The organism is Metapseudomonas resinovorans (assembly GCF_002003485.1).
In the GTDB taxonomy this organism is placed as follows: Bacteria; Pseudomonadota; Gammaproteobacteria; order Pseudomonadales; family Pseudomonadaceae; genus Metapseudomonas; species Metapseudomonas resinovorans_D.
This window is the reverse complement of the sequence record NZ_BDMA01000020.1, coordinates 110575-167384: the sequence shown is the minus strand read 5'-3', so window position 1 is coordinate 167384 and position 56810 is coordinate 110575. Positions and strand designations below refer to the sequence as shown.

At 62.8% G+C, this 56810-nt stretch carries 51 protein-coding genes (2 of these 51 only partly in view); 30 read left to right on the top strand and 21 right to left on the bottom strand.

Translation table 11 applies throughout. The annotated features are described in order from the left end of the window. Positions 1–989, bottom strand: partial view of an acetyl-CoA C-acyltransferase family protein gene (locus MnOB_RS06645; protein WP_077523269.1) — the 5' portion only. It extends 199 nt beyond the left edge of the window; 989 of the gene's 1188 nt are visible here — the first part of the coding sequence; its start codon is at positions 987–989; its stop codon lies off the left edge, out of view. 134 nt (positions 990–1123) lie between these two features. On the opposite strand from MnOB_RS06645, the gene MnOB_RS29775 reads away from it, so the two are divergent. Together MnOB_RS29775 and MnOB_RS06635 are read left to right on the top strand one after the other, a co-directional pair. Then, a complete protein-coding gene (locus MnOB_RS29775; protein ID WP_077523267.1) occupies positions 1124–3151 on the top strand; it encodes a methyl-accepting chemotaxis protein in 2028 nt (675 codons plus the stop codon). A gap of 77 nt (positions 3152–3228) precedes the next feature. Then, positions 3229–4419, top strand: coding sequence for an MFS transporter (locus tag MnOB_RS06635; RefSeq protein WP_077523265.1), 1191 nt, complete (start codon positions 3229–3231; stop codon positions 4417–4419). A gap of 70 nt (positions 4420–4489) precedes the next feature. Here the strand turns inward: MnOB_RS06635 and MnOB_RS06630 are convergent, their stop codons facing one another. The 5 genes from MnOB_RS06630 to glcD all read right to left on the bottom strand — a co-directional run bounded on the left by MnOB_RS06630 (position 4490) and on the right by glcD (position 10972). After that, complete coding sequence (locus MnOB_RS06630; protein WP_077523263.1) at positions 4490–6664, bottom strand: malate synthase G; 2175 nt, start codon at positions 6662–6664, stop codon at positions 4490–4492. Between the two features lie 19 nt (positions 6665–6683). Next, entirely contained in the window at positions 6684–7085 is a 402-nt protein-coding gene (locus MnOB_RS06625) for a heme-binding protein (protein ID WP_077523261.1), read from the bottom strand. 106 nt (positions 7086–7191) lie between these two features. After that, positions 7192–8409 carry a glycolate oxidase subunit GlcF gene (gene glcF / locus MnOB_RS06620; RefSeq protein WP_077523258.1) on the bottom strand — a complete coding sequence of 406 codons (1218 nt, stop codon included), beginning with the start codon at positions 8407–8409 and terminating at the stop codon, positions 7192–7194. Between the two features lie 8 nt (positions 8410–8417). After that, the gene (glcE, locus tag MnOB_RS06615) at positions 8418–9473 is read right to left on the bottom strand and encodes a glycolate oxidase subunit GlcE (RefSeq protein WP_077523256.1); all 1056 of its coding nucleotides are present in this window, start codon (positions 9471–9473) and stop codon (positions 8418–8420) included. After that, a complete protein-coding gene (gene glcD / locus MnOB_RS06610) occupies positions 9473–10972 on the bottom strand; it encodes a glycolate oxidase subunit GlcD (RefSeq protein ID WP_077523254.1) in 1500 nt (499 codons plus the stop codon). Before glcD ends, glcE (MnOB_RS06615) begins: the two co-directional genes overlap by 1 nt. Before the next feature lie 238 nt (positions 10973–11210). Between glcD and glcC the strand changes: the two genes are divergently transcribed. Further along, positions 11211–11984: a transcriptional regulator GlcC gene (gene glcC, locus MnOB_RS06605; RefSeq protein WP_077523252.1), complete on the top strand. Its 774-nt coding sequence runs from the start codon at positions 11211–11213 to the stop codon at positions 11982–11984. Positions 11985–12118: 134 nt separating this feature from the next. Here the strand turns inward: glcC and MnOB_RS06600 are convergent, their stop codons facing one another. Beyond that, positions 12119–13318: an amidohydrolase family protein gene (locus tag MnOB_RS06600; protein ID WP_077523250.1), complete on the bottom strand. Its 1200-nt coding sequence runs from the start codon at positions 13316–13318 to the stop codon at positions 12119–12121. A gap of 149 nt (positions 13319–13467) precedes the next feature. Here MnOB_RS06600 and MnOB_RS06595 point away from each other — a divergent pair, with 149 nt between their 5' ends. From MnOB_RS06595 to MnOB_RS06550, 10 genes are all read left to right on the top strand, one after another. Next, complete coding sequence (locus MnOB_RS06595; RefSeq protein ID WP_077523248.1) at positions 13468–14205, top strand: SDR family NAD(P)-dependent oxidoreductase; 738 nt, start codon at positions 13468–13470, stop codon at positions 14203–14205. Between the two features lie 254 nt (positions 14206–14459). Further along, entirely contained in the window at positions 14460–14969 is a 510-nt protein-coding gene (locus tag MnOB_RS06590; RefSeq protein WP_158713771.1) for a MarR family winged helix-turn-helix transcriptional regulator, read from the top strand. Positions 14970–15072: 103 nt separating this feature from the next. Next, the gene (locus MnOB_RS06585; RefSeq protein ID WP_077523244.1) at positions 15073–16137 is read left to right on the top strand and encodes a phosphotransferase family protein; all 1065 of its coding nucleotides are present in this window, start codon (positions 15073–15075) and stop codon (positions 16135–16137) included. Between the two features lie 33 nt (positions 16138–16170). Continuing rightward, positions 16171–17469 (top strand): acyl-CoA dehydrogenase family protein, encoded by a 1299-nt coding sequence (locus MnOB_RS06580; protein ID WP_077523242.1) that lies wholly within the window; start codon positions 16171–16173, stop codon positions 17467–17469. A gap of 2 nt (positions 17470–17471) precedes the next feature. After that, a complete protein-coding gene (locus tag MnOB_RS06575; protein WP_077523240.1) occupies positions 17472–18215 on the top strand; it encodes an SDR family NAD(P)-dependent oxidoreductase in 744 nt (247 codons plus the stop codon). Between the two features lie 70 nt (positions 18216–18285). Further along, positions 18286–19059: an SDR family NAD(P)-dependent oxidoreductase gene (locus tag MnOB_RS06570; protein ID WP_077523238.1), complete on the top strand. Its 774-nt coding sequence runs from the start codon at positions 18286–18288 to the stop codon at positions 19057–19059. Positions 19060–19071: 12 nt separating this feature from the next. Beyond that, positions 19072–19902, top strand: coding sequence for an SDR family NAD(P)-dependent oxidoreductase (locus tag MnOB_RS06565; protein ID WP_077523236.1), 831 nt, complete (start codon positions 19072–19074; stop codon positions 19900–19902). A 4-nt stretch (positions 19903–19906) separates the two neighbouring features. Continuing rightward, positions 19907–21556 (top strand): AMP-binding protein, encoded by a 1650-nt coding sequence (locus MnOB_RS06560; RefSeq protein ID WP_077523234.1) that lies wholly within the window; start codon positions 19907–19909, stop codon positions 21554–21556. 167 nt (positions 21557–21723) lie between these two features. Next, positions 21724–23046, top strand: a complete 1323-nt coding sequence (locus MnOB_RS06555; RefSeq protein WP_077523232.1) for an MFS transporter — start codon at positions 21724–21726, stop codon at positions 23044–23046. 11 nt (positions 23047–23057) lie between these two features. Then, the gene (locus tag MnOB_RS06550; protein ID WP_077523230.1) at positions 23058–23510 is read left to right on the top strand and encodes a PaaI family thioesterase; all 453 of its coding nucleotides are present in this window, start codon (positions 23058–23060) and stop codon (positions 23508–23510) included. Here the strand turns inward: MnOB_RS06550 and glcE (MnOB_RS06545) are convergent. Continuing rightward, positions 23507–24514, bottom strand: a complete 1008-nt coding sequence (gene glcE, locus MnOB_RS06545; protein ID WP_077523228.1) for a glycolate oxidase subunit GlcE — start codon at positions 24512–24514, stop codon at positions 23507–23509. The genes MnOB_RS06550 and glcE (MnOB_RS06545) overlap by 4 nt on opposite strands. Positions 24515–24615: 101 nt before the next feature. On the opposite strand from glcE (MnOB_RS06545), the gene MnOB_RS06540 reads away from it, so the two are divergent. Then, positions 24616–25479 carry an acyl-CoA thioesterase gene (locus tag MnOB_RS06540; RefSeq protein ID WP_077523226.1) on the top strand — a complete coding sequence of 288 codons (864 nt, stop codon included), beginning with the start codon at positions 24616–24618 and terminating at the stop codon, positions 25477–25479. A gap of 82 nt (positions 25480–25561) precedes the next feature. Here the strand turns inward: MnOB_RS06540 and MnOB_RS06535 are convergent, their stop codons facing one another. Together MnOB_RS06535 and MnOB_RS06530 are read right to left on the bottom strand one after the other, a co-directional pair. Further along, entirely contained in the window at positions 25562–26437 is an 876-nt protein-coding gene (locus MnOB_RS06535) for an alpha/beta fold hydrolase (protein WP_077523224.1), read from the bottom strand. A gap of 12 nt (positions 26438–26449) precedes the next feature. Continuing rightward, on the bottom strand, positions 26450–28075 hold the full coding sequence (locus MnOB_RS06530) for an AMP-binding protein (protein ID WP_077523222.1): 1626 nt from the start codon (positions 28073–28075) through the stop codon (positions 26450–26452). A 242-nt stretch (positions 28076–28317) separates the two neighbouring features. Between MnOB_RS06530 and MnOB_RS06525 the strand changes: the two genes are divergently transcribed. The 5 genes from MnOB_RS06525 to MnOB_RS06505 all read left to right on the top strand — a co-directional run bounded on the left by MnOB_RS06525 (position 28318) and on the right by MnOB_RS06505 (position 35256). Next, positions 28318–29502 carry a thiolase family protein gene (locus MnOB_RS06525; RefSeq protein ID WP_077523220.1) on the top strand — a complete coding sequence of 395 codons (1185 nt, stop codon included), beginning with the start codon at positions 28318–28320 and terminating at the stop codon, positions 29500–29502. An 87-nt stretch (positions 29503–29589) separates the two neighbouring features. Continuing rightward, positions 29590–30786, top strand: a complete 1197-nt coding sequence (locus MnOB_RS06520; protein ID WP_077523218.1) for an ABC transporter substrate-binding protein — start codon at positions 29590–29592, stop codon at positions 30784–30786. A 98-nt stretch (positions 30787–30884) separates the two neighbouring features. Then, a complete protein-coding gene (locus MnOB_RS06515; RefSeq protein ID WP_077523216.1) occupies positions 30885–32552 on the top strand; it encodes a GMC family oxidoreductase in 1668 nt (555 codons plus the stop codon). Beyond that, positions 32549–34039, top strand: coding sequence for an aldehyde dehydrogenase family protein (locus MnOB_RS06510; RefSeq protein WP_077523215.1), 1491 nt, complete (start codon positions 32549–32551; stop codon positions 34037–34039). The genes MnOB_RS06515 and MnOB_RS06510 overlap by 4 nt, the downstream gene beginning before the upstream one ends. Before the next feature lie 29 nt (positions 34040–34068). Beyond that, positions 34069–35256, top strand: a complete 1188-nt coding sequence (locus MnOB_RS06505) for a CaiB/BaiF CoA transferase family protein (RefSeq protein WP_077523213.1) — start codon at positions 34069–34071, stop codon at positions 35254–35256. Between the two features lie 97 nt (positions 35257–35353). Here MnOB_RS06505 and MnOB_RS06500 read toward each other — a convergent pair whose 3' ends face one another. The 3 genes from MnOB_RS06500 to MnOB_RS06490 form a co-directional block, all read right to left on the bottom strand. After that, positions 35354–35971 (bottom strand): TetR/AcrR family transcriptional regulator, encoded by a 618-nt coding sequence (locus MnOB_RS06500; protein WP_077523211.1) that lies wholly within the window; start codon positions 35969–35971, stop codon positions 35354–35356. 113 nt (positions 35972–36084) lie between these two features. Further along, positions 36085–36840 carry an SDR family oxidoreductase gene (locus MnOB_RS06495; protein ID WP_077523209.1) on the bottom strand — a complete coding sequence of 252 codons (756 nt, stop codon included), beginning with the start codon at positions 36838–36840 and terminating at the stop codon, positions 36085–36087. A gap of 32 nt (positions 36841–36872) precedes the next feature. Continuing rightward, positions 36873–38093, bottom strand: coding sequence for a cytochrome P450 (locus MnOB_RS06490; protein ID WP_077523207.1), 1221 nt, complete (start codon positions 38091–38093; stop codon positions 36873–36875). 182 nt (positions 38094–38275) lie between these two features. On the opposite strand from MnOB_RS06490, the gene MnOB_RS06485 reads away from it, so the two are divergent. Beyond that, on the top strand, positions 38276–38596 hold the full coding sequence (locus tag MnOB_RS06485; protein ID WP_077523205.1) for a 2Fe-2S iron-sulfur cluster-binding protein: 321 nt from the start codon (positions 38276–38278) through the stop codon (positions 38594–38596). A 68-nt stretch (positions 38597–38664) separates the two neighbouring features. Here MnOB_RS06485 and MnOB_RS06480 read toward each other — a convergent pair whose 3' ends face one another. From MnOB_RS06480 to MnOB_RS06470, 3 genes are read right to left on the bottom strand one after another with little or no spacing between them, the layout of a single operon-like run. Next, positions 38665–39495 carry an SDR family NAD(P)-dependent oxidoreductase gene (locus tag MnOB_RS06480; RefSeq protein ID WP_077523203.1) on the bottom strand — a complete coding sequence of 277 codons (831 nt, stop codon included), beginning with the start codon at positions 39493–39495 and terminating at the stop codon, positions 38665–38667. A gap of 15 nt (positions 39496–39510) precedes the next feature. Next, complete coding sequence (locus tag MnOB_RS06475; RefSeq protein ID WP_077523201.1) at positions 39511–40371, bottom strand: MaoC/PaaZ C-terminal domain-containing protein; 861 nt, start codon at positions 40369–40371, stop codon at positions 39511–39513. A gap of 19 nt (positions 40372–40390) precedes the next feature. Then, positions 40391–41287 carry an alpha/beta fold hydrolase gene (locus MnOB_RS06470; RefSeq protein ID WP_077523199.1) on the bottom strand — a complete coding sequence of 299 codons (897 nt, stop codon included), beginning with the start codon at positions 41285–41287 and terminating at the stop codon, positions 40391–40393. A 173-nt stretch (positions 41288–41460) separates the two neighbouring features. On the opposite strand from MnOB_RS06470, the gene MnOB_RS06465 reads away from it, so the two are divergent. The 4 genes from MnOB_RS06465 (at position 41461) to MnOB_RS06450 (ending at position 45642) form a co-directional block, all read left to right on the top strand. Beyond that, complete coding sequence (locus MnOB_RS06465; protein WP_077523197.1) at positions 41461–42612, top strand: thiolase; 1152 nt, start codon at positions 41461–41463, stop codon at positions 42610–42612. A gap of 52 nt (positions 42613–42664) precedes the next feature. Continuing rightward, positions 42665–43483: an enoyl-CoA hydratase-related protein gene (locus MnOB_RS06460; RefSeq protein ID WP_077523195.1), complete on the top strand. Its 819-nt coding sequence runs from the start codon at positions 42665–42667 to the stop codon at positions 43481–43483. Between the two features lie 56 nt (positions 43484–43539). Further along, entirely contained in the window at positions 43540–44673 is a 1134-nt protein-coding gene (locus MnOB_RS06455; RefSeq protein WP_077523193.1) for an epoxide hydrolase family protein, read from the top strand. A gap of 162 nt (positions 44674–44835) precedes the next feature. Further along, positions 44836–45642 (top strand): metal-dependent hydrolase, encoded by an 807-nt coding sequence (locus tag MnOB_RS06450; RefSeq protein WP_077523191.1) that lies wholly within the window; start codon positions 44836–44838, stop codon positions 45640–45642. Between the two features lie 57 nt (positions 45643–45699). Here MnOB_RS06450 and MnOB_RS06445 read toward each other — a convergent pair whose 3' ends face one another. Then, complete coding sequence (locus MnOB_RS06445; protein ID WP_077523189.1) at positions 45700–46785, bottom strand: glycerol dehydrogenase; 1086 nt, start codon at positions 46783–46785, stop codon at positions 45700–45702. Positions 46786–47019: 234 nt separating this feature from the next. On the opposite strand from MnOB_RS06445, the gene MnOB_RS06440 reads away from it, so the two are divergent. The 4 genes from MnOB_RS06440 (at position 47020) to MnOB_RS06425 (ending at position 50694) form a co-directional block, all read left to right on the top strand. Next, positions 47020–47814, top strand: coding sequence for an enoyl-CoA hydratase/isomerase family protein (locus MnOB_RS06440; RefSeq protein ID WP_077523187.1), 795 nt, complete (start codon positions 47020–47022; stop codon positions 47812–47814). A gap of 6 nt (positions 47815–47820) precedes the next feature. After that, positions 47821–48717 carry an alpha/beta fold hydrolase gene (locus MnOB_RS06435; protein ID WP_077523184.1) on the top strand — a complete coding sequence of 299 codons (897 nt, stop codon included), beginning with the start codon at positions 47821–47823 and terminating at the stop codon, positions 48715–48717. Beyond that, a complete protein-coding gene (locus tag MnOB_RS06430) occupies positions 48710–49489 on the top strand; it encodes an enoyl-CoA hydratase/isomerase family protein (protein ID WP_077523182.1) in 780 nt (259 codons plus the stop codon). The genes MnOB_RS06435 and MnOB_RS06430 overlap by 8 nt, the downstream gene beginning before the upstream one ends. 140 nt (positions 49490–49629) lie before the next feature. Beyond that, positions 49630–50694: a dihydrodipicolinate reductase gene (locus MnOB_RS06425; RefSeq protein WP_077523180.1), complete on the top strand. Its 1065-nt coding sequence runs from the start codon at positions 49630–49632 to the stop codon at positions 50692–50694. A 157-nt stretch (positions 50695–50851) separates the two neighbouring features. On the opposite strand, the gene MnOB_RS06420 is transcribed toward MnOB_RS06425, so the two are convergent. The 4 genes from MnOB_RS06420 to MnOB_RS06405 form a co-directional block, all read right to left on the bottom strand. Beyond that, positions 50852–51346, bottom strand: a complete 495-nt coding sequence (locus MnOB_RS06420) for a nuclear transport factor 2 family protein (RefSeq protein WP_077523178.1) — start codon at positions 51344–51346, stop codon at positions 50852–50854. Between the two features lie 69 nt (positions 51347–51415). Continuing rightward, positions 51416–51916, bottom strand: a complete 501-nt coding sequence (locus MnOB_RS06415) for a cupin domain-containing protein (protein WP_077523176.1) — start codon at positions 51914–51916, stop codon at positions 51416–51418. 53 nt (positions 51917–51969) lie between these two features. Further along, complete coding sequence (locus MnOB_RS06410) at positions 51970–52989, bottom strand: Rieske 2Fe-2S domain-containing protein (RefSeq protein ID WP_077523174.1); 1020 nt, start codon at positions 52987–52989, stop codon at positions 51970–51972. Positions 52990–53065: 76 nt separating this feature from the next. Continuing rightward, a complete protein-coding gene (locus MnOB_RS06405) occupies positions 53066–54346 on the bottom strand; it encodes an MFS transporter (RefSeq protein ID WP_077523172.1) in 1281 nt (426 codons plus the stop codon). 353 nt (positions 54347–54699) lie between these two features. On the opposite strand from MnOB_RS06405, the gene MnOB_RS06400 reads away from it, so the two are divergent. Both MnOB_RS06400 and MnOB_RS06395 read left to right on the top strand, forming a co-directional pair. After that, positions 54700–56346, top strand: a complete 1647-nt coding sequence (locus MnOB_RS06400; protein ID WP_371579079.1) for a DUF1302 domain-containing protein — start codon at positions 54700–54702, stop codon at positions 56344–56346. Positions 56347–56407: 61 nt separating this feature from the next. Next, positions 56408–56810, top strand: partial view of a DUF1329 domain-containing protein gene (locus MnOB_RS06395; RefSeq protein ID WP_158713770.1) — the beginning only. 947 nt of this gene lie beyond the right edge of the window; the window shows 403 of its 1350 coding nt (coding positions 1–403); the start codon lies at positions 56408–56410; the stop codon falls past the right edge of the window.

The following is a 56810-nucleotide window of genomic DNA, read 5'->3' as shown; positions in this document are numbered from 1 at the left end:
GTGACGGCACATGCCTGGGCGGCGAAGGCTTCGTTTGCTTCGATCAGGTCAAGGTCGGCAATGCTGAGGCCAGCGCGTTCCAGTGCCTGGCGCGAGGCCGGCACCGGGCCGATGCCCATCTGCAACGGGTCCACCCCGGCATGGCCATACGAGAGGATGCGAGCCAACGGCTTGATGCCTCGGCGCTCGGCGGTGGCGCGCTCCATCAGCACGAGCGCGGCGGCACCATCGTTCAGTCCGGAAGCGTTGCCAGCAGTGACGCTGCCGAACTGACGATCAAATACAGGTTTCAACTTGGTGAAGTCGTCCGGCGAAGCATCGCGGCGCACGTGCTCGTCGGTGTCGAACTGCACCGTGCCTTTTCGGCCTTTCAGGGTGATCGGCAGGATCTGCTCGCGGAAGTGACCATGCTCAATGGCGACGGCTGCTCGACGGTGGGACTCCAGTGCGAGGGCGTCCTGCTCCTCGCGGGAGATGCTGTGGGCTTTGCCGACATTCTCTGCGGTGATTCCCATGTGAACATTGTGGAAAGGGTCGGTGAGCGCGCCGGTAAGCATGTCGGTCAGCTTCACATCACCCATGCGCGCTCCGAATCGATTGGTAGCGCTGGAGTAGGGTGCGCGGCTCATATTCTCCGCGCCGCCGGCCACAGCGACTTTGCTGTCGCCAAGGAGGATGCCCTGGGCAGCGCTGATGATCGCCTGCAGGCCCGAACCGCACAGGCGGTTCAGCGTCAGGGCAGGAACCTGTTGGCCGATTCCAGCCTGCATGGCCACTACCCGGCTGAGGTACATGTCCCGGGCTTCGCTGTGGATCACGTTGCCGAACACCACATGGTCTACTTCTTCACCAGATACACCGGCTCGACGCAGGGCTTCCTCTGTCACCAGGGCGCCCAGTTCCGTTGGCGGTAGGTCTTTCAGGCTGCCGCCGAAATCCCCGATCGCAGTGCGAACCCCGCTGACGATTACCACTTCATGCTCGCTCATCTTCGTTCCTCATGCTTGGCGTCATGCTATAAAAATAACTACTAGTCAGTTATTATTCCGCATTCGCCGTTGGCATTGCCAGCGCCGAGGCTTGCAACCCACGCCACTTGAACAAGAACAATGAGGGCATCGTGATGAAGGTTGTGTTGAATCCCGGGATACTGCTGATGAATCGTCTGAGCTTCGCCATGAAGTTCAGCCTGATCAGCGCCCTGTTCTTCGTGCCTTTGTTGGGCACCAACTACTACCTGGTGCGTGATGCCCAGCGCCAGTGGAGCGACGCCAGCGCCTTGCTGGGTAGCCTGCCGCTGGTGGAGCAGGCTCTCGAACTGCAGTACCAACTGGACCAGCTGAAGGACCTCACCCTGATTCGAGTGCGGGTCAGCCAGGTGAACAAGAGCAGTGACATCGATCAACGCATTCGTGCGGCCGAGGCTCGTGCGGTGGAACTGGCGCAACGACTTGAATGGAGCGGCGCAGACCTCGAGCAGGCGGGCATGTTCGGGCAGAAGCGAGATGAGCTGCGGGAAGGGTTGCAGCGTTTGGCCGGGGCCGATGGCGGTGCTCCTAAAATGGAGCTCGCAGGTCAGATGGCCAAGCGTTGCGAGCTGTTCCTGATCTACCTGGTAGCTCAGGTCGGTCTCAGCCAGGATCCGCAGCCACTTGTGCGCCAGGTGGCCGAGTTGGTCAGCATCGCCGCACCAAAGGCGATGCAACTTCTGAACAGTGCCCGTGCCCAGGGCGCGGCGGCGCTGGGCCAGGGCTTCCTCAGTTCCAACGACACCATTCTGCTCGACAACTTGGTGGTCGAACTGGGGCAGCTGGGTGGTGAGTACGGACTCAAGACCGAGGATCTGTTGGCGAGCGCCAAGGGCTACCAAGATCTCGCTCACGCGGTAGGTGAGAGTCTCAATGGCCTGACCGGCGCCCGTATGCTGGTGGATGAGCAAGTCCTGAATGCCGCAGAACTGAAGACGCCGTGGACCGCCTTCTTCGACCAAATGGCCGGGTTCAGCCAGACCAGTCAGCGCCTAGGTGCAACTGCGCTAAATGTCCTTGGCGAAGAGCTCGAGGCTCGTGTCGCCGAGGCCCGTCGGCAAATGACATTGCTGCTGGCAACGTTGGCGGCGATCTTCTTGCTGATCCTCTACCTCTATAGCGCCTTCTACCTCTCTACTCGTGGTGTGCTCGGCCAGTTGGGGAGGGTAATGCACAAGGTGGCAGCCGGTGACATGACGGCAAGCTTCCATGGCGACAGCCGCGACGAATTGGCTGACTTGGGAACTATCTTCAACGGCACTGTGGGGCAGATCCAGGACCTGATCCGCCGAGTCAGTGGTGTTGCCCTGCAGGTCGGTCAGCAGACCGAGCTGGTGCAGTCAGTCTCGGCCGCCAGCTCTCGAGCCGTGGCTGAGCAACGTGGCCAGCTCGAACAGGTTGCTGCGGCTATGAACCAACTGTCTGCCACGGCCCAGGAAGTGGCACGTAGCGCCGTGGCCGCTGCTGACTGTGCCCGCAGCGCAAATGACGAGACTGTGCGCGGGCGTGGCATGGTTCGTCGTCAGGTAGAGAACATCCAGGCCTTGGCCGGGGAGATCGACAAGTCGATGTTGGTCATCAATCAGCTGGCTGCCGACAGCAATGCCATAGGCCAGGTGCTGGACGTGATCAAAAGTATCGCCGAACAGACCAACCTGCTGGCACTCAATGCCGCTATCGAGGCGGCGCGAGCGGGAGAGCAGGGGCGTGGATTCGCGGTGGTGGCGGACGAAGTGCGTACTCTCGCCCAGCGCACTCAGCAGTCCACCACCGAGATCGAGCAGATGATCGTCAACCTGCGTAACCGGGTTGGTGCAACGGTCAAGGCCATGGGCGAGAGCCACCAGATGGCCGGGGCAACCGCCAGTCAGGCCGACCATGTGGAGGCGGCGCTGGACAACATCCTTGGCGCCATCGGCACCATTGTCGACCAGAGCCAGCAGATCGCCGCGGCGGCCGAGCAGCAGACTGCGGTGTCCCAGGAAATCGACAAGAACCTGGTGGGGATCAGTCAGGTGGGCGAACGAACTGCCAAGGACGCAGCCCGTGCCGAGCAAGCCAGTGAGGAATTGCTCGGACAAGTGGGGAATCTTCAACAGGTGATCGGAACTTTCCGCATCTGATGACTCACATGACGCCTCCGCGCTCTCGGCTTGTCTGTGATGTGGCGGACGCAGAATCCCAAAACAGGATCCAACTGATGAGCGAAACTTCGGCTCCCGCTGTACTGTCCCTGCCACCCTTGCTGTTCGCCAACATGGCCTGCACCATGGCCGTGGTCTCGTTCGTCTCCCTGGCCGGTCCGATCTCGCGCCTGCTTGGCCTGCAACCCTGGCAGGCGGGCTTTGCCGTCACCCTGGGTGGCATCCTGTGGATGTTGCTGGCCCGGTTCTGGGGAGCGATGGCCGACCGCCACGGACGCCGGCATACCCTGCTGCTGGGCGCAGCAGGCGTGATTTTGGCGTACTGGAGCATGTGCGCGGTCATCGTTCTGTCGCTGCGCCTGCTGCCTCCGGCGCTACTGGCATTCATCGGGCTGGTGCTCACCCGGGGCGCGGTCGGTGCTTTCTATTCTGCGATCCCTACCACGGCCCAGGCCCTGATCGCCGATCACTACGCCCCGGCCGAACGGGCCGGAGCATTGGCGGCTCTGGGCGCCTCCGGCGCCTTCGGCATGGTGGCTGGCCCGGCCCTGGCCGGCCTGCTGGCGCAATCCAACCTGACCTTGCCGCTTTATGTCACCGCGTTGCTGCCTGTAATCGGCTTTTTTGCCCTGTGGTACACCTTGCCGCGTCATGAGCACCCGCGCCACCGCAGCAAGGTGCCTCTGCGCTTGGCCGATCCTCGTTTGCGCCGGGCCATGACGGTCTGTCTGGTCGTGGTGAGTGCCATAGGTGCCGCGCAGATGACCGCGGGTTTCTATGCCCTTGACCGCTTGCATCTAGAGCCGGTTTCCGCAGCCAGGGCCGCCAGTCTCGCGCTGACGCTGACCGGTATCGCTATGATCCTGGCGCAATTGCTGGTGCGTCGCCTAGGCTGGTCGGCGCAGCGGCTCATCCGCATCGGCGGCTTGGTTGCGGCGGCAGGTTTTTTCATGACCGCTCTGACCTCCTCGGTCATGTTGCTTGCTGTCAGCTTCTTTATTTCCGCACTAGGCATGGGCTGGTTGTTCCCGGCCTTCGCGGCCCTGGCGACGAATGCGGTGGAGCCTCACGAACAGGGGGCAGCGGCGGGTTCGATCGGGGTAATGCAGGGGCTTGGTATCGTGGTCGGCCCATTGGCCGGGACGCTGCTGCTCGGCATCGGCTCAACAGTACCGTTCTGGGTACTGGCGGTACTGCTGGCAGGCACGGCACTCTGGCCGTCCGGGACTAAGCCGGTGCGGGACTGAAGGTGGTAAAAGCGGAGGGGGCAAGCCATCCATGAATAACGGATGGCTTTGCCGGCTTGGTGCGAAAAGGTCAGTTTCTGCTCTTGAACGACAAGCGGAATCGATGCAGAAGCGGTTCGGTATAGCCGCTGGGTTGCGCGCAACCTTCGAAGACCAGCGCGCAAGCGGCCTGGAAGGCAACGGAAGAGTCGAAGTCCGGCGCCATGGGCCTGTAATTCGGGTCGCTAGCGTTCTGCTGGTCAACCACCTTGGCCATGCGCTGTAGCACTTCAAGAACCTGGTCGCGGCTGACCACGCCATGGCGTAACCAGTTGGCCATGTGCTGGCTGGAGATGCGCAGGGTGGCGCGGTCTTCCATCAGGCCCACGTCGTGGATGTCCGGCACCTTGGAGCAGCCGACCCCTTGCTCCACCCAGCGCACTACATAGCCGAGCAGGCCCTGGGCATTGTTCTCCAGTTCCTCGCGTATGGCATCGATGCTCCAGTCGGGCTTCTCGGCCACCGGCACCGTCAGTAGGCCGGTGAGCAACCCTTCGCGTTCGGTGGCGAGATCGATGCGCTCCAGCTCCTGCTGCACCTCCTGCACATCCACCTGGTGGTAATGCAAGGCGTGTAGGGTAGCCGCGGTTGGAGAGGGCACCCAGGCGGTGTTGGCGCCGGCCTTGGGATGGGCGATCTTCTGCGCCAGCATGGCCGCCATCAGGTCCGGCATGGCCCACATGCCCTTGCCGATCTGCGCGCGGCCGCGCAGGCCGCAGGCCAGGCCTACCAGCACGTTATTGCGCTCATAGGCCTGAATCCAGGCGGTGGATTTCATATCGCCCTTGCGCAGCATGGGGCCAGCTTCCATGGCGGTGTGCATCTCGTCGCCGGTGCGGTCGAGGAAACCGGTGTTGATGAAGGCCACTCGCGCCGAGGCGGCGGCGATACAGGCCTGGAGGTTGACGCTGGTGCGCCGCTCCTCGTCCATGATGCCCATCTTCAAGGTGTGGCGCGGCAAGCCCAGCAGGTCTTCGACACGGCCGAAGAGTTCATCGGCGAAGGCCACTTCAGCCGGGCCGTGCATCTTCGGCTTGACGATGTAGATGGAGCCGCGCCGCGAGTTGCGACGGACCTTCAGGTCATGCAGGGAGGCGAGGGTGGTGATTACGCCGTCGAGGATGCCTTCGGGAACTTCGTGGCCTTCGCCATCGAGGATGGCCGGGTTGGTCATCAGGTGGCCGACATTGCGCACGAACATCAGCGAGCGACCCGGCAGGCTCCGGGCCGTGCCATCGGCGGCGGTGTAGCTGCGGTCGACGTTCAGGCGACGGGTGAAAGACTTGCCGCCCTTGCTGACTTCCTCGGTGAGGTCGCCCTTCATCAGGCCCAGCCAGTTGCGGTAGACCTGCACCTTGTCTGCCGCATCCACTGCGGCCACCGAATCCTCGCAATCCATGATGGCGCTGAGGGCGGCCTCCAGCAGCACATCCTTGACCCCGGCGGCATCGGTCTTGCCGATCGGGTGGTTGGCGTCGATCTGGATTTCGAAGTGCAGCCCATTGTTCTTCAGCAGGATGGCGCTGGGTACGTCGGCCGAACCCTGATAGCCGATGAAACGCTCGGGATCGCGCAGTCCGCTCTGGCGATCCCCCAGGCTGACGAGCAGCCGACCGCCGTCCACCCGATAGCCGCTGGCCTCGGCATGGGAGCCTTCGGCCAGCGGCGCAGCCTGGTCGAGGAAGGTGCGGGCAAAAGCGATCACTCGCTCGCCGCGAATCGGGTTGTAGCCGGCACCTTTCTCCGCACCGCCGTCCTCGGGGATGGCATCGGTGCCGTAGAGTGCATCGTAGAGCGAGCCCCAGCGTGCGTTGGCGGCGTTCAGCGCGTAGCGCGGGTTGGACATGGGTACGACCAGCTGTGGACCGGCCTGTACGGCCAGTTCCGGGTCGACGTTGGTGGTCGCGGCCTGCACCTTCGCTGGTTGCTCCACCAGATAGCCGATCTCGCCGAGGAAGGCTCGATAGGCTGCCATATCATGGATCGGGCCTGGGTTGGCTCGGTGCCAGTTGTCCAGTTCGCTTTGCAGGCGGTCACGTTCGGCCAGGAGGGCGCGGTTCTTTGGCGCCAGATCATGAACCAGGGCATCGAGGTCCCGCCAGAAGGTTTCCTGGTCCAGGCCGGTACCCGGCAGCGCTTCGTTGTCGATGAAGGCGGCCAGTTCGGTAGCCACCTGCAGGCGGTGGCGCTTCACGTGTTCGGTCATGCTGTATCTCCGTTGAAAGTCAGGCCAGGCACCGGGCGCCGGCATGGGCGATCTGGGCATCCTGGTCGGCCTTGACGCCGGACACACCAACGGCGCCGACTACCTGGCCGTCCACCAGTACGGGTACGCCGCCTTCCAATGAGGTGAGCAAAGGTGCGGAGAGGAAGGCGCTGCGCCCGCCGTTGACCAAGTCCTCGTAGCTCTTGGATTCGCGGCGGCCGAGGGCGGCGGTGCGGGCCTTTTCAGTGGCAATGTAGGCGCCAATTGGCGCGCAGCCGTCAAGGCGCTCCAGGGCCAGCGGATGACCACCGTCATCGACGACGGCTATGGACACCTTCCACTGATTGGCTTCGGCCTCGGTGCGGGCGGCCGCGAGAATGCGGGCGACTTCGGTCTGGCTCAGGATGGCTTTGTGCTGCATGGCTAATCCTCAAATTGAGTTCGCAGGTAGATTCGATCTGGGTAGGAGCGAGCTTGCTCGCGAAGTTGTTCTGGGTCGTTCGCGAGAAGGCTCGCTCCTGCAGGTGTCAGTGCATGGCCTCGTCCACCAGCTCGATCCAGTGCCGCACTGAAGTGCGGCCGGCGCCGTCCAGGTGCGTCTGGCAGCCGATGTTGGCGGTGGCGATGACCTGGGGCTGGCCGCTTTCCAGGGCGTTGAGCTTGTTGTCGCGCAGTTGCCGGGACAGTTCCGGCTGGGTGATGGAGTAGGTACCGGCTGAGCCGCAGCAGAGGTGCCCGTCGGGTACCGGCGTCAGGTGGAAGCCCAGCCGACTGAGTACGCCTTCCACCGCGCCGCCGAGCTTCTGCGCGTGCTGCAGGGTGCAGGGGCAGTGGAAGGCCAGGCGCAGGTCACCGCGGATACCGAGACTTTCCAGCGGCGCATCGCGCAATACTTCCACCAGGTCTTTCGCCAGTTGGGCGACGCGCTCGGCCTTGGCGGCGTAGTGCGGGTCATCCTTCAGTAGATGGCCGTAATCCTTGACGAAGGCGCCGCAGCCGCTGGCGGTCTGGATGATGGCCTCGGCACCGGACTCGATGGCCGGCCACCAGGCGTCGATATTGCGCCGGGCGCGGTCGAGGCCGGCGTCCTGGGCGTTCAGGTGATAGTCCACAGCGCCGCAGCAACCCGCTTCACGCGCTGGCTCGACGCTAATACCCAGGCGGTCCAGCACCCGGGCGGCGGCGGCATTGGTGTTGGGGGAAAGCCCCGGTTGCACGCAGCCTTCGAGCATCAGCACGTGGCGAGCGTGGCGGACGGCAGGGCGTGGGCGGGCCGGGCGAACCTCACGCGGCAGCTTGGCCTTGAGTGCCTCCGGCAGCAGCGGACGGAAGGCGTTTCCGGTGTGCACCATTGCCTTGAACAGTCCAGCGTGGGGCACCACTGCGCGCAGGCCGGCGCGCAGCATGCGCTCGGTAAAGGGGCGCGGCACATGTTCTTCGACCACCGCGCGGCCGATATCCAGCAGGTTGTGGTACTGCACGCCGGAGGGGCAGGTGGTCTCGCAATTGCGGCAGGTCAGGCAGCGGTCCAGGTGCTGCAGGGTGCTGGCACTGGGTTTATGGCCCTCCAGCACCTGCTTCATCAGGTAGATGCGTCCGCGCGGACCGTCCAGCTCGTCGCCCAGCAGCTGATAGGTGGGGCAGGTGGCATTGCAGAAGCCGCAGTGCACGCAACTGCGCAGGATGGCTTCGGCTTCTTCGCCGCGCGGCAGGGCGCGGGCCTGTTCACTCAGATGGGTTTGCATATTCGGCCTCAGACTTCCGCGTACATCCGCCCGGGGTTAAAGATCCCCTGCGGGTCCAGTTGCGCCTTGAGCTGGCGGTGATAGCGCAGCAGCGCCACCGGCAGCGGCTGGAAAGGGCTGTCGCAAGAGTCGAAACAGGTGGCGTGGCCGCCGTTGCGGCTCACGACTGCGCGGATTTCCTCAGCGGGAGCTTCGGACTTGAGCCAGCGCTGGGCACCGCCCCAATCCACCAGTTGGGCGCCGGACAGGTCCAGAGCCGGCGTGTCGTTGGGCAGGGAAATGCGCCAGAGCGGACGGCTATCGCTGAAAAAGGGCAGGCGCTGCTCCTTGAGGTCCTCCCAGAAACCCGGCTCTACGCTTTCGCAGCCAAGTCGGTCGTGGGCGGCGGCCACCGAGCCTTCGCCGCCCTCCAGGCGCAGGTGCAGGAACTCACCGTCATGGCAGGCGGCGCTGATGGGCAACGGCTGCTGACCCCATTCGGCGAGCCGGCGCAGGGCATCCGCCACGTCCACCGCCAGGCGCAAGTTGGCCACGGCGCGTGGCTTGGGCAGGACCTTGAGGGAGACCTCCGTGAGCACGCCGAGGCAGCCGAAGCTGCCGGCCATCAGGCGCGACAGGTCGTATCCGGCGACGTTCTTCATCACCTCGCCACCGAAGCGCAGGTGCTTGCCGCCACCGGAGATCACCCGGGTGCCGAGGACGAAATCGCGCACCGATCCCGCCCAGGGCCGGCGCGGGCCGGACAGCCCGGCGGCGACCATGCCGCCCACAGTCGCGTTGCTACCCAGGTGAGGTGGTTCGCAGGCCAGCAGCTGACCTTGCTCGTCCAGTGCCTGCTCCAGCTCTGCCAGTGGCGTGCCGGCGCGCACCGTCACCACCAGCTCGGTGGGGTCGTAGGTGACGATACCCCGGTGCGCGCGAGTCTCCAGCAGGTCGCCAGTCACCGCGCGGCCGAGGTTCGCCTTGCTGCCACCGCCCTGGATGCGCAGCGGTTCACGTCGGGCGAGGGCATCGTTGACCTGCTCCAGCAACCAGGCGCTGGCATCGAAGGATGTCTGGCTCATCAGAAGCGCTCCAGTTCGGGAAAGGGCAGTTGGCCGTGGTGCACGTGCATGGCGCCGAACTCGGCGCAGCGGTGCAGGGTGGGGATGTTCTTGCCGGGGTTGAGCAGGCCCGTCGGGTCGAAGGCCGCTTTCACGCCGTGGAAGAGGGTCAGTTCGTCGGCGTTGAACTGGGCGCACATCTGGTTGATCTTCTCGCGCCCCACGCCGTGTTCGCCGGTGATGCTGCCGCCCACCGCGACACAGAGCTCGAGGATCTTGCCGCCCAGGGCCTCGGCCCGCTCCAGCTCGCCGGGCTGGTTGGCGTCGAAGAGGATCAGCGGGTGCATGTTGCCGTCGCCGGCATGGAAGACGTTGGCCACCCGCAGGCCGTACTCGGCCGAGAGATCGGTGATGCCGCGCAGCACGCCGGGTAGCTCGCGGCGGGGAATGGTGCCGTCCATGCAGTAGTAGTCCGGGGAGATGCGGCCCACCGCCGGGAAGGCATTCTTGCGCCCGGCCCAGAAGCGCACGCGCTCGGCTTCGTCGCGGGCCAGGCGCACTTCGGTGGCGCCGGCTTGCTCCAGCACCTGGCGCACCCGCTCGCAGTCGTCGTGGACGTCCGCTTCCACGCCGTCAAGCTCGCAGAGCAGGATGGCCTCGGCGTCCACTGGGTAGCCGGCATGGATGAAGTCCTCGGCGGCACGGATAGCGAGGTTGTCCATCATCTCCAGGCCGCCGGGGATAATGCCGGCGGCGATGATGTCGCCCACCGCGCGGCCGGCTTTCTCCACCGAATCGAAGGCCGCCAGCAGCACCCTGGCTACCTGGGGCTTGGGCAGCAGCTTGACCGTGACTTCGGTGACCACACCGAGCATGCCCTCCGAACCGGTGAACAGTGCCAGGAGGTCGAAGCCGGGACTGTCCAAAGCATCGGAGCCCAGGGTCAGACGCTCGCCTTCCACCGTGAGGATGTCCACCTTGAGCAGGTTGTGCACGGTCAGGCCGTACTTCAAGCAATGCACACCGCCGGCGTTTTCCGCGACGTTGCCGCCGATGGAGCAGGCGATCTGCGAAGACGGATCCGGCGCGTAATAGAGGTCGAAGGGCGCTGCTGCCTGGGAGATGGCCAGGTTGCGCACGCCAGGCTGGACGCGGGCGAAGCGCCCGGCCGGATTCACTTCCAGGATGCGGTTGAAGCGCGCCATCACCAGCAGGATGCCCTGTTCCAGCGGCAGGGCGCCGCCGGAGAGACCGGTGCCGGCGCCACGAGCCACCACCGGCACTCGGCGTTCATGGCAGAGCTTCAGGAGTTGCTCCACCTGTTCGATGCGCTCAGGCAGTACGACCAGCATGGGCGTGGTGCGATAGGCGGAGAGCCCGTCGCACTCGTAGGGCTTGAGGTCTTCCTCTCGGTGGAGGATATCGAGGTCGGGCAGGCGTTCGCGCAGTTCGGTCAGCAGCGCGGCTTTGTCGACCTTCGGCAGCGCGCCGTCGACGCGCTCGTCGTAGAGGATGTTCATGGCAGGCTCATCGGTCTTGTTGTTGTGGCGCCAGCGTTTGCGGGGGCGTTTGTAGAACCATCATTGGTCCCGCTTCAGCTGGCCGTCCATTGGTCTATCAACTGGTCCTACCAGTTTCTGTGGCGAATAGAGCTAACGTGGTTCATTGCTTCTAATGCGGCCTCTATGCTGTAGGGAGTTTCGTACAAGCCTTGAAATGGTGTTTAACAACTGGTCCTACCAGTTTAAGGAGAGGCCAATGTCGGGCGAAAAGACTGACGAACGCCGACAGGTCGCCGATGTGGTGGCCGAACGCATCGAGCAATTGATCGTCGATGGCGTGCTCAAAAGCGGCCAGTCGCTGCCTTCCGAGCGACGCCTGTGCGACAAGCTGGGCATTTCCCGCTCGGCGCTGCGCGAGGGGCTGAAGGTGTTGCGTGGGCGCGGGATCATCGAAACCCGCCAGGGCAGTGGCTCCTATGTGGCTGAGCTGACCGGGCCACGCGATGCCAGCCCGCTGATGCACCTGTTCAGCTCCCAGCCGCGCACCCTCTACGACCTGCTGGAAGTGCGCGCTCTGCTGGAGGGCGAATCCGCCAGGTTGGCCGCGCTGCGCGGTACTCAGGCAGACTTCGTGCTGATTACCCGACGCTACGAGGAAATGCTTGCGGCCCATGCTGCTCCGGAGGGCCTGGACTCCCAAGAACATGCACGCCTCGACCACGCCTTCCATCTGGCGGTGTGCGAGGCCTCCCATAACCCGGTGCTGGTGCACACCCTGAAATCGCTGACCGACCTGATGTTGAGCTCGGTGTTTGCCTCGGTTAACAACCTCTACCACCGGCCGCTCAGCCTGAAACAGCTGGATCGCCAGCACTCCCGTCTCTACCACGCAGTGACCGAGCGCTTGCCCGACCAGGCTCAGCGCGCGGCCCGCGATCACATCCACGGCATTCGCGACAGCCTCAAGGAGATCGAGCAGGAAGAGCAGCGGTTGGTGCGGGCGACCCTGCGCCTCGAAGGCTGGGCTTGAGCGCGATCTGCTGCGGCGGGCTTCCATGTTCGCCAAGGATGGGAGTGTCACTGGAGGTCTTTCTCTGCTCGTAATGCCATAAAAAAGGGCATGGATTGTGCCCATGCCCCGTCGCTGGCGAAGTCCGCACCGAATCAGTCGCGGACGCCCTCCAGCAAACCTTTCAAGTTAGTGCTCATGACACGCTGAGCCTGGGCATCGCTGAGATCCTCGATGTCCTTGAAGAAGTCCCACGGGTGGCTCAGGCCTTCTGGGTGCGGCCAGTCGCTGCCGAAGAGCACGCGGTTGTCACCCATGATCTCGCAGATTCGCAGCACCGGGTCCTCGTAGAACGGCGAGATGAAAACGTGCTTCTTGAAACTTTCCACCGGGTCTTGTTTGAAGGCCTTTGGCATCTTCTTGTAGTTCATCGCCAGACGTTCCAGCAGCGGCTCCAGCCAGGAGCTGCCGTTCTCCAGCGAGGCCACGCGCACGTCCGGGAAACGGTCGAAGACGCCGTGGCAGACCAGCGAGGTCAGGGTGTCGGAGATGGCGCGACCCATCCAGTCCAGGGTCTCGGCAAAGGGATCCTTCTCGAAGGGGCGGAATTCGCCCTTGCCGCCAGCGGTCCACCAGCGGTTGATCTTGTCGTAGCCGGAGTCGGAGACGTGCAGCATGACGAAGATCTTCGCCTCGTTGACCCTGGCCCAGAATGGGTCGAACTCCGGCATGCCCGGAGCGCGTCCCTCCATCGGGTCTTTGGTGCCGGCGACCGGGGCAGGTCGGATGCCTACCACTCGAGCGCCATGCTTCAGGACGAAGTCCAGCTCTTCGACGGCGCGATCGACATCGAACAGGTTGATCATCGGCACCGGGAACAGTCGGTTCTCGCGGGCGAAGCCGCAGCCCTCGGCCAACCAGCGGTTGGATGCGTGCATCAGCGCGGCGATCACGTCCGGTTTGTCGGCCAGGCGTTCTTCAATCACTGAGGCCAGGGTGGGAATGAACAGTGCGGCATGGATCTTCTGCTCGTCCATCACTTTCAGGTGAGCGGCACCATCGAAGAAGGCCGGATCCGAGGGCACCGGCTCGCCGCCGATTTCGCGCAGTGACAGGCCTTCGGGGTTCTCTCCGCGGTACCACTTCTCGTGTGCACCCGGCGCAGCCACCACATCAAAGGTCGGGTTGGGGATGTAGTCGCTGATCACGCCACCGACGGCCAGTTTGGTTCGGCCGTTGACCTGCACGTACTGGAATTCCTTGCGGTATTCCTTGGGCAGGTGGGTCAGGAAGGCCTCCGGCGGCTCGTAGAAGTGCCGGTCGACATCGTAGATCGGGTAATTGACGTTACGCATCATGACCTCTGTGATCGGTCTGGTTGATTAGTGAAACTGACTGTATGTTAGTTATAGATGTGCGTCAAGATGGCTGGAATTGGCGCGTATCAAGATTTACTAACTGACGTGTTGTCACTGATTTGGCCGGTGGCCAGGAGAAACGAAGCATGAGCGAAGCATTGACTGGAAAGGTGGCGGTGGTAGTCGGCGGCAGCAGCGGTATAGGCCTGGCGACTGTGGTTGAACTGCTGCGAGCAGGGTGTGCCGTGCGCGCCACGGGAGTTTCCCTGGCAGAAATAGAAGCCTGTCGCGCGGACTCCGAGCTTGCTGGCGCCGTGTTCGATCTGCTCGACGTACGCGACAGTGGGGCGGTGACGCGCTACTTCGCCGAACTCGAGCGTCTGGATATCCTGGTTAACTCTGCCGGTATCGGTCGCGGTGCAGCGGAGTTCGAGGAGGAGGGTTTCCTGCAAACGGTGGAGATTAACCTCAATGGTTCCATGCGCTGCTGTTATGCCGCCCGCGAGTTGCTGGCGCGAGATGGCGGCGCCATCGTCAACCTGGCCTCTGTTATGAGCTTCTTCGGTAGCCCTACTGCGCCGGCCTACTCCGTCAGCAAAGGGGGCGTGGTCCAGTTGACCCGCAGCCTGGCGGTGGCCTGGGGCAAGGAGGGTATCCGGGTCAACGCCGTGGCGCCGGGCTGGACCGACACCCCGATGACTCGCGGTATCCAGGAGCATGCCTCCGAGCGTAATGCGCGGGTGCTCGCGCGGACGCCTCTGGGGCGCTGGGCCCGGCCGGAGGAGATCGCGGCATGCATCCTGTTCCTGGTGTCGCCCGCAGCATCGTTCGTCACCGGCCATGTGTTGGCGGCGGATGGGGGATACATGGCAAACGGTTTATGAGCCCAAGGCCCGGCATTAGTCGGGCCTTTTCTTTTCCGGCCCGGTCGTTCTCCGGGACTGCCTTTCACATCTCCACCAACTCCTGCATCCGTCTCTTTGCTTCCCTACGGATAGGCTGACGCGTTCTCAATCCTGTTGCCCGGGGTTGAAGCACCGCATAGCCTTCCCCTCTAGTCCGGCGTGCCGGATCAAAGGAAATTCAATATGAGATAAATTGACAGCATGTTGTCAATGTGGAAAAGAGGTGTCATAGTTTGAGCAAGACGTCCGAAACGAGTGGTGCAGTGACGTTCGACCATTCGGTCCACAGCGAGCAGGGTGCCCGCCTGGCCGAATTGGTTGATGAGGTGCTGCGTCTGCATGGTCGGGTGATGAGTGCGAGGAAGCCGGCGGCGCTGGGTAGTTCTGCCCAGACCATCGTCCTGGCTTCGGTGGTCCTGGCGCAGGAGCCGCCAACCGTGGCGCGAATTGCGCGCAGTCTGGGCTATAGCCGCCAGGCGGTGCAGCGGGTGGCCGATGTGCTGGTGGAGGACGGGCATGTCCTCTACGTGGACAACCCTCATCACAAGACCTCCAAGCAGTTGGTGCCCACCGACAAGGGGCGCCACGCCTACGCAGAGGCTAACCGGGAAAGCGCGGAGTGGACCGAGCGCATCTCCCGTGGGCTGGAAGTCGTGGAGTTGGAACAGACGCTGAGCGTGCTGAGGCAAATACGCCGGAACCTCGAACTGGACAAAGAGCAGTCCGCAGGAGGGCCGGCATAACAACAAGAACCAGGTAAACGGGAGGTAGGTCGATGTTCGCGACAACGAGCAATTCACGCCGCTCCGCCAATCGGGCGGTGTGGGTAGTCAGGGAGCGAACCAGATGACTTCGACCCTTCCCGATTTCGACGGGCTTCTCGACTGGGCGGCCCTGGCTCCCTGGATCGAGTTAGCAGGCCTGCCTGGTAGTGGTCCGGTGACAGAAGTCACCCAGCTCACCGGTGGCTCGCAGAACAATCTGTTCCTTATGCAGCGCGGCGACGCCCGCTTCGTGCTGCGTCGCCCGCCGCGTCATCTGCGCGCCAACAGCAACGAGACCATGGCGCGAGAAGCTCGTGTCTTGGCGGCGATCGCAGGCAGCGCCGTGCCCCACCCACGCCTGCTGGCGGCCAGTACCGATGGCTCGGTGATGGGCGTCAACTTCTATGCGATGGAGCCCCTGGAGGGTTTTTCTCCGGCGGGCCAACTGCAGGGACTCTATGCCACGAATGCCAGCTGGCGTCGGCGCATGGGGGAGGAGTTCGTCAGCGCCGCTGCTGCCCTGGGTGGGCTGGACTATCAGGCTCTCGGCCTCGAAAACTTCGGCCGACCCAATGATTGGCACGGTCGCCAGGTGGAGCGCTGGCGCTCGCAACTGGACGGTTACCGAGACACCCCCGGTTACAGCGAGACCTCTCTGCCCCATGTCGACGAGGTGGGTCGCTGGCTTTCCGACAATGTCCCCGCGGACGGCCGCATCGGCATTATCCACGGCGACTTTCAGTGGCCCAACGTCATGTTCTCTCTGGAGGCCCCCCGAATTTCCGGGCTGATCGACTGGGAGCTATCCACCCTTGGCGATCCGCTGCTGGATCTGGCTTGGGTGCTGACCTCATGGCGCGAGCCGGGTGACCCCGAGGGTGGTGCTGGCGCCAAGCCGGTGGTGGAGCCTTGGGATGGTTTCATGAGCCGCGCTGAGCTGATCGGCCTCTACGGCGAACTGAGCGGCCGTTCCATGACCAGCATGCCGTGGTTCTTCGTGCTGGCCTGCTACAAGCTCGCCTGTTTGCTCGAAGGCACCTATGCGCGCTCGCTGATCGGCAAGGCCCCCAAGGAAATGGGCGCTTATCTGCACGACTACGCCACCTGGCTGATGGCCAAGGCCCGACAACTCATCGCAGCCGCCTGATGCGGCCCGCCGAAACTGCCTGGAGAATGACAGATGTGGGACTTTTCCACCGACCCCGAATTTCAAGCCAAGCTGGACTGGATCGACCGATTCCTGCGTGAGGAAGTGGAGCCGCTGGATGTGCTCTATCCCTCGGTTAGCGTGGTCTATGACACCCGCCACGAAAAATCCCGCGCGATCCTCAGGCCCCTGCAGGAGAAGGTACGCCAGCAGAAGCTCTGGGCGTGCCACCTCGATCCATACCTGGGCGGGGAGGGCTATGGCCAGCTCAAGCTGGCGCTGATGAACGAACGTCTGGGCAGATCCCTCTGGGCGCCCACCGTTTTCGGTACCGCCGCGCCGGATACCGGCAACGCAGAGATCCTCGCTATGTTCGGCACCCCCGAGCAGAAGGCGCGCTATCTGCAGCCGCTGCTGGATGGCGACATCGTCTCCTGCTTCTCGATGACCGAGCCTCAGGGCGGTGCGGATCCTCGGGTGTTCACCACGACTGCCGTGCGCGATGGCGAACACTGGGTGATCAATGGCGAGAAGTGGTACTCCTCCAATGCCCGTTACGCCGAGTTCATCCTAGTGCTGGCGGTGACCGCACCGGACGCGCCGATCCAGAACCGCATGTCCATGTTCATCGTGCCGCGTGAGACCCCGGGCCTGGAAATCATCCGCAACGTGCCGCACATGGGTGAGCGCCTGGAGCAGGATGAGGCAACCGAAGGCTACCTGCGCTATGACAATGTGCGGGTGCCGCTGGACCATATGCTCGGCGAAATCGGTGGCGGATTCGCGGTGGCTCAGGCACGTCTTGGCGGCGGCCGCATTCACCATGCCATGCGCACCGTCGGCCAGTGCCAGCGCGCGCTGGACATGATGTGCGAGCGCGCCCTCAGCCGATACACCCAGGGCACCCTCTTGGCCGAGAAGGGCACGGTGCAGGCCATGCTCGCTGACACTCAGATCGAGCTGGAGCAATTCCGCCTTCTTGTGCTGAAGACCGCCTGGATCATCGACAACAGCCACGGCGATCCGCGCAAGGCGCGTGCCCATATCGCCATGGTCAAAGTGGCGATGGCGAAGATCTACTACGAGATCGTCCGCCGCGCCATCCATCTGCACGGCTCACTCGGTGCGACCTTTGAAACGCCCCTGGCCTACATGTGGAACAACGTGCCCACCATGGGGCTGGCCGATGGTCCGACCGAGGTGCACCAGATCACCGTCGCCCGCGAACTGCTGCGCAATTACAAGGCCGCCGAGGGGCTGTTCCCCTCCGAGCACTTGCCGCCGAAGATCGCCGCCGCCCGTGACCGTTACGCCGACATCCTGGGGGAATAAAGATGAGCGACAAGCTGTTCGACCTCAGTGGCAAGGTCATTCTGGTCACCGGGGGCAGCCGAGGGCTGGGCTACCAGATGGTCAAGGCATTTGCCGAGCGGGGTGCCGACCTGATCATCGCCAGCCGAAAGCTGGACGCCTGCGAAACCGTGGCTGAGGAGGTACGGGCGCTGGGCCGGCGCGCGTTGGCCGTAGCCTGCCATGTGGGCAAGTGGGCGGAAGTGGAGCGCCTGGTGGATGTGGTCTATGCCGAGTTCGGTCGAATCGATGTGCTGGTGAACAACGCCGGCATGTCTCCGGCGGTGCCCAGCCACGAAGTGACCGAGGAGCTTTTCGACAAGGTCCTCGGCCTCAACTTCAAGGGACCTTTCCGTCTGAGCGCGCTGGTAGCCCAGCGTATGGCGGCGGGAGAGGGTGGTTCCATCATCAATATCAGCAGCACCGGTGGCATCCGTCCCTCTCCGCAGATAGTGCCCTACGCCGGCGCGAAGGCCGCGCTAAACGCAATGACTGTCGGCCTGGCCCAGGAATATGGGCCCAAGGTACGGGTGAACACCATCTCTGCCGGCCCATTCCTTACGGATATCGCCAAGGCCTGGACCGAGGACATGCGCCAGAGCTGTGCCAACGCGCTGGGTCGACCAGGTCAGCCGGAGGAGATCATTACCACTGCGCTCTACCTGGCCAGCCCGTATTCCACCTACACCACCAGTTCGCTGATCAAGGTGGATGGCGGCTTGCCATAGGAATGGTGGGCTGACGCCCATCAACGAGCGTTATCAACTTCCCTTACAACAAGAACAAGAGGTCGATGCCATGCAGCTGGCAGGCAGGAATGCGATCGTCACCGGTGGTGCCCGCGGCATAGGCGCCAGCGTGGTGCGTGCCTACGTGGCGGAAGGCGCGCGTGTGGTTTCCCTGGATGTACTGGATGAGCAGGGCAAGGCTCTGGTCGATGAACTGGTGGCCAGCCATCCGGGCCAGGCCTTGTTCCTCCATTGCGATATTGCTGAAAAGGCGCAAGTGGAGGGTGCCTTCCGCGAGGCCGTGGGCTGGCTGGGCGGACTCGATGTGCTGGCCAACGTCGCGGCGGTGGAGCGCACAGCACCGGCCGAGTCCATAGGCCAGCCGGACTGGGACCTGATCTTCGACGTCAACGTGCGTGGCACGCTGCACACCAATCAGGCGGCGTTTCCCTACTTGAAGGACCGGGGCGGGCGCATCATCAACTTCGGCTCCGCTGCCGGCCTCGGTGGCATGCCCGGCGCTGCCCACTACGCGGCCTCGAAGGGCGCCGTGTTGGCCTGGACTCGCACCCTGGCCCAGGAGTGGGCGCGCCACGGCATTACGGTGAACGCTCTCGCGCCAATGATCTGGACGCCCATGTACGACGCCCACCGGGCCAAAATGAGTGCCGAGGAACTCGCCGCCCACGACCAGATGCTCAGCCGCATCATCCCCCTGGGTGGCAAGCTCGGAGACGCCGAGCGGGACCTAGCGCCAGTAATGGTCTTCCTCGCCGGGGAGGGCTCGCGTTTCATTACCGGCCAGACCCTCTGTGTGGACGGCGGCACTGTGCCGGTCCGCTGAGGGAGGTGAGCGATGCGCGAGTTTGCGAACAAGACCGTCGTCATCACTGGCGCGGCCAGTGGCCTCGGTCTAGCCATGGCGCGCACCTTCCAGCGTGAAGGCATGCGTGTCGTGCTGGGTGATCTGCCCGGACCGGAGTTGGAAGTGGCACGGGATAGCCTGGCAAGGCTGGGCGGCGAGGTGCTGGCCATTCCCGTTGACGTCTCCGATGCCGAATCGGTGGAGGACCTGGCTCGCCAAGTAGATGCCGTGGGCGGGCTGGACATTCTGTGCAATAACGCCGGTATCACCGGCGACCGGCCAAGGAACAGCTGGGAGCACGACCTGGGCAACTGGCGGCGGGTGCTGGACGTCAACCTGATGGGTGTTATCCATGGCCTGCATAGCTTCGTGCCGCGTCTGCTGCGGCAGGGCCGCGCAGCCCACATCGTCAACACCGCCTCCATGGGCGGGCTGATGGCTATTCCCTTCATTGCGCCATATGTGGCGGCCAAGTCGGCCCTTGTGGCGCTGTCTGAATCCCTGGCTCTGGAGCTTGCCAGTGAAGGGACGAGTATCGGGGTCTCGGTGCTCTGTCCGGGTCTGGTCCGTACCGGCCTCACGGGACCGGGTCGCGACCATTCCCTGTCGCGGGCACCTGAACCCTCGGCTGCCGCCTTGGCCTTTCAGCAGGGCACTCAACAGGCGCTGGAAAAAGCAGCGCTGAGCGCCGAGGACGTAGCTGAAGCGCTGCTTGCGGCCATCCGCGAAGATCACTTTTACGTGCTGACCCACGAAGGTTCCCTGGCGCTGGCAGGACAGCGCTGGCAACGCCTGGTCGGCCAATACCCATCCGGAGTCTGAAACCATGAGCTTTTCCACCCAACTCAACGACAAGGCGCTGCCGGGCTGGTCCGTCGGCCAAATGGACACCGTTAACGACGTGGTGCGCCGCGCAGCGCGGGAGCATGGCGAGCGTCCCTTCCTCGACGTGCAGGGCGATATTTACAGTTTTGCCGACATCCAGCGGGAAAGCTGCCGGCTGGCCAACGGCCTGGAAGCCCTGGGTGTGGTCAAGGGCCAGACGGTCGTGACCATTCTCGACAACAACGCCGATGCTGTATTGCTCTGGTTCGCCCTGAACAAGCTGGGCGCCATCAGCGTGCCGGTAAACACAGCCCTCAAGGGCGAATTCCTGCGACACCAGATTGCCGACGCCACCGCCGAGCTGGTAATTGCCGAAACCGAGTACGCCGAGCGCATTGCCCTGGTAAAGGACCAACTGCCGAACCTCAAGCACATTGCCCACCGTGGTGCTGCGCCTGCAACGGACCTCGGCGGGAAGACTCTGGTCTCCCTTGAGGCGCTGCGCAGCGAAGACAGCAGCGACCCCCAGGTCGAGGTGTTACCCAGTGACCTGACCATGCTCATCTATACCGGCGGCACCACTGGCCCATCCAAGGGCTGCATGATCAGCCACAACAATGCCTGCAACGAGGCGCGGCAGATCATTGAAGCCCACGGACGCACGCCTGAGTCCATCACCTGGACGCCACTGCCATTGTTCCACCTCAATGCGACTGTCACGACCGTCTTGTGCAACCTGATGATCGGTGCCCGCTCCGTGATCTATCCGAGATTTTCGGTTTCTGGATTCTGGGCCGATATCGAACGCAGCGGCGCCAACGAGGCCAACCTGCTGGCTTCCATGGGCCCGCTGTTGGCTGACGCTCCGGACAACGAGGCCATGAAGCGTTGTTACGGCAAGCTCAACAAGGTCTATTCGGCACCTTTCCCCCCGGAGCTGCAGTCTCGCTGGCGCGAACGCTTTGGCGTACGCCACACGGTAGGTGGGGCCGGCTTCGGCCTTACCGAGTGCGCCATTGTCACCATGCTGCCCTTCGGCCAACCGGACAAACCCAACTGCGCCGGGCGGCGCTGCGACTCGTTTGACATCCGGGTGGTCGATGATTTTGACGTCGAACTGCCCTATGGCACGCCCGGTGAACTGATCGTGCGACCACTCAAACCCCACGTGATGTTCGAGGGTTACTGGAACCGCCCGGCCGACACTCTCAAGGTGATGCGCAACATGTGGTTCCACACCGGCGACATCGGGAAGATGGACGAGGATGGTTTTTTCTTCTTCCTCGACCGCAAGAAGGACTACATGCGTCGTGGTGGCGAGAACATCTCCGGCTTCGAGATGGAGCGCAGTTTCATCGCCCATCCGGAGATCGAGGAAGTGGCGGTCCATGCGGTGTTCTCCGAGCTGTCGGAGGACGAGGTGAAGGTAACCGCCGTGTTGCGTGAGGGCAGCACGCTCACCGAAGAGGATCTATGCCGCTGGGCCATCGATCGTGTGCCGTACTACGCGGTACCACGGTTCATCGAGTTCCGCACCAGCCTGCCGCGCAGCCCGGTAGGGCGCATCCTGAAGTACCAGCTACGCGATGACGGGGTTACCCCGCAGACCTGGGACCGGGTCAAGGCAAACCTGACCTTTGCCAAACGCTGACCTCTGAAATGCGGCGATGCCTGTCCAGCAGCGACTGCTGATGAGTTTCGCCGCACTAGATCACGCAGATCGCATTGAAATGCAAAAAATAAAAGAGTGTCATTTATTGAATTTGCGGGTATAGAATCCGGCTAAAACAACTACAAGGCTGAGCGGGGTATCCACGCATGAGTTCCCAGCACCATTCCGGTCCTTCCCTGGCGATTGACCTCACCGAGTTTCGCCAGGGTTGGCGCATCCTCATCTTGGCACTTCTCGGTATTGGCACATCGGTGGGGGTCGCTCCGCTGTATTCGTTCGGTACCCTGGTACTGCCAATGCAGGAGGCTTTCGGCTGGTCCCGCGAGCAGATTCAGCCCGCCATCGCATTTCTCTTCGCCTTTACCATCGTCGCAGTGCAAATCAGTGGTTGGCTGATCCGCCGTTATGGCCTGCGTCCGGTGGCCATCTCCTCGCTGGTTGCCTTGGCCCTCGGTTACTTCGCCATCAGCCTGATGACCGGCCCGATCTGGCAGCTCTATGCCGGCTACTCGTTACTGGCGTTTGTCGGCATGGGAACCACCATGGTGACCTGGACACAGTTAGTTAACCTCTGGTTCGACCGCAACCGCGGTTTGGCCCTGGCCATCATCCTCAGTGGTACGGGGCTAGCCGCTCTGGTGCTGCCGCCGGTGCTGAGCTGGGTGATTGCCCAGTCCGACTGGCGTGCCGGATTCTGGGTGCTGGGCGCCATGCCGCTGCTGATTACATGGCCGCTGTCGCTGCTGTGGATGCGTAACGATAGCCCGATTACCCGCGTTGCCTCCGAGCCCGGAATTGTTCTCCGGCTCCCAGGCATGTCCCTGCGTCAGGCAGCAGTGTCGCCGCGTTTCTGGCTGTGCAATCTGGCTCTGGTGCTTTCGGTGACCTCGATGATCGGCATGGTCACCAGTACCGTCCCCATGTTGCGTGATAAGGGCCTGTCAGCCACCGATGCGGGACTGGCTTTCAGTGTCTATGGCATCTCCCTGATCCTCGGTCGGGTGGTGGTGGGTTACCTGGTGGACCGCCTCTGGGCCCCGGGGGTTGCCTTCGTGGTGTTGGTGTTGCCCGCCTTTGGCTGCTTGATGTTCGCCGGAGCGGATACCCACATGACCAGCCTGATGCTGGCCTCGGTCCTGGTAGGTGTAGGTGCGGGGGCGGAGATGGACATCGCCGCATTTCTCATGGCGCGTTACTTCGGTATGCGTGACTACAGCCGCATCTTCAGTCTGCACATGGGCTTCATCGGTCTGGGGGCTACGTTGGCACCGCTGTACTTTGCCTATCTCTACGCCCAGTCCGGTTCCTACTCCGGCTTGCTCACCCACTGTGTCATCACGTTCGCCCTGGGCTCAGTGTTGATACTCACTCTGGGTCGATACCCGAAATTCGACGAGCCAGCGCCAGCTCAGCAGGCTGCTGATCAGTCAGGCGACGATCTGTCGGGCCTGTCCCGCAGCCAGGCTTAAGGAGTGCATAGATGAGCGGCAGAAACGCCCAGGAAGTGAGCACCTATGTGGCAAGTGTCCCGCCGCAACAAGGTATGGATCCCTTGCTGACCCACCTCGAGATCTTTGGCACACCGGAGTTCGATGAGGAGGGTGCCACTTTGCGCCTTCGTCTTAAGGATCACCACATGAACGGTGGAGCTTCCGCGCACGGTGGATTGCTGATGACCCTTATGGATGCCGTACTGGCCTGCTGCACCTTGGGGCACGGTAGTGGCCGCAGCTGTGTCACCGTGGAGCTCAAGACCAACTTCATGCGCCCTGGTGGCGGCGTTGGTGGCCTGCTGGTCGCTCGGGGATTCCTGCGCTCCAGCGGCAAGTCCCTGGCATTTTGCGACGGTGAGGTGCGCAATGAGGCGGGAGAGCTGCTCGCTACCGCGTCGGGTACCTTCAAGTACGTGAATCGCAAGTCGCCGGCGGCCTAGCCGGCGAACAGACCTTGCGGGTCCAGCTGCTTGCGGAGCGCCCGCATGTCCTCTGCTTCCGGCAGCTGACTGAGACCGGGCGCGCAACCATCCGGCGTGAAGCAGATCGCCCTGCCACCCAGTGCCTGGGCGTGGCGCTCAATCACCAGTGTCGGCTCGGCACTCTTCAGCCAGCGCTGGGCTCCTCCCCAATCCAGTAGCACCGCCCCCGGTAGCTCCCGTTGTGGCGCATCTGCACCCACTTGGATGCACCAGAGCGGGCGCGGGTCGCGGAAGAAGCCTAGGCGCTGCTCGCGCAGATCATCCCACAGGCTGGAGCTGGTTTCGTCGCCTCCGATCAGGCTCCTTGCCCGTTGCACGGCTTCCGGGGTGCCCTCCAGGCGCAGGTAAAGCGCATCGCCGGTGTGGCATACGCCGCTGAGCGGGGAGGGATAGCGCATCCAGGTCCGGAACTGGCGTAGCGCCAAGGACTGGCTGATTTCCAGACGAAGACTGAGCGTCCGACGAGGCTTTTGTCGCACTAGCAGACATACCTCGGAGATCAAGCCCAGGCGGCCCAGGCTGCCGGCCACCAGCCGGCTTGGAATGCCTTCCCCGCCAAAGTGGCGCAGCTGGCCATCCCCATCGATCAGGCTACCCCCTAGGACGTGCTCCGCCACCCCCCCGGCCCAGGGGCGACGAGGGCCTGCCAGGCCAGTGGCGACCATGCCACCGACCGTGGCGTCTGCCGAGAAGGCCGGAGGCTCGAAGGCGAGCATCAACTCGTATTCATCCAGCGTGGCGTTGAGTGCTCGCAATGAGGTGCCAGCCCGAGCGCGAATCCAGAACTGTGCGGGATCGAGTTCGAGGATGCCGTTGTGATTGCGACTGTCCAGGGATTCTCCGACTTTGCTCAGGCCAAGAAAGCCTTTGCTATCACCCCCCCTGATTCTCAACCTGGCATTCCTGGCCTTGGCGGAACAAATGGTTTCGATCAGCTGCGTGGTGGCGTCGTGTTCCTTCATCACTGTCCTGGCTTTCTAATAATTGACTATGTGTCAGTTTATTGGTTAGTTTCGAGACCATCAACCAAGGCGCGAGAGCCAGTTTTCGGAGTACACGTTTCATGACTGCAGAAGCAGTGGTAAGGCCCAGAAACTGGAGCCAGGAGAGCTTAGCGGAGCTGTTCGTGCTGGAGCGGGAGACTCCGGGGTCGTTCCTCGCCAGCACTCATGACACCAACCTCAATGGCCGAGTATTTGGCGGTCAATTGCTGGGACAGGCCTTGGCCGTCGCCCAGTGCTACGACCCGGAGCTGGTGCCCGCGACACTGCATTGTCTGTTCCTCCAGGGCGCGCGCACAGACCAACCGCTGCACTATAGGGTGACGCCCCTGCAGCAAGGAAAACGTTTTACCAGCCTGCATGTTAGCGGTCAGCAGGGCGAACGCCGGGTGGTGGATGCGCAGGTCACGCTGCAGGCGCCGATCAGCGGATTCTTCCATATGGAAACCGCGACTGAACTGCCCGGGCCGGAGCAACTGCTGGCGCTGGATGTCGTCGAAGACGGCCGCTGGGCGCGCTTTGTCAGGCCGTTCGTGGAGTTGCGCATTGTCCAGCCGCAACACTACCTGCGCCAATGTGCCGAAGAGCCAGCAATCGCCTACTGGCTGAAACTGCGCGAGAGCCTGCCATCATCTCCTGCCCTGCACGCTCAAGTCCTGGCGTATCTGAGCGACTACTGGATCAACTCGGCAGCTATCAGCTATCACGTGCCCATCGAACAGGCGCGGGAGCGGCTATTCGTGTCCAGTCTCAATCATTCCCTTTGGTTCCATCGACCGCTTGTTGCCGATGACTGGCTGTTGTTTGTCTGCGAAAGCCCAAGCATGCAGAGGGGACGCGGACTTACACAGGCCCGGGTGTTCGACAAGTCGCGTAACCTGGTGGCATCCATTGCCCAGGACTGCCTTGTTGGGGAGCGCGAGTAGAGCGGGTCTATTTGGTTGGGTGGCCCCTCTCTCTTCTTGAGAGAGGGGCGGTGGGCAATGTGGGATTGCAGCACTTCGAAAACTACAGCCCTACTTCTGCCTGCTCGTCCTGTATCAACGGATGGTGTTCCCGCAGGAAGTCGATGATGGCCGAGTTGAAGTGGTCGTTCTTATCGCCAGCGACCATGTGACCGGCGCCCTCGATATCCACGTAGGCCAGGTGCGGCAGCATGCTGCGTAGCTCTTCCACACCTTCCGGGCTGACCACGTCGCTCTGGCGACCGCGCACTAGCAGGGTGGGAACCCTGACCGTGGAGGCTGCCGCCTTCATTGTCTGGCTGATGCGCGCTACCTTGTCCACGTGGTCGCCGGCGATAAAGCACGGGTCCCAATGCCAGTACCAGCGGCCGTTGTCGCGCTGGCGCAGGTTCTTGGCGAGGCCGCTGAGGTCGCGCGGGGGAGGGCGGTTGGGGTTGTAGGCCCCAACGGCTTCAGCGGCCTTTTCCAGAGAGGCGAAGCCGTCCCGGTGCTGGGACATGAAGCCGACGATGTGCTCGATTCCCTCGGGCTCCAGTCGCGGCGTGACGTCCACCAGAACCAGGGCCTTTGCGATTTCGGGATATCGACCGCATGCCACCAGCGACTGGGTGCCGCCCATGGAGGCGCCGACCAGGGCCGGACGACCACCCAGGGCCTTGATCACCGCCAGCAGATCGGCGACCTGGGCCTCCAGGCTGTAGTCGCCATCTGCTGCCCAATCGGATTCGCCATGACCGCGGGCGTCGATCGACACTACGCGGTAGCCCTTTTGGGCCAGGACCTGGTGGGCGCGCGCCCAGGAGTGGCGGGTTTGTCCGCCACCGTGGAGGAGGATGACCGTGGGGGCATCCTCCGCACCTGAAAGGTCCGCCGCCAGGCGGTTGCCATTGGCGCCCTTGAACCAGGCCTGCACTTTCATCGCGGCGGCCCCTCAGCGTTTCTGCAGCTTGAAGCCGGCCTTCTCACGGTCCCAGGTGCCGGCGGTGACACCCTCATCACGCAGCTGGAACTTGTAGACGCGACCCAGCGGGCTCTTCGGCAGGGCGCTACGGAACTCGATATAGCGCGGCACCGCATAGTAGGGCATCTGATCGGCCGCCCAGTGGCACAGGTCTACCTCGTTCAGTACTGCGTCGGGCTTAAGTGTGATGGTCACCTTCAGCTCATCCTCGCCCAGATCGGAGAGCACTGCATGGGCGGCCACTTCGTCCACCGCCTGGTGCTGGAGGAAGGCACTTTCCACCTCGAAGCTGGAAATATTCTCTCCCCGGCGACGGAGATAGTCCTTCTTGCGATCGAGGAAGTAGAAATAGTCCTCCTCGTCGAACATGCCGATATCGCCCGTGTGGAACCACATGTTGCGCATTACCTTGAGAGTGTCCTCCGGGCGCTTCCAGTAGCCTTCGAACATCACGTGGGGTTTGCGCGGGCGGACGATGATCTCGCCGGGGGTGTTGGGCGGCAGCTCTACATCGTTGTCGTCGACGATGCGCACGTCGAAGTACTCGGTATTGCGTTTGCCGGAGCTGTTCGGGCGCATCGGCGTGCCGAAGGGCAGAATGGTCGGTAGCGAACATTCGCTGAGGCCGAATCCGCCACAGATGGTGTGAGTGACACCGAAGCGTTCTTTCCACTGCTGCTGCACCGGCACCGGGAAGGGCGCACCCCAGACCGCCTTGAGCTGGCCGAAGCAGCGTTTCATCGAGTCGTTGTCCGGAGCGCCGGCTAGCATCGGCATCATGGAGGCCAGCAGCTGCACATCGTTGGCTCCGGTGCGCTCGATCTCCGGCCAGAAATTGGAAACCGAGAAACGGGTATAAAGCGCAACCTGAGCGCCGACCATCATGTTCGACAGCACGGTGGTCGCCACCGCATTGAAGTGGAACAGCGGCAGCGGAGACCAGGTGATGGTGTCTTCCTGGCGATTGGTGATCACCAGCATTTGCCGGGCCAGGCTGCAGGCATAGTTGTGGCTGATCATGCAGCCCTTGGATGGGCCAGTAGTGCCGCCGGTATAGATGAGCATGGCCAGGTCTCCGGGCTGCACATCCACACCAGGCTCGCTGGAGTCATCGCTGAGCAGGCTTGTCCAGGACAGTAGCTGCTTGTCGAACACCAGGTCCGGTACCGCGCCGCGATAGACCAGGGTTTCCAGCTTGGGCAACTTGCTGGCGATGCTCGCCACGCGTTCGGCATAGTCGCTTTCCGCGATCACCAGAACCGAATCGGCGTCCGACACCTGGTGGCGGAGAAACTCACCCTTGAGTGCGGTGTTCACCGGTACGCTGATGGCGCCCAGCTTGTTGATGGCGAACCAGATGCATACTGCGTCGGCCGAGTTGTCGAGGATTGTAACTACGGTCTGGCCCTTGCTCACCCCCAGGGCGCGCAGGCCATTGGCGAGGCGGCAAGCGGTCCGGTTGAGATCAGCGAAGCTGTAGGTCTCACCGAGGAAATCGAGAAACTTGCGTTCACCATACTTTTCAGTCGAGCGTTGCAGCACTGCATTGATGGTGTCGACCTGATCAGTGCTCCAGCCGGGTTCGCGTGTTGACATATATCTGGACCTCGATGTTGTTTTTGTAGGTGCCTCTCGTCGAGCCTGGATCGAGAGGCAGTCCCGCTACCATGGCCTGCAGTCAGGTTTCCTTAGCATTGGCCGCTATGGCCATTGGCAGTTAAAAACTGACTGTTTGACATTTTTTAGAGTCTGCCGCAGTCTGGATGGGGGGTCAATACTCTCTCGAAGAGTCCCCCTGAACCCGCCTGAAACCCGATAACAAGCAAAGAGGAAGCTCCATGGTGTCGGCTCTGGAACGAACAGCGATCATTTCCGGCATCGGCCAGTCGGCCGTGGGGCGCAGGCTGGGGCGCACAGGTCTGGATCTTACCCTTGAAGCCGTGTTCGCGGCGCTTGCAGACGCCGGCCTGGACCGCAGCCAGATAGACGGTGTGGCCAGTTGGCCGGGCTATCGCGCCGATATGCCAGCCTTCTCGCCGGTGTCCATCGGCCAGGTCAAAGAGGCCCTCGGGCTGGAGCTGAACTGGTACTGCGCGGGTAACGAGGCTACCCAGATGAGTGCTCTGATCAATGCCTGCATGGCCGTGGCCTCTGGTCAGGCGCGCCATGTGCTGTGCTTCCGTACCGTTACCGAATCGAGCGCCCTGGCGCAGGGTGTGCGCTCCAGCACCGTGGGAGGTGCGGCAGCGCGGGTGTCGGGTTTCGCCGAATTCCTGGTGCCTTTCCAGGCGGCCTCCGCAGCTAACTGGGTTGCCCTTGCGGCGAGCCGCTATTTCCATGAGTTTGGTACCCGTCGCGAGCAGTTGGCGGCCATCGCCTTGAACGCTCGGCGCAACGCCATGCTCAATCCCAAGGCGGTCTACCGTGACCCATTGAGCCTGGACCAGTACATGGCCTCGCGAATGATCTCAACACCGCTGTGCCTGTTCGACTGCGATGTGCCGGTGGATGGTTCCACCGTGCTCATTATCTCGCACCGCGACACGGCGCCGGATCTGCGCAGTAAACCAGTGTATGTCGAGTCCATCTGCGGCCCCTTCAGCGGTCGTGATGCCTGGGACCAGATGGATGACCTCACCCGGTATTCAGCCGAAGCCTGCGGGAAACGCCTGTGGAGCCGGACAGACTACAAACCAGCGGACGTTGACCTCGCCGAACTCTATGACGGCTTCAGTTTCCTCTCCCTGCTCTGGCTGGAAGGGTTGGGCTTCTGCGGCCGGGGCGAAGCGGGAGATTTCGTCGAGGGTGGCCAGCGCATTGCACTCGACGGCGAGCTGCCCCTGGCTACCCACGGCGGACAGCTTTCCGCCGGGCGCCTGCATGGTCTCGGCCATGTGCACGAGGCCGTAGTACAGCTGCGCGGTGAGGGCGAGGCACGCCAGGTGCCGGGTGCTCCGAAACTTGCCGTGGCCAGTAATGGTGGCGGGCCGCTGGCCGGTGCTGTGCTGCTGTCGCGAGAGTGACTCCTGGATGATGGCCCGCCCTCATCGGGCGGGATTACCAGGCGCGTGCGAGATAACGACAAGAACAACAATCTCAAGGAGACGGACATGAGAGTCCTGGCCGCCGCATTGTCTTTTTTCTGGCTGCAAGCCCAATCCTACGCTGCAGAGCCCGTAGTGATTGGTCTCAGCTACCCCAGTACCGGAAGCTACAAGTGGGAGGGGCTGTCACAGAAGCGCGGGGCGCTGATGGCAGTGGAGGAGATCAATCGAGAGGGCGGCATTCTGGGGCGGCCGCTCAAGCTGGTCAGCCGCAACAGCGGCTCCACACCCGAGCGGGCGGCGGAGAATGTCGAGCGCCTGGCTGCCGACGGTGCCGTAATGCTGATGGGCGGTGCATCCAGTGACGAGGTTATTGCCGCCGGCGAGCGCGCCCGGCAATTGCGCTTGCCGTACTTCGTGCCCACCGCCTACGCCAATCGGGTGACTGGCCGCGCTGGCCATGCCTACCTGTTCCGCGAAGGGGCAAGTGCTCGGATGGCCAACAACCTGCTGATGGAATACCTGGAGACCACTCTGCCGGGTAAGCGCTATTTCATCATCACCAGCGACGACGTCATCCCCAATGGTAGAAGCGGTAGCCTGGGCGAGGCTTCGCGCGGCCGCGACCTGTCCAGCCAGCGACACTATCGCGATGCGCTCAAGCAGGCGGCGCAGAGCGATGCCGAGGTGTTGATCCTCATGCTCTACGGTACAGACGTGGTTAATGCCATGCGTTTGGTCGACCACCTGAAACTCAAGGACCGCATGTTGGTTGTCGTGCCCAACCTCAATCAGGACGTGGTCGACCAGGCCGGGCCGACACTGATGAGTGGTGTGATTGGCACCGATACTTGGACCTGGCGGGTCCCCGAGCGTGAGAGAAACCTGCGGGGTAAACGCTTTGTTGTCGACTATAGCGGCCGCTACCAGAGCTACCCGTCAAGCGCCGCGGCGTCGGCCTACGGCATTGTCCGGCAGTGGGCCGAAGCTGTGACGCGCGCTGGTTCGGCAGAGTCCTCGGCCGTTATCGCCGCTCTGGAAGATCACAGTTATCGTCTGCTCAAGGACGAACAGAAATGGCGCGCACTGGATCACCAGAACGTTCAGGGCATGTATGTCGTCAAGGTCAAGCAACGAGAAGAGGTTCTGAAGGACGAACTGAAGCAGGATTATTTCGACATCCTGTACTGGATGGAAGGCGAGGTGGCGGCACCAACAGTCAAGGAAGTGCTCTGGGAGCGTAGTCCGGAAGGGCCAGAGTGATTGGCTCACCCGTTCCGTAGGAAGGCAGTGGCAAAGCCTGAAAACTGATGATATGTTACTTACAGGTAACGTAAAATAACAACAATCAGGTGCCTTCCATGCAAGAGCAATATGACTACGTCATCGTGGGGGCGGGGTCGTCTGGCTGCGTACTGGCCAACCGGCTATCCGCAGATCCGTCGGTATCCGTCCTGCTGGTGGAAAGTGGCCCGGACGACAGCAGCCCGCTGATCAGGATGCCGCGTGGCATCGGCAAGCTGCTGGCTCCGGGCAATCCGCACGTCTGGGACTACCAGGTGTCCCGGGGTCAAGGAATGCCCGCTGAGGTCTGGCTCAAAGGGCGCGCCATCGGTGGCTCCAGCTCCATCAATGGCATGGTCTACGTCCGCGGCACGCCGGCCGACTACGACGCCTGGGAAGCGGCCGGCTGCACCGGCTGGGGCTGGAAGGACATGGCCCGTCAGTTCGTCGCCCTGGAAGACCACCAGCTTGGCGCTTCGGAGGCGCGCGGCGCCGGCGGCCCACTCAAAGTTTCCATCCATCCCTCGGGCTCGCCGCTCTGCGAGGCGGTGATCCAGGCCGCCGAACAGTCTGGTGTGCAGCGGGTATCAGACACTAATCACGTGGCTACGGTGGAGCAGGGTGCCTTCGGCTACCAGCCACAGACCACCTGGCAGGGCAAGCGCTTCAGCGCGGCTCGGGCTTTTCTCCATCCCATCCGCAAGCGCCCGAACCTGCGCATTCTCACTGGCACCGAGGTTCTGCGGATCAACTTCAGCGAGCGACGCGCTGTCAGTCTGCAGGTTCGCGACAAACGCGGTGAGCGGCAGATCGGAATCCGTCGTGAAGCGATCCTCAGCGCCGGCGCCATCCAGTCGCCCAAGTTGCTGCAACTCTCAGGCGTTGGTCCGGCCGAGCTACTGGCTGAGCACGGTGTCCCACTGATCAGCGACTCGCCGAACGTGGGGCGTAACCTGCGTGAGCATGTCTGCCTGGCCATGCAGTACCGGGTCACTGGCGGCAGCCTGAACCATTGCTTCCGAGGCCTGGGTTTATTGGGTTCGCTGTGGAAGTACTACGCCCACTCCCGTGGTCCGCTCACTCACGCCGCCCATGAGGCCGGCGGGTTTATCAAGACCCGACCGGAGCTGGACCGTGCCGATGCCCAGATCGGCGTCAGCCTGCACTCGCTGGCGCAGGAGGGGGAAACAGTGGTGCCGGAGAAACTACCGGGCCTGACTTTCTACTGCTACTTCATGCGCCCGGAGAGTCTGGGCCAGTTGAGCATCCGCTCCGCCGATCCGGACGTGCCGCCGGTCATAGACGCCAACTTCCTGGATTCGAAGGTCGACCAGGCCGCCGCCATCGCCCTGATACGCTGGGTGCGCCAACTCTGCGCCCAGCCGGCGCTGGCGCCCTACATCGTCAGCGAGGATATCCCCGGCAGGGCCGCACAGAGCGACGAGGAAGTCCTCGACGCCGCCCGCGCCATCGGCCAGACGGCTTACCACGTATCCGGCACCTGCCGAATGGGCGGGGATACCGCCTCCGTGCTTGACCCCGAGCTTCGCGTGCGAGGTGTCAGCGGCGTGCGTGTGGTGGACACCTCCATCATGCCGACTCTGGTGTCCGGCAATACCAATGCGCCGGCCATGGCCATTGCCCTGCGTGCCGCAGAGATCATCCAGGCGGGGGCCGGGATCGGCCGGGCCAATGCAGCGCCGCGCCACCTGGAACTCCACGAACTTGAGGGTCAGCAGCAATGAGTGTTCCATACACCGATATCAAGTCCTTCCTCATCGACGGCGAATGGGTCCTGCCGACTCAGGGGTACGAGCCCATCCTCAATCCGGCCACCGAAGAAGTCATCGGCGAGGCACCGCTAGCTGGCCGTGCTGAAGTGGAAATGGTACTTGCTGCGGCGCGCCAGGCCTTCGACCAGGGACCCTGGCCGAGCCTGCCGATGGCCGAGCGGATCGCCGCCGTCAAACGCATGCGCGCTGCCATCCTGGCGCGCGAGGCACGCATCAAGGCACTGTTGATCGCCGAGGTTGGCGCGGCCCAGCTGCTGCTCAACAGCGCCCAGTTCAATGGCGCCATCGAAGCCATCGACTACGCCATCAGCCTGGCCGAGAAGCTTGAGCCCCACGGTACGCCCATCGAACTCAAACCCAACCCCTTTGACCCGGCGGGGGGCGAGATTCTGGCCGCCGGTATGGTGGTGCATGAGCCCTACGGCGTCGTGGTGGGCATCACGCCCTACAACTATCCCTTCCTGCTCAATGTGGTGAAGGCGGTGCCAGCCTTGCTGACGGGCAATACCGTGGTGATCAAGCCTTCCCAGTTCACTCCCTTCTCCGGGCTGCTGCTGGGCGAGATGATAGTCGAGGCCGGGTTGCCCCATGGCGTGCTCAGTGTGATCAATGGCGGGCCTGAGGTGGGCGCCATGCTCACCGAAGACCCGCGTGTCGACCTGGTGACCTTCACTGGCTCGGACAAGGTGGGGCAGGCGATCCTCCGCCAATCCGCCGGCACCTTGAAGAAGGTCCACCTGGAACTGGGGGGCAAGTCGGCGCTGATCGTCCGGCAAGACGCCGACTTGCTCAAGGCTGCCGGCACCGCTGCCTTCAGCATGTCTCTGCATGCCGGTCAGGGTTGTGCGCTGCTGACCCGTTACCTGGTGCACAACTCGATCCGCCCGGCTTTCGTCGAGACGGTCAAGGCGGTGCTGGGCCAGTTCAAGTTGGGTAACCCGGCTGACCCCAGCGTGGTGGTGGGGCCGCTGATTCGTGAAAGTGCGCGACAGAAGACCGAGCAGTTCGTGCAGATGGGGCTGGACGCCGGCGCCTGCCTGGTGGCTGGTGGCAGGCGCCCGGCGTTCCTGCCGCGTGGTTTCTTCCACGAGCCGACCCTGTTCGACAACGTCGACAACAGCTCGACGCTGGCCCAGGAGGAAGTGTTCGGCCCAATCGGAGTCGTGATCGGGTTTGACAGCGACGACGAAGCTATCCGCCTGGCCAACGACTCGAAGTTCGGCCTGAGTGGCGCGGTAATGTCCGCCGACCGTGCTACCGCGTACCGCATGGCACTCAAGCTGCGTACCGGTGGCGTATCCATCAATGGCGGCACTGGCGACTTCTTCGTCAAGGCGCCCTTTGGTGGCTTCAAGCATTCGGGCATCGGCCGGGAGTTGGGGAAGGACTGGCTCAATGAGTTCCTGCTGGAGAAGTCCATCACCTATCCCATCGGCTGATAAGACCAGCATCCACAGCGAGGCAGACCATGTACGACGTGATGAATGGAATACGGGTGATCGAAGTGGCCGAGCACACCTTCGTGCCGGCCGCCGGCATGGTGCTGGCCGACTGGGGCGCCGATGTGATCAAGGTGGAGCGCGCCCAGGGAGGTGACGCCGCGCGCCATATGAAGTTGCCGGGGGCCGATGGTGCTATCAATCCCTTCTTCGAGGCAGCCAACCGTGGCAAGCGCGGCATTGCCCTGGACCTTACCCAGGCGGCAGGCCGCGAGCAGCTGTACCGGCTAATCGACGGCGCCGATGTCTTCCTCACCAACCTGCGCGCGGACGCCCGGCAGAAGCTGGGAATAGAAGCGGCCGACCTGCTCGCCCGAAATCCCAGGCTGATCTATGCCCGTGGCACCGGCTACGGCCTTCGAGGGCCGCTGGCCAATGACGGCGGCTTCGATTATCCCTCAGCCTGGTGCCGCGCGGGCGCCGCCAATGGCCAGACGCTGCCGGGAGATATGCCGCCGCGCCAACCCGGCTCCATCGGCGATCTTACCGGCGGCGTCACGCTGGCCGGTGCCATAGCCGCGGCGCTGTTCCGTCGTGAGCGCACGGGGCAGGGAGCTGTGGTGGACAATGCCCTCTACATGGTGGGCACTTACCTGATGTCGCAATCCCTGCTGGCGACCAGCATCGGTGCGCCGACGATCCCGGTGCAGGCCCAGGCGGACAGTGATTTCGCCCTGGCCAACAACTATCGCACCCGCGATGGGCGCTGGATCAGCCTGTGTCTGCTGATGGACAAATGGTGGCCTGACTTCGTCGCGCACGTAGAACGTCCGGATCTGCTGGATGACCCGCGCTTCGTGGATGTCCCGGCGCGGCATGTGAACTCGAGGGTGTTGATCGCCGTTCTCAACGAGGTTTTCGCCGGTCGCGACTACGCCGACTGGTGCGCTCGCCTTGCGTCCCTGGAAGGTGTCTGGGCGCCTGTCCAGAGTCCGGACGAGGTGCTGACCGACGCCCAGGCGCTGCAGAACGGCTTCGTAAGCTCGGTGGCGGACCGTTACCTGACGGGCGTATCGCCCGCCCAGTTCGATGAGCGGCCCGTGGGCGAGCTCCGTATGGGGCCCGGATTCGGCCAGCACACGGATGAAGTGCTTCGTGAAATAGGAGTGGGGGAGAACGAACTGGTGGCTTTGCGGAAGCTGGAAGCAGTCAAATAGCGCTTTCTACTCTCGCCGGTCGGGAAGACCTCGCCAGAAGAAGGTTTGAGCGGAGCGAAGCCCGGCAAATGTCGGGCTTTGCAGCTTGGTCGCCGAGCTAAGTCCGAGGTTTTCCCGGCGCGTATCCGGCAAGGAAGAATCGCACGAGTTCGCGAAGATAAGGCTCTACCTTCTCCTCGGGCATCACCACACCCATCAGCCGCTCGTGAGGGCGACCTGTGAGGGTGGTGAAGATGATGGCGGCATCCAAGGTATCTCGCATGTGCACTACCCCCTGGTCGTTGAGCCACTGGAAGTAGGCGGTCAGGGGACCCATGAAGCCCTTCATCACCTCGGCGCGAAACGCCAGGATCAGCTCAGGGAAGCGAGTACTGGTGAATGCGCTCAGGCGGGTCATGGAAATTACCTTGGCGGTGCCCAACTTCTCGTAGAACAGTCGGCCAAGATCATACAGTGCGTCCTCCACCGGTCGGGTCGGGTCGAGGAAGCCTAGATCGAACTCGAAGTCCTTCGCCAGGTGGCTAAGGGTCGCCTCGAAAAGCGCTTCCTTGCTCGGATAGCGGCGGTACAGTGCCGGTTTGGTAGTGTTGCCCGCGGCGGCGATGCGTTCGATATTGGCGTCGGTGTAGCCATGTTCGAGGAACTCGGCTGCTGCGGCCTCTAGCAGGGGGACGTCGAGCTCCTTGCGGGGCCGCCCTCTGGGTTTGACGGACATGAAATGCCTTCTTCTTCTGAAAAATGTTTCGTGGCGTACGACATTCTGCCAGCAAAGTACTGTCCGGTGCTTATCGCTTGGCGGCCCAGCGGAGCAATGGTGCCGCCATGTCGTTAGGCCGGACGCACCTCAAGAAAGTCGACATTCGCCTCGCGAGGCAGGGCGATAGTCGAGACCAACGCCCTGGCGACTGTCTGTGGTGCCATGCCTGCACCAACGAAGCGGCCGTGCCCGGAAAGCTCAATCGCCTTGAGGAAACGCTGGAGACGGCCCTCGGGCCAGGAGTGCACGCTGGCGTTGTCGCCGTTCATGTGCCCGGACCGAAACACGGTGACTCGGATGCCGTCCGCCCGGAGTTCGTTGCGAAGCCCAGCGGACAGAGTTTCCAACGCGCCTTTGGAGGCGGCGTAGGCCGCCAATAGCGGGAAGGGAGCACGTGCCGACTCCGATGAAACGTTGACGATGTCACCACCACCGCGCTGGCGCATCAGAGGGATCACCTCGCGTATGCAGTAGGCTGGTCCGAGCACATTGACCGCGAAAGTGGTTTGCAACTCTTCGTCGCTGGCCTCGTCCAGGCCGAAGGCTTGGTAGACGGCGGCGTTGTTGACCAGGATATCGACACCACCGAACGCCGTGACGATCTTGGCAAACGCGTGCCGCACCTGTTGAGGGTCGGCAACGTCCGCTACCACGGGCAGCAGGTGCTCGCCCAGTTCGTCGGCGGCGCGTTGCAGGGTTGCGGCGGTACGACCGAGGATGGCGACGCGAGCGCCTTGTTCCAACAATTGGGCGGTGACCTGGCGACCAAGGCCAAGCGCGCCGCCGGTTACCACTGCAACCTTGCCTTGCAGACTCGATGTGCTCATGGGAATAGCCTCTTGTTGTTGTTCGATAGGGCTCAGGGGCGGCTTTCGGTGATATCCCACTCGAGCTCAAGACGCGGCATGGCCAGCACCATGCCGGGCTCCACTCTCAAGGGCTGGCCTGGCTTGAGGCGAAACTCGGGAATGCGCTTGAGCCACTCTTCAAGGAACACACGGACCTCGACGCGCGCCAGCATTGATCCGATGCAGCGGTGTGCGCCGCTGCCGAAAGTGCCGTGGAACACCACCTTGCGCTCGAAGTCCACTGCCAGCGGATCGTTGAACAAGCGATCGTCGACGCTATGGGCAGAGGTCTGCATCAGTACCAGGTCGCCCTCGCGGAAAGCGATGCCCTTGTATTCGTGATCCTTGGTTACCACGCGCACCAGAGTGGAAATCGGAAAACGCCGCATCAGTTCCTCTGCTGCTGCGGGAATTCGCTCGGGGTGCTCGATTAGCTCGCGGCGCGCCTCCGGATGGGAGGCCAGATGGCGGATGATGAAGCTGAGCATGGCGGCCACGGTGTCCAGTCCGCCCAGCAACAGCAGGAAGAACATGCCCACCAGTTCTTCATCCTGCAGGGGGTGGCCGTCCACTTGGGCCCGAGTCAGCCCCGAGAGCAGGTCGCTACCCGGCTCGGCGCGACGCTCCTGAAGTTTGTCGAAGGCGTACCGCATCAGTTGATTACCAGCGTCGAGGCTGTCCACCTGCGTTGGCCGGATCATTTCGTCCACCCACTCCAACAACTGCTCACGATCTGCAGTCGGCAGGGCGACCATGTCCATGAAAATACCGATCGGCAAGCGGCGGGCGAACTCCGAGACGAACTCGCATCGCCCACGGGCAAGAGATCCTTCGATCAGCTCGATGGTCAGCGCCCGCGCTTTTTCGCCCAGGGGTACGACCGCTTTGGGGGAGAAGGCCGGTGTAAGGAGGTTGCGGTAGCGGGTATGGTCCGGTGGGTCCAGCTGGATCGGCTTGCTGACGATAGGCATGAGCCGCTCGCGCGGTACCACGTTGATGCGCGAAGAATAAGTCTCGGGGGTCTTTAGGACGTGATCGAAGTCTTCGCCCCGGGTCACTACCCAGTGGCCGCCATTGTGCCGCGTCCAGAATATGTCAGGCGTGCCAGCGGCCTGCAGTTTGGTGAACCAGGTCTGGTAATCGTCATCTCCCTCGATGGGTTCATAGAGGTCGAAGTGGCGAACCAGGTCGGCGGGTACGTGCCCCGGAAGTTCGCTGAGTGGAGCGGTCATGATGGGTCCCTCGTATTGTTGTTGTGATGGGTAAGCCCTCGTGATTCGCCAGCGTTGATAGCTTTTCTTCGCCTTTACCATTCACGGCTGCAAATCGGCTTGGCGGTCCGCTTGGAAAACTGGCGAATACTTAGTTATATTACTAACCGGGAACGAAAAACAACAGCCCCGGAGGATTCTCCATGCCGACCATTACCTTCATCCAGTACGATGGCGGGCAGAACCGAATTGAAGCGGTAGCTGGCCAGTCACTGATGCAGGCGGCCCTGGCCAACCTGGTACCGGGAATTCTCGGCGACTGCGGCGGCAGCTGCTCCTGCGCCACCTGCCATTGCTATGTTGAGGGCGCCTGGGCGGAAGCCTTGCCGGAGCCCGTCGAGGAGGAACGGTTGATGCTGGATTGCGCCTTGCACGTACTGCCGAGCAGCCGGCTGGCTTGCCAGGTGGTGTTGAGTGAGGCGATGGATGGGCTGGTGGTGAAGCTGCCGGTGTCTCAGCTCTGAGACTGTGAGTGACTGCCAGGGCAGGAGGGTCGCAGGTCGGCAAGCGGGGGCCGACCTGCGCGAAGCCGTCACTCCGGTGCGTGGTAAAGGTCCCAGGCTCCGGTCGCCGGCGAACGTGTCCAGCCACTGGATGCGATGGCGCCGCCGTCTACCGGCAGGGTCAGGCCGGTGACGAAAGTCGCCAGGTTGGACACTAGGAAGATCACCACTCCCGCCAGTTCATCTGTAGTGCCGACACGCCCCATAGGGATGTAGCGGTCGCGAGCGGCGCGTCCGGCTTCGCCTGCCGCCTCGAAGTAGGGCGCATGGCCAGGTGTGAGGATCATGTCCGGAGCCAGGGCGTGCACGCGGATATTGTGCTCGGCCAGTTCCAGCGCCATGGAGCGGGTGAAACTGATCATCCCTGCCTTGCAGGCCGCATAAACGGCGAAGCCCGGCGCTGCCCGAAGGCCCTCGCTGCTGGCAACGTTGATAATGGTGCCGCCGCGGCCGAAGCTGACCATGGCCTTGGCCGCTGCCTGAGTCGCCGCTAGGGTGCTGATCAGATTGAAGTCGATGTGCTTGCGCCAGCTCTTTTCCGTCTGTTCCAGAAACGGCCTTCTGCGCACGCCGCCCGCATTGTTCACGAGAATGTCGAGCCGCCCGAAGTATCGGGCCGCCTCCTCGACAGACGCACTGATCTGCTCGGTATGGTTGACATCGGTCTGCAAGAACAGCGCGTCCCCGCCCTGTTCTCGAATCTCTGCCACCAGGCGCTCGCCGCCTTCCACATCAATATCGGCGATGGCCACCAAAGCGCCAAAATTAGCCAGGTTGCGGGCGATACCCGCTCCTATTCCACCGGCGCCTCCAGTGATAAATGCCACCTTGCCATCGAGTTGAATATCCTTGGGTGTCATGGAATATCCCTCAGTTCAGGCGCGCAGCTCGACGCGGCCGTTGTTAATTACGATAACGTCGCGCTCCACGGCCCGAACTCGGAAGGCCAGGGTGCGACCGTCGACCCAGATTTCGGTGCGGAAGGTTTCGCCTGGATAGGCTGGCGCGGTGAACCGGCCGAAGATCGAGGCGATGCGGCTGCCGTCGAAATCGCACACCGCCTGCATGATGGCGCGCCCGGCGATGCCCCAGGTCGCCAGGCCATGCAGGATGGGGCGCTCGAAACCAGCCTTGCGTGCGACTTCCGGGTCGGCGTGCAGCGGGTTCCAGTCGCCGTTGAGCCGATAGAGCAGTGCCATGTTTGGCAGGCTCGCCAGGTCCACGCAGTGGTCCGCGGGCCGCTCCGGGACCGTCGGGGGTGGCGCGACGCTACGTTGCGGGCCGCCAAAGCCGCCGTCACCACGGGCGAGCATGGTCTGGGTGATTGTGCACAGGGGCTCGCCGGTGGCGCGCTCGAGGATGCGTCGCTCATAGGTGATCAGCGCACCCTTGTCGGCGCCCTTGTCGATGATGTCCACCACTCGCGACTTTCCTATCACTTGTGCTTCGGCCGGTAGCGGTTTGTGCAGGGTCAAGCCCTGTTCCGCGTGGACGATGCGTACCCAGTCAAGACCAGTGTTCATGGTCCTGGGCCAGTAGCCGGGGTGAGCAAGGACCACGCCCATGGTGGGCACGGCGTGCAGGTCGGCCTCATAGACCAGGGGCAACTGCCTGGCGTCCAGCGGGTCGCTGGCATAACCCAGGCTCAGGGCATAGAGGATGCTGTCCTTGTGGGTATAGGTCTGCTGGGTGTCAGGGATCTGCAGGTCGAGGAGTTTTTCGTAGTCGATGGCCATCTTGGTCTTCCTGTGGTCTTCAAGGTTGCGTGGCGAGGAGCGCGCGCAGGGTGCTGATCAGGGTCAGGGGCTGGTCGAACATCAGGTGGTGATGGCCGGCTGGAATGGCGATGGGGCCGCGGGCCTGGGGCAGGGCCTGGACGATGCGCTCGGCACGCTGCCGGCTGACCACAACGCTGCGCTCGCCATAGAGGTAATCAACCGGGCGAGTCACACGGGCCAGCATTTGCCCGCCGTCGGTCTCACGGGCACCACCCGGTGGCAGGCCGATGTCGAACTTCCAGCGCCAGCCTTCGCCATTTCGCCGCAAGGAATGACCGGCGACATGTTCCACCAGGCATGCCATCGCGTCCGCCTGGGCGGGTATCAGGCGGAAGCGCGCGGCGCCGCTGGCGAGGTCCGGGTACTCGTGGTCGCCGCGGACCTTGATTGGCTCGGGAGGCAGGTTCTCGCCCTCGAACAGTACATAACTGTCGACAATCACCAGGCGCTGGAACAGTTCGGGTCGCTCGCCGCACGCCCTCAGCAGGCGCGATCCACCATAGCTATGGCCGACCGCGATTACTGGTGAGTGGCTGATGTGTTCTGCGATGGCGGCGATGTCACGCCCCAGGGTGGTGGCGTCGTACTGCGTGCGGTGGGCGCTGTCTCCCATGCCGGAGAGGTCCATGGCCACGACTCGGTACTCCTCAGCGAACCAGGGTGCGATGAAGTCCCACCAATGGGCGTGGCCGCGAAAGCCATGGACGAACAGCAGGGTGGGCTTGTACGTGTCCTCAAACCCCCAAGAAAGAAAGTGCAGGCGAGAGCCATTGGCGTCGATGAAATGCGAACGACCTGACTGCGCCAGCGCCCACTCGACCCATTCGGGGCGGGTTGCGGAAAGGGGAGGGATATTGCGGGATAACTCGCTCATGCAATGGCCTTGTCCGTCTTGGAAACTGAAAGCTAGACACCTGTCCTGTTCTCGGTGCGACTTGCACCGGCTCCGAGCATGGAGTAGCTTAGCTGCGAACTGATACTATGTTAGTTATGCGGATCGAGTCCAGAACAATGCGGCCCTCGAAAGGTCGCCAGCGGAGTAGGGCAATGGAGCAATTTCCTCGTGGCCGCGTGGCCATAGTCGGTGCAGCCACCTATGGCATGGGCGAGTCCCCCGGCATGCGTCCCTTGGACCTGGCCGCGCAGGCAGCGGTGCTGGCGCTGAAGGACGCCAACCTGGCGCTGGCCAATGTCGATGCGTTGTTCGTCTGCACCCCGGACGATGCGCTGTCCGGGCTGAGCGCCGCGGAATACCTGGGGATCACCCCACGTTTCACCGAGAACAACCGCACCGGCGGCTCGGCGTTCCATTCCCACGTGATAACCGCCAGCCTGATGCTGGAGGCCGGCTACTGCGATACGGCACTTATCATCTATGGCAGCAACCAGCGCACGGCTTCCGGCGGCTTGATGTCCATGCGCCTGCCGTCTCCCTATGAGAAGCCTTACAAGCCGCTGACCCCCTTGTCGTCCTACGCCCTGGCCGCATCGCGCCATATGCACGAGTACGGCACCACCCGTGAGCAATTGGCGGAAGTAGCGGTGGCCGCGCGCAACTGGGCTCGGCTTAACCCCGAAGCCTTCGCCCGTGACGAGCTGACCATCGATGACTGCCTGAAGGCGCGGATGGTCTCTGACCCGCTCAGCGTCCGCGACTGCTGCCTGGTCACCGACGGCGCAGCCGCCATAGTGCTGACCCGCGCCGACCGCGCGCGCGACCTTCACGCCCAGCCCATCCATGTACTGGGAGCGGCTGCCGCCACCTGGTATTCGGGCGTCGACCAGTCCGGTGACCTTACCGTCACCGCCGCCCGCGAATCCGGCCAGCGCGCCTACGCCATTGCCGGCGTCGGGCCGCAGGACATCGACGTGGTGCAGCTCTACGACGCCTTCACCATCAACACCATTCTCTTCCTCGAGGACCTGGGCTTCTGCCCCAAAGGCGAGGGAGGGCGCTTCGTTTCCGGCGGCAACATAGGCCCGGGCGGCTCGCTGCCGGTCAACACCAACGGTGGCGGCCTGTCGTGCTGTCATCCAGGCATGTACGGGCTGTTCACCCTGGTCGAGTCGTGCCTGCAGCTACGCGGCCAGGCCGGCGATCGCCAGGTGGCGGACGCGCGTCTGGCTCTGGCCCACGCCAACGGCGGAACCCTGTCCAGCCAGGCGACCATGATCCTGGGCACAGCCGACTGCCTCTGATCACTCTTCATAACAAGAAGGCCGCCGGCCTGATTACCGGAGAATTCCACCCATGAACATCCCTGCCAGCCTGCCCGAGTCTCGCCATGTGCGAGTCGAGATCCGCGAGCGCATCGCCACCGTCACCCTTGACCGCCCACCGGTCAACGCGCTGGACTCGGTGGCTATTCGCGAGTTGACAGCCACCTTCAATGCGCTGGCGCGTTCCACCGAAGCCAGCGTGATCGTCTTCACCGCTCCCGGAGAGAAGATCTTCTGCGGCGGCATCGACCTCAACGATTCGGCGCGCCGACATGCTCGCCATTTGGTGGAAGACGACAGCAGCATCGATCTGCTCGACCCGGGCGCCGTGGTGCGCGAATGCTTCTGGGCCATCCTCGAGTGCCCGCTGCCGGTGATAGCCGCTGTCAATGGCAAGGCTATCGGTGCCGGGCTGGTCCTGGTGGCCAGCTGCGACATGATCGTGTGCTCGGAGAACGCCAGCTTCTCCGTGCCCGAGATCAAGGCCGGAGTATTGGGTGGCGCCCGTCATCTGCAGCGTCTGGTCGGGCCTTTCAAAACCCGGCGCATGTTCTTCACCGGGGAGACGGTGCCTGCCCAGGAGTTCTATCGTCTGGGCGCGGTGGAAGCCGTGGTGCCGCCGGCGCAGCTGATGGACGCTGCCATGGAGTTGGCCGCGCAGGTTGCCCGGAATAGCCCCATCGGACTGCGCCTGGGCAAGGAGTCTCTGAGCCGGGTGGAAGACCTGTCCCTGAAAGATGGCTACCGCATCGAGCAGGACTACACCGGCCGGGTGACGCGCTATAACGACTCCCAGGAAGCGCGCAAGGCCTACATTGAAAAGCGCGATCCGGACTGGTCCTGGTCCTGATCGTCGAGGCTGCTCCGGCAGCCGTAACTCACCCCCTGAACAGGCAGACAATAAAAATGAAGAGTTTTCAGGTCGAGTGGACGCGCGACGAGATCGAACGTGTGATTGCCAAGGTTGCCGATTGCCGCTTGCCATCGGCGCCCGCCGGAGCCGGTTGGTCCCTTGGCTGCGATGCTGACTTCCTCGCTGGGTTGCAGCGCTATTGGGTCGAGACATTCGACTGGCAGGCCTGCATGGCGGTCCTCAACCGCTATCCGCAGTTCCAGGTGGAGATCGACGGCCAGTTGGTGCATTTCGTCCATGTGAAGGGCGAGGCCGAGGGACGTCGGCCGCTGCTGCTGACTCACGGTTGGCCTGGCTCGCACTTTGAGTTTTGGCAGTCAATCGAGCCGCTGGCATATCCCTCGCGCCATGGTGGCAAGGCCGAGGATGCGTACGACCTGGTGATTCCCAGCCTGCCTGGCTTCGGTTTCAGTGGCAAACCGGGCGGGGTCACGTCCCAGCGCCAGACCGCCGCGCTCTGGAACAAATTGATGACCGAAGTGCTTGGCTACCCCCGCTACCGCGCCCAGGGCGGCGACTGGGGCGCCATAGTGACCTCCTGGCTCGGGCTGGACCATGGGGCCCATGTCGAGGCCATCCATCTCAACATGCTCGGCTTCCGTTCCCTGGTACCGCCACGGGATGATGCCGAGAAAACCTGGCAGGCGCGGGCCGAAGGTGCCCAGCGCGGTTACAGTGGCTATGCCGCTGTACAGATGACCAAGCCGCAGTCCATTGCCTGGGCCGCCGCTGACAATCCCATGGGCCAGGCAGCCTGGATTCTGGAGCGTTTCCACGACTGGGCTGATCTGCGCAAGCGTCCCTTCGAAGCGGTATTCAGCCTGGACAGCCTGCTGACCAACATCCTGATCTATGTGATGTCCGGCAGTTTCACCAGCGCCACCTGGTTCTATCCCGGCGTGGTGAAGGACGGCTTCACCCTGCTGCCCGAAGACAAGCGCTGTGAGGTTCCGACCCATTTCCTCGAATGCACTGGGGATGCGCTGTCGCCAGCACCGCCCCGCAGCCGGGTGGAGCTGGTCTACAACCTGGCTGGCTGGAGCAGTCTGGGGGAGGGCGGGCATTTCGCCGCCATGGAAAGTCCGGCGGCTTTCGTCGAAGACCTGCGCCTTTGGGGCAGGGGCTGAATCGCCAGACAACCGATCGTCGCCACGCAGATTGACGCGGGATAGGTATAAGCATACAACTGACTACTAGTCATTTATTGGGTCAGTCCAGTATCCCGCCACGACTGACGAGCATCCGTCCTCATACCGGATGCATCACATGACAACAAGAGGAACAGTGGGATGAAAGTCCGCCAACCCGCCTTTGATTTTTCCAGCATCCGTCCACACTGGGCGCCTGTGCGCGAGTTTGCCCAAAGCTATAACGCCTTCTCGACGGTACCTGCCCATATCGAGCCTTACCTGGTCAAGGTGATGATGAAGGTCAAGGACGTGCTCGGCGAGGAGCACCAGGCCTTGCGCGAAAGCATCGAGATTTTCAACAAGCAGGAAGTGCAGCACTGCAAGCAGCACGTGGCTTTCAACAAGATGCTCTACAAATCCGGCTATGCCGGTATGCAGGATCTGGAGAAGCCCTATCGCGACGACTACGCCAACTTCCTCGCCAACAGGTCCCTGCGTTTCAATGTGGCCTATTGCGAAGGATTCGAGGCCATGGGTTCATCCGCCGGACAGGTGTTCTTCGAGGAGCTCGAGGAGTACCTGGAGGGGGCCGACCAGGAAGCAGTAGACCTGTGGAAATGGCACCTGGCCGAAGAGTTCGAGCATCGCGAGGTCTGCTTCCAGGCCTACAAGGCGCTCTATGGCAGCGGCCCGTTGGCGTACTTGTACCGGGTGTGGGCCTTCATTTTCGCGGTCAAGCATATCGGCACCCACACCGCCAGAGTGGCTGCGTACCTCAATGGTGTGGACCGTGAATCCATGACGCCTGAAGAGCGCGAGCGCTCCATCGAGCGGCAGAAGACCCTCAAGGCGAAAATCTCAAAGGCCAGTCGCAAGCGTCTGCTGAAAGTGCTGTCGCCCTTCTACAACCCCGGCAAGATGGTGCCTTCGCCCGGCATGGCGGCGCTGCTGGCGCGATTTGGCTGATTGAGTCATCGCAATGAAAGGGGGAGCCTTGGCTCCCCCTTTTTATTGGTGCCTTGGTTATGCCTGAACCGTAGTAATGGCTTCTACCTGATGGATCGCCTCTTCCAACTGATCGGCGTCCACCGCCGGAGCGAAACGGGCGGCACTGGGGCTGACCATCGATTTCTCCGCCAGCTCGCGAATCTCCGCGACGGTAGGTTGCTCCAGGCCGAAATCCGCCAGGCGAGTGGGCAGGCCAACCTCCCGGTAGAAGGAGCAGAGTTCGTGGATGAAGTGTTCACTGCGCTGCTCCATCACTAGCTGCACCAGCAAGCCGTAGGCAACGTGGTCGCCGTGCAGAGTGCCTCGGGCGCGTTCCAGATACGAGAAGCCGCGTGCCAGGGCGTGCGCCAGTGACAGGCCGCCATTTTCGAAGCTCAGGGTACTGAGCAGCACCGTGGCTTCTACCAAAGCTTCCAGATCATCGTTGACCTCCTTGCGCTCCACCGCTCGCACGGCACCGGCCGCATGCTGGCGGATAATCCGGTAGCAGGCGTCAGCGGCCATTAGGCCAGTCAGAGAAGCCGGGGTGCCGAGCAGGGTAGTGGCGCCGGCTGCGGCGCATGCCTCCGCCTCGAACTTCTTGGAGATGGCGTCACCTATACCGGCGCGCAGGAAGCGCACTGGAGCATTGGCGATCACCTGGGTATCTGCCAGCACCAGCTCAGGGTTGCGCGGCAGGTGCAGGATGTCCTGCATGATGTGGTGCTCATCGTAGACGGCAATGGCGGCGCTGGCGGGTCCATCATTGGACGCGATAGTGGGCACGCTGACGCTGCGTGCTCCAAGCTTGAGCGCTACGCCCTTCGCGGTATCCAGCGCCTTGCCGCCGCCCAGGCCGACGATCATGTCCGCGCCGAAATCACGGGCCCGCCCAGCCAGCTCAGCGATGGCGGTATGGGTGATTTCTCCCGGGAATACCTCCAGCGAGCTCGCCATTTCCGCCGTTTCGAAACTGGCCAGTACGCGCGCACCCAGCAGCCTGGCCATATCCGCGTCGGTGATCACGAAGGCATGACTGCCCAGTGGCCTGCAGTGCCGGCCGAGGTCGTCCAGCGCGCCGGCGCCCTGAACGTATCGAGAGGTTGCCGCAAAGATTCGCATTTGTTGGTTCCTGGCTAGAGTGGAATATCAGTCAGTTATTTTTTCTTGTTCCTCATTTACCCAACTACATCGCCATCTCCCGCCATTTCAGCAAGGTTGGCTAAAGGCTTGACTTTGAGATCGATACTTCGAGTTGCTTGCCAGCCCATGTGTAGTGCTATACATTCTACACAGAACTGACCAAATGTCAGCTTTACGAAAAAACCAACAGCCCGCATGACCTGGAGAGCGACGATGAATTTCGCTGACTACAAGACGATGACTTTCGAACGCCGTGGCCGCGTTCTCAACGTTACCTTCAACCAGCCCGAGAAACTGAACAGCTTCGCCGGGGAATCGCATACCGAACTGTCCTGGCTGTTCTATGACCTGGTTGAGGACAAGGAGAGCGACATCATCGTCCTCACCGGCGCTGGGCGCGCCTTCAGTGCAGGTGGTGATATCGAGTACATGCAGTGGCTGCATGACAACCCGGCCGAGTTCTACCGCTGCGTTCGCGAAGCCAAGCGCATCGTCAACGGCATGCTGGAGTGCGACAAGCCGATCATCTGCAAGGTCAATGGCGATGCCATCGGACTGGGTTCGACCGTTGCCGTGTTCAGCGACGTGATCTTCGCCGCCGACACCGCGCGCTTTGGTGACCCGCACAACAACGTCGCCCTGATCAGCGGCGACGGTGGCCAGATCATGTGGCCCTACCTGATGGGCTACGCCCGCGCCAAGCACTACCTGTTCACCGGCGAGAAGCTGAGCGCGGCCGAGGCCGAGCGTTTTGGCCTGATCAACAAGGCCATGCCGGCCGCGGAACTGAACGACTACGTCGACGCCTACGCCGACAAGCTGGCCGCCATGCCGGTGCAGTCGCTGCGCTGGAGCAAGACCACCATCAACGTGCCGCTGCGCCAGATGGCCGCCAGCATGATGGACGTGGGTATGGCCTACGAGAACATCTCCTCGCAGCACCCGGACCACCTGGAGGCCATCGCGGCCTTCCGCGAGAAGCGCAAGCCTGTGTTCAACAAGAAGTAAGTACTGATGGGCATTGCACAGGAGCGTGAGCAGGTGGAAGTACACGCCTGGTTTGCCTGGGCAATGCAGCGTCCGGGCCGTCCATGCTTTCTTGAGGTGGACGGTCGGCGCCTGCATTACCTGAGTTGGGGGGAGGAGAGACCGGAGCGGCCTGTGTTGTTGCTGGTGCACGGCATGCGTGGCCACGCCCATTGGTGGGACGCCATCGCACCTTACTTCAGCGAAGATTACCGAGTGGTCGCTCTGGACCTATCTGGAATGGGCGACAGCGACCATCGCCAGAGCTATCCAGAGCAATTCGGTGCCCTGGATATCATCGACCTGGTCGAAGGTGCCGGATTCGGCCCCGTGATCGGCGTCGGTCACAGCTACGGTGGTTCGCGGGTGTTGCGCGCCTGCGCCGATCGTCCCGATTTGTTCAAACGTCTGCTGGTGCTGGACTCGTACATCGTCTTGCCCGGTGCCGAGGTTCCCGTCGATACCGCCAATACCAGCAGCAAGCGCTATTACCCGGATCTGCCCAGCGCCTTGCAGAGATACCGGCTGATGCCAGAGCAACCGAATCCGGTACTACCGATCCTGGCCAATATTGCCCGCCACTCGCTGCGTGAAGAGCAGCAGGGCTGGTGCTGGAAGTTCGACCTCAATCTGCCGATTGGTCTTGCCCACGAGGAGCTTGGCGTCAGCCTGCTGCCCCGCGTGCAGCGTCCAGTGGATGTGATCTATGGCGAATGCAGCCCGGTGGTCAGCCGTAAGGACGCCCAGCAGGCCGTCGAGCTGTTGCCCCTTGGCCGCGGCCCGTTCGGCATACCCGGAACCTACCATCACATGATGATTGACCAGCCTCTCGCGGTGATTGCGATCTTGCGCGGACTGCTGGCTTCTGGAGCGGAACATGAGTGAATTGGTCCTGCAGGAAAGGCACGGCGCGGTTGCCGTCGTCACCCTGAACAACGAGAAGACCCGCAATGCGCTGTCGCGGGACATGCTGTTTGCTCTGGCCGAGTGCCTTGAGACCCTGAACGACGACGCGGAGGTGCGCGCGATCGTACTCAGGGGCGCGAATGGACATTTCTGCTCGGGTGGCGATGTATCCGGCATGTCCGCCGAGCGGCCACTGCCGGTAGGGCGCGGTCGTATGGTACTCGGGCATCGGGTGATCCGTGCCGTGGTCGAAGGCACCAAGCCCGTGGTGGCCATGGTGGAAGGCTACGCCGCAGGCGCAGGCTTCTCCCTTGCGACGGCGGCTGATTTCGTGGTGGCAGCTCCCAGCGCCAAGTTCGTGTCGTCCTTTGCCAAGGTGGGCTTGATTCCAGACCTCGGTCTGCTCTGGACGCTGCCGCAACGTGTAGGCCTGGCCCAGGCCAAGCGAATCTTCTACAGCGCACGGGTGGTGGCCTCGACTGAAGCGGCTCAGCTGGGAATAGTGGACGAACTCCTGGAGGAGGGCGCCGACCTGCTGGCGCGGAGTCTGGAGATCGCCGCGGAGTTCACCGCCAACGCTCCATTGTCCGTCGCCCTGGTGCGCTCGGCCCTTGCTCGTGGCGTTACTTGTCTCGGTGATGCGCTTGATTACGAGATGGACAATCAGGCTGCCCTGTACCTCACCCGTGACCACCGAGAGGCGGTGGATGCCTTCCTCAACAAACGTGCGCCCGAATTCGTCGGCCTGTAGGCCAAGGCAACCGTAAACCCTGGCAGTCCGACAAGGCCCCGGTTCAGACAACCGGGGCCTTCGCTTATCCGGAGTTCGGATTCCGAGCCTTGCGCCGCTCGATGCGCAGGAGCGCGGTAAATACAGTAGGGAGATAACAGATGACCTTGCGAGTGATCGTTTGCTACACCGGCGGTGTTGGTCGTGAACTGGTGCGTCAGTTGCTGCGCAACCCAAGCTTCGAGTTGGTGGGTGTGCTGGTACACAGCGAGGACAAGGATGGACGGGATGTCGGCGAGATAGTTGAGACCGGCCCGATCGGCCTCGCGGCTACGCGTGATATCGCCGCGCTTACGGCCTTGGGTGCCGATGTAATGTCCTGGCACGGTCTGAAGTGGGAGCCGGAGATCATCGCCCGATTTCTCCGAGCCGGGACGAGCGTCTATTCCGGCATAGGTGGTTGGTATCTGCCGAGCCAGCCGGAACACCGGATGCTGCAGGAGGCAGCAGAGCAGGGTGGTGCGGCCCTGGTCGCCGGCGGCAACATTCCCGGCCTGATCAGCGATGTGTTGCCGCTGTTCTGTTCGGGCTATTCCAGCAATATCCGCATGGTCAGGGCCATGCAGCGCAACTACATACCCCACTATCCGTCCGCGATACAGATGGGGCAGTACCTGGGTATCGGCCAACCCTTGCCCGAGGTGCCTTTCGACCCTGCGGCGGCTCCTGGGCAGATCGACCAACTGTGGATGTGGGGCATCGCGCAGTCCGCCGCCCTGGTGGCCCAGGGGCTGGGTGTGGTGATGGATGAACTGCGTCTGACCAACAAGGAGTTTGGCGCATCGAAAGCCGATATGGTCCTGCAACCCAGCGGGCTTGCCGTGGCCAGGGGGACTGCTGCCGGTGTGCGCTGGACCTTCACCGCCTTCGCCCAAGGCGCGCCGTTCTATGAACTGGTCAATGAGCAGACCACGCGCCTGGATATCGGTCCGGGCTGGCGTGACTCGGAGGAAACACTCAATTGGCGGGTGGTCATCGAGGGCTCACCGAGCATTCAGTGCGAACTCGGGTTGCTGGCCGACCCCGATGCACCGGATCACGTCGCCGCCCTGAATGCCGCACGAGCCCTGAACTTCCTGCCGCGCATCGCTGCTGCTGCTCCCGGCTGGCGCAGCGTACTGGATCTTCCTGCCCCTGTCGGCGGCCTGGGGCGTCCCGGCTCGTGACGACGCCGTCCCTGTAAACTGTCGGCCGTATTATCCTTGTGGCGCGCTCTGCGAGAGGAGGGGCTGGGTGAATCACCCTCCACAGCCACCTCTTGAGCAGCAATACCTCGCTGGGCTCAATGCAAGTTACCGCCAACGCCGATGCCGGATGTGACGATCAGTCAAGATTGATCAGCAGTGGCCAGGGCGAGTAGTCATGCTTGAACGGGGGCACCTGGTAAGTCTTCCCCGTCGAAGGAATGCTGCCCCGGTAGAAGGGGACGAAACGTCGGCTGACGAAATGCCAGCCGCCCGGGTGGCGTTCCAGAACGTCCTCGTACAGGCCAAAGCAGCAGGCCAGTTCATCCTTGTCCCTGAAACGCAGCAGTTCGGTGATGGTCCAACTGGCTCGTGCCTGATCGCCGTCCACATCGATCACCCCAGCGGTGGACGTCTGGCAGATGAACTGGATGGGGGAGAGGGTCGTGGTGAGAATCTTGGCGATGGCCTGGCGGCCGATGATGTCGGGAGCGTAGAACGCGGAAAGGATGCCGTTTTCGGCGTAGGTGGCGGCGGCTGCTCGGGCGTCGAGACGCATGATCGCGTGGCTGTAGGCGGCCGTCAGTTTCTGGATGTTCAATTCGTCGATAAGGCGCTGTTCACTGGCTGTCATGGGCTTGCCTCATGGGGATTCGGTGCTGGGCGGGCTGTCTTCCGGCGCGTCGGGACCGACTCGAACGGTTCAGGTTTTGCGCACGGGGCCTGGCAAGGGGTTGGCATGACGGTCCGCCCGCCAGGCGGGCAGGCCGTTGAGTGCGGGCGTGGCCCCCATCCGTGCACCGCGTTCGGCGAGCAGTTGCTGAAAATGGGCCATATCCTCGTCGGCGAAAAAGGCGCGGCCATCGCCGTTGTAGATGATTCCCAGCAATTGGGCGCCCTCCGGGCCAGCCACCCAGGGGCCGAAAGTGTCTCCGTATTGCAGGTAGATATGACTGCCCTTGGTGCACCGAACGTCGCCCACCGTTATTTCACCTTCCAGCACATACACCACATGGTCGCCGTGATGGCCGTGGCGGGGGGCCAGAGAGCCGGGCTCCCAGGTGTTGTAGAAACTGAAGTAGCGTGGAGACATTTCCAGAAAGCGTTCCCACACAGAGGCTACGCGGCCGTCGTCGTACTCGATGCGCAGCACTTCGTTAGCGGGTTTGTTATCGATATGGGTGATTTTGGGTCCGCCGAGCATGATCGATTCCTTATGTAGAGACAGGGTGGCGGAGGCCACCCTGCGGGGCTGTCTTACATGTCGTCTTCCATGACCTGGATCGGTCCGCGCGGGTAGCCGGTGGCTTCGTAGAATTGCTGGCACCAGTCGCGCAGGGCCCGATAGCCGGCCACGTCGCGCTTGGCGAAGATAGGTTGCTGGCGGAACTTCTGGTGGCGCCACATGCGGGCGTCTTCTTCGAACAACTCGTCCGTCTGTCGTGCCATCTCCCGCAGATGCTCGGGCATCACCTCGGGTGAGGCCGGGTCGCGAGGGAAGAAGTAGGTGACACGCAGGTCGGACGTCTCTTCGTCAATGGGCGTGCACGAGAGCACAAGCCGACGGCCAAGTAACTTGTGCTGGAAAATGCTGAAGGCCAGCCCCACGCCAGCGTTACGCGCGTGTAGGCGCATGGCGATTTCCTTGGTGTGCTTGTTGAGGAAGCCCATCTCCGAACGCCAGACAGGGGTGCTGGTGTCGAAGTTCAGCAGCAACGGGTCCTCAGGGGCGCCATGGGTAAAACGGAAGTGGGCGGTGTCGGCAGCATTCTCGGTAATCAACTGCGGGTGGATGCGCTCATTGGGCTTGAACACGATGGCGTCCGGATAGCAGGGGTAGAAATCTGCAGGATCGGCAGGGAGTTCCGGGTGGGCGAATACGTCTGGCAGCTCCCAGCCTTCCCGCGGCTTGCCGCCCAGGTTCGCAGGATCGTGCCAGAGGAACATCATGCCGTGGCTTTCCACGACGTGCCATTTGCGCATCTTCTTCGGAATCTTGCGCTCTTCGCCCGGAATCAGGGTGTTGGCGCCATCGCCATTCCATTCCCAGCCGTGGTAAGGGCAGGCGATGCAATTGCCCTTTACCTTGCCGCCGTAGCCCAGGTGGGCGCCCATGTGCGGACAGTGCGCGTCGAGCACGGAGAGCTCTCCGCTTTCGGTGCGGAAGGCCACCATGTCATGACCGAAGTATTTCAGGGGTTTGACACCACCGGGCGCGATTTCCGCGCTCCAGCCGATCTGGAACCAGCCGGTGGGTTTCATCGAGAGATTGAGCATTGCAGCGTCCTCATAGCTAATTTCTCCTCGATGCGATGCTGTCGAGGCTTGTTGGGGATCGTAGTTGGGCCGATGGTCAGCAGGCAGGGTCCGATTTCGGCACGACGTCAGGCTGGCAGGCAGAGCTGGCGGACCCGAGGTCTGGATAGCGGCCCATGCATAGGAGGGTCAGCGGGCCTATGGTGAACACCACGGTGCAGATCCAGAGCATTGGCTCGTAGGAGTTCGTGGCGTCGTACAGTTCGCCGAAGGCGTAAGGGGCGAAGCAGCCACCTCCCGCCAGCAGCGCCATAAGCAGGCCGAACAGGCGCGGGTAGTCGCGCAGGCCGAAGTAGCGAGCGACGAGAAAGGCGGCGACGTCGATTTCGGCCCCCACGCCTATTCCCACCAGCATGGTTGCAACGGCCATGGCGGCTATCGAGGGTTCGGCGAACAGGAATATCAGGCAACCCAGCGCCGGCATGGCCAGTGTGATGCAGGCCACGCCGGGTGCCCACCAGCGGTCCATGAGAAAACCCACCAGCAGGCGGCCAAGGATCAATGCCACGCCATAGGTGCCGAAGATGCGGCTGGCAGTGGAAGAGGACAGGCCCTTGTCCTGCAGCATCGGCATGATGCTTATGAGCATCGCCCAGATGCCGAGAATCACCAGCACCAGTGACAGCGCCAGGAACCAGAATGCCGGCGTGCATATCCCGACGGTAAAGCTGACACCGCTACGCTCGCCTTCGGTGACTATCCCGGCGGCTTGTTGCGGGCCCTGATCATGCAGCCAGCGCAGGGCCAATGGCAGGGCAAGCAGTAGAGGTGGGAGCGCAAGCGCCACGAAGCCGGCCTGCCATCCCCAGTTCTGGACGGCCCAGGTGACGATCGCCGGCAGGAAGGTGGCGGCCATGCCTGAGCCGGTCAGGGTTATGGCAAGGGCCGCGCCACGACTCTGCACGAACCACAGGGTGATCAATTGCGTCCAGGTAACGTGCAGGGTGCCGACGCCGGCCAGGGTAATCAATGCGCAGCCAGCGTAAAGCATGGGCAGCGAGTCGATGCGGGTCAGCAACAGGTAAAAGGCAGCGAGCGCGACAAGCGACGCAAGGGTGATGCGCCGCAGGCCGAAGCAGGCGCTCAACCAGCCGGCAAGCTGCATGGTCACTACCGAGCCGATGGCGTAGAAGGTCATTGCAGACTGAATGTCACCGCGGCTCCAACCAAAGGTTTCCTGCAGCGGCAGCACCATGGCGCCGAAGGCGTACATGACCGTCACGCTGGCCGAGGTGGCCAAACCCACTAAACCTAGAAGAACGATATGCCAACCACGGCGGAATTCGCCGATGCTGATCGAAGTTACACGAGTGTGCATGTGTTCGTTCCTTTTTTATTCTTATAGATATTTGAATTCAGCTCCGGTCAGCGCGGATTTACATAGCCGAGGAGGACGACTGAACCTACGGTTGGAACTTAATTTCCGACTGAATCATGTGTCAAGAAAATACAGATGGAAGAATTGTGTATTGCATTAGTGGGGGCTAATGCGATTCGAGAATGTATCCGTTGATGTGTTTCTATGTGAATGATTTTATTGTGAAAAATTAAACATTAGTCATGACTAATTAGATGGATTTGACATTTAATTCATAGTGAAATTTACTCGCTTCTCGTTGCCCGCGTGTGGATTAAAGGGCTACTCCAATAAATATAAAAAAGGAGGCAATTGTGGTCGCATCTTCATATGTGCGTTCGCGTCTATTTATTTTTCCCAGCTGTTTGTCCGCTATTTGTCTTGGCATTGCCCCGGTGCAGGCCATGACATTCGATCTGGGAAATCCGGACTTTCGCCTCGACTGGGACACCACGGTGAAGTACACGGGCGGTGTCCGGCTGCATGAGCGTGATCACCGTCTGGCCGACTCGCCCAACCGCGACGAAGGCGACTACCGGGTGGACCGTGGAGACATGATCATGAACCGCGCCGACGTTCTTACCCAGATCGATCTCACCTATCAGCAGATCCACGGCGTGCGCCTGAGCGCCGCCGGGTGGTATGACTTTGGCTTCGACCGCAATGTCGAACAGAATCCGGAGCTGCGTAGCCAGGGTTGGCAGAGCAGCTACGAGAACGACCGCTATTCCGGCCTCGTCCAACGCTACTACAAGGGGCCGTCGGGGGAGATTCTCGACGCTTTCGCGTTCGGCTCGATGGAGGTCGGCGACACGCCGGTCAACTTGCGTTTCGGCCAGCACACGGTGTACTGGGGTACCTCGGTGTACGACCACTACTCCAACAGCATCGCCTATGGCCAGTCGCCGCTTGATGCACGAAAGTCGGCGATGGTGCCCGGCTCCACCGCCCAGGAAGTGTTTCTACCGGTGCCCCAGTTTTCGCTGCAGAGCCAGGTGACCCCCGAGCTATCCCTCGCCGGCGTGTACCAGTTGGACTGGAAGCCAACGCGCTTCTCCGAAGGCGGCACCTACTTTGCCGGTACCGATTATTTGTTCGCCGGCCCGGACCGGCGCCCGCTATCCCCGGGGGTGAGCATTCCGCGCCTCGATCCTCTGGAGCCGGACCACAAGTACGGCAGCTTCGGACTAAGTGCCTCGTGGACGCCGGAGTTCCTCGATGGCGAGCTGGCAGCCTATTACCGGCGTTTCGACGACCCCATGCCCTGGCTAGCGCCGCAGTCGGTCAAAGGCGGCTACCGCCTGGTGTATCCGGAGGACATCGACCTCTTCGGTCTTTCCCTGAACAGGTCCCTGGGCGACGCCAGTCTCGGCGTGGAGCTGTCGATGCGTCATGATGCGCCGCTCAACGCCCTGGGCGTGAGCATTGCGGACAATGAGGGGCCGCGCGGCGATACCCTGCACATGTTGGTCAACATGATCGGCGCACTGCCCAAGACTTCACTCTACAGTTCAGGCACATGGACCGCCGAGCTGTCGTACTCGCGCCTGCTCGATGTGACCGCTCACGAGGAGCTGTATCGCGGCGAGGACGATGGGTGTGCGCCCCTCGGCCTGGATGCCGACGATGGCTGCTCGACCCGGGACTTCGTCGGCGCCACCCTGCAGGTCACCCCGCAATGGCTGCAGGTGCTGCCGGGGGTGAACCTCGCCTTGCCGACCAATGTCCGCTACGGCATACATGGCAACGGTGCCACCTCCGCCAGCGGCCAGGAGGACACCTACACCCTGTCCATCGGCTTGCAGGCCGACATCCACGAAAGAGTCACCACCGCGCTCACGTACGTGACTACCTACGCGCCATACAGCCGGGTCACCAACGGTGTGGCCACCAGCGGCCGCGACGGCTTTAGCACTCGCGACCGAGACTGGATCGCTTTCTCCATTCAGACCAGCTTCTGACCGCCAGGCCCGTCAATGCGCCGGCCGGCCCTCGGCCGGCGCGGATTCCGAGGACATGACCATGACAAAAAGAATTAGCCTTGCCCTTTCCCTGATGGTGGCGGCCCAGTCCAGCTGGGCTGCAGTCAATGTCGAGGAGGCCAAGCAGTTGGGCACCACCCTTACTCGCTTCGGCGCCGTACAGGCGGCGAATGCCGCCGGCACGATTCCCGCCTACGATCCGGGGGCCGCACGAATCACTCCGCCTGCGGACTACAAGCCTGGCAGCGGCGTACGACCCAATCCGTTCCCCGAGGACCGGCCGACGCTGGTGATCACCGCCAGGAACATGGACCAGTACGCCGATCAGCTCAGCGAAGGCACCAAGACCATGCTCAAGCGATGGCCGACCTTTGCCGTCAAGGTGTATCCGACTCGACGCACCGCCTGGTACCCGGAATGGGTACTGGAGCGCACCCTGGCCA

Bases quoted from the DNA above. Each gene is read 5' to 3' on its own strand.
- glcC (WP_077523252.1), top strand. From the start codon at position 11,211: ATGTCGGGCGAAAAGACTGACGAACGCCGACAGGTCGCCGATGTGGTG.
- MnOB_RS06485 (WP_077523205.1), top strand. From the start codon at position 38,276: ATGCCGACCATTACCTTCATCCAGTACGATGGCGGGCAGAACCGAATT.
- MnOB_RS06445 (WP_077523189.1), bottom strand. From the start codon at position 46,785: ATGCGAATCTTTGCGGCAACCTCTCGATACGTTCAGGGCGCCGGCGCG.
- MnOB_RS06440 (WP_077523187.1), top strand. From the start codon at position 47,020: ATGAATTTCGCTGACTACAAGACGATGACTTTCGAACGCCGTGGCCGC.
- MnOB_RS06490 (WP_077523207.1), bottom strand. From the start codon at position 38,093: ATGACCGCTCCACTCAGCGAACTTCCGGGGCACGTACCCGCCGACCTG.
- MnOB_RS06580 (WP_077523242.1), top strand. From the start codon at position 16,171: ATGTGGGACTTTTCCACCGACCCCGAATTTCAAGCCAAGCTGGACTGG.
- glcE (WP_077523228.1), bottom strand. From the start codon at position 24,514: ATGAAGGAACACGACGCCACCACGCAGCTGATCGAAACCATTTGTTCC.
- MnOB_RS06575 (WP_077523240.1), top strand. From the start codon at position 17,472: ATGAGCGACAAGCTGTTCGACCTCAGTGGCAAGGTCATTCTGGTCACC.
- MnOB_RS06585 (WP_077523244.1), top strand. From the start codon at position 15,073: ATGACTTCGACCCTTCCCGATTTCGACGGGCTTCTCGACTGGGCGGCC.
- MnOB_RS06455 (WP_077523193.1), top strand. From the start codon at position 43,540: ATGAAGAGTTTTCAGGTCGAGTGGACGCGCGACGAGATCGAACGTGTG.
- MnOB_RS06415 (WP_077523176.1), bottom strand. From the start codon at position 51,916: ATGCTCGGCGGACCCAAAATCACCCATATCGATAACAAACCCGCTAAC.
- MnOB_RS06510 (WP_077523215.1), top strand. From the start codon at position 32,549: ATGAGTGTTCCATACACCGATATCAAGTCCTTCCTCATCGACGGCGAA.
- MnOB_RS06420 (WP_077523178.1), bottom strand. From the start codon at position 51,346: ATGACAGCCAGTGAACAGCGCCTTATCGACGAATTGAACATCCAGAAA.
- MnOB_RS06405 (WP_077523172.1), bottom strand. From the start codon at position 54,346: ATGCACACTCGTGTAACTTCGATCAGCATCGGCGAATTCCGCCGTGGT.
- MnOB_RS06600 (WP_077523250.1), bottom strand. From the start codon at position 13,318: ATGCGTAACGTCAATTACCCGATCTACGATGTCGACCGGCACTTCTAC.
- glcE (WP_077523256.1), bottom strand. From the start codon at position 9,473: ATGAGCCAGACATCCTTCGATGCCAGCGCCTGGTTGCTGGAGCAGGTC.
- MnOB_RS29775 (WP_077523267.1), top strand. From the start codon at position 1,124: ATGAAGGTTGTGTTGAATCCCGGGATACTGCTGATGAATCGTCTGAGC.
- MnOB_RS06550 (WP_077523230.1), top strand. From the start codon at position 23,058: ATGAGCGGCAGAAACGCCCAGGAAGTGAGCACCTATGTGGCAAGTGTC.
- MnOB_RS06565 (WP_077523236.1), top strand. From the start codon at position 19,072: ATGCGCGAGTTTGCGAACAAGACCGTCGTCATCACTGGCGCGGCCAGT.
- MnOB_RS06530 (WP_077523222.1), bottom strand. From the start codon at position 28,075: ATGTCAACACGCGAACCCGGCTGGAGCACTGATCAGGTCGACACCATC.
- MnOB_RS06505 (WP_077523213.1), top strand. From the start codon at position 34,069: ATGTACGACGTGATGAATGGAATACGGGTGATCGAAGTGGCCGAGCAC.
- MnOB_RS06470 (WP_077523199.1), bottom strand. From the start codon at position 41,287: ATGAGCGAGTTATCCCGCAATATCCCTCCCCTTTCCGCAACCCGCCCC.
- MnOB_RS06480 (WP_077523203.1), bottom strand. From the start codon at position 39,495: ATGACACCCAAGGATATTCAACTCGATGGCAAGGTGGCATTTATCACT.
- MnOB_RS06500 (WP_077523211.1), bottom strand. From the start codon at position 35,971: ATGTCCGTCAAACCCAGAGGGCGGCCCCGCAAGGAGCTCGACGTCCCC.
- MnOB_RS06520 (WP_077523218.1), top strand. From the start codon at position 29,590: ATGAGAGTCCTGGCCGCCGCATTGTCTTTTTTCTGGCTGCAAGCCCAA.
- MnOB_RS06465 (WP_077523197.1), top strand. From the start codon at position 41,461: ATGGAGCAATTTCCTCGTGGCCGCGTGGCCATAGTCGGTGCAGCCACC.
- MnOB_RS06535 (WP_077523224.1), bottom strand. From the start codon at position 26,437: ATGAAAGTGCAGGCCTGGTTCAAGGGCGCCAATGGCAACCGCCTGGCG.
- glcF (WP_077523258.1), bottom strand. From the start codon at position 8,409: ATGCAAACCCATCTGAGTGAACAGGCCCGCGCCCTGCCGCGCGGCGAA.
- MnOB_RS06560 (WP_077523234.1), top strand. From the start codon at position 19,907: ATGAGCTTTTCCACCCAACTCAACGACAAGGCGCTGCCGGGCTGGTCC.
- MnOB_RS06540 (WP_077523226.1), top strand. From the start codon at position 24,616: ATGACTGCAGAAGCAGTGGTAAGGCCCAGAAACTGGAGCCAGGAGAGC.
- MnOB_RS06450 (WP_077523191.1), top strand. From the start codon at position 44,836: ATGAAAGTCCGCCAACCCGCCTTTGATTTTTCCAGCATCCGTCCACAC.
- MnOB_RS06555 (WP_077523232.1), top strand. From the start codon at position 21,724: ATGAGTTCCCAGCACCATTCCGGTCCTTCCCTGGCGATTGACCTCACC.
- MnOB_RS06425 (WP_077523180.1), top strand. From the start codon at position 49,630: ATGACCTTGCGAGTGATCGTTTGCTACACCGGCGGTGTTGGTCGTGAA.
- MnOB_RS06460 (WP_077523195.1), top strand. From the start codon at position 42,665: ATGAACATCCCTGCCAGCCTGCCCGAGTCTCGCCATGTGCGAGTCGAG.
- MnOB_RS06495 (WP_077523209.1), bottom strand. From the start codon at position 36,840: ATGAGCACATCGAGTCTGCAAGGCAAGGTTGCAGTGGTAACCGGCGGC.
- MnOB_RS06410 (WP_077523174.1), bottom strand. From the start codon at position 52,989: ATGCTCAATCTCTCGATGAAACCCACCGGCTGGTTCCAGATCGGCTGG.
- glcD (WP_077523254.1), bottom strand. From the start codon at position 10,972: ATGAACATCCTCTACGACGAGCGCGTCGACGGCGCGCTGCCGAAGGTC.
- MnOB_RS06595 (WP_077523248.1), top strand. From the start codon at position 13,468: ATGAGCGAAGCATTGACTGGAAAGGTGGCGGTGGTAGTCGGCGGCAGC.
- MnOB_RS06630 (WP_077523263.1), bottom strand. From the start codon at position 6,664: ATGACCGAACACGTGAAGCGCCACCGCCTGCAGGTGGCTACCGAACTG.
- MnOB_RS06525 (WP_077523220.1), top strand. From the start codon at position 28,318: ATGGTGTCGGCTCTGGAACGAACAGCGATCATTTCCGGCATCGGCCAG.
- MnOB_RS06635 (WP_077523265.1), top strand. From the start codon at position 3,229: ATGAGCGAAACTTCGGCTCCCGCTGTACTGTCCCTGCCACCCTTGCTG.
- MnOB_RS06515 (WP_077523216.1), top strand. From the start codon at position 30,885: ATGCAAGAGCAATATGACTACGTCATCGTGGGGGCGGGGTCGTCTGGC.
- MnOB_RS06430 (WP_077523182.1), top strand. From the start codon at position 48,710: ATGAGTGAATTGGTCCTGCAGGAAAGGCACGGCGCGGTTGCCGTCGTC.
- MnOB_RS06625 (WP_077523261.1), bottom strand. From the start codon at position 7,085: ATGCAGCACAAAGCCATCCTGAGCCAGACCGAAGTCGCCCGCATTCTC.
- MnOB_RS06570 (WP_077523238.1), top strand. From the start codon at position 18,286: ATGCAGCTGGCAGGCAGGAATGCGATCGTCACCGGTGGTGCCCGCGGC.
- MnOB_RS06475 (WP_077523201.1), bottom strand. From the start codon at position 40,371: ATGGCCATCGACTACGAAAAACTCCTCGACCTGCAGATCCCTGACACC.
- MnOB_RS06435 (WP_077523184.1), top strand. From the start codon at position 47,821: ATGGGCATTGCACAGGAGCGTGAGCAGGTGGAAGTACACGCCTGGTTT.